The 56,311-nt window shown below is 62.9% G+C and carries 50 protein-coding genes and 1 pseudogene (2 of these 51 only partly in view); 31 read left to right on the forward strand and 20 right to left on the reverse strand.

Annotation, left to right across the window (positions count from 1 at the left end):
- The 15 genes from atpG to hcnC all read left to right on the forward strand — a co-directional run.
- Positions 1-392, forward strand: partial view of a F0F1 ATP synthase subunit gamma gene (gene atpG, locus ACVWZ5_RS15145; RefSeq protein ID WP_028690020.1) — the end only. It extends 469 nt beyond the left edge of the window; 392 of the gene's 861 nt are visible here — the last part of the coding sequence; the start codon falls outside the window, past its left edge; its stop codon occupies positions 390-392.
- 27 nt (positions 393-419) lie between these two features.
- Positions 420-1,796, forward strand: a complete 1,377-nt coding sequence (atpD, locus tag ACVWZ5_RS15150) for a F0F1 ATP synthase subunit beta (protein ID WP_028690019.1) — start codon at positions 420-422, stop codon at positions 1,794-1,796.
- A 44-nt stretch (positions 1,797-1,840) separates the two neighbouring features.
- On the forward strand, positions 1,841-2,260 hold the full coding sequence (locus tag ACVWZ5_RS15155) for a F0F1 ATP synthase subunit epsilon (RefSeq protein WP_028690018.1): 420 nt from the start codon (positions 1,841-1,843) through the stop codon (positions 2,258-2,260).
- Positions 2,261-2,382: 122 nt separating this feature from the next.
- The gene (gene glmU / locus ACVWZ5_RS15160) at positions 2,383-3,750 is read left to right on the forward strand and encodes a bifunctional UDP-N-acetylglucosamine diphosphorylase/glucosamine-1-phosphate N-acetyltransferase GlmU (protein WP_084940905.1); all 1,368 of its coding nucleotides are present in this window, start codon (positions 2,383-2,385) and stop codon (positions 3,748-3,750) included.
- Positions 3,751-4,038: 288 nt separating this feature from the next.
- Entirely contained in the window at positions 4,039-4,806 is a 768-nt protein-coding gene (locus tag ACVWZ5_RS15165) for a DeoR/GlpR family DNA-binding transcription regulator (RefSeq protein WP_028690016.1), read from the forward strand.
- A gap of 12 nt (positions 4,807-4,818) precedes the next feature.
- A complete protein-coding gene (gene glmS / locus ACVWZ5_RS15170) occupies positions 4,819-6,654 on the forward strand; it encodes a glutamine--fructose-6-phosphate transaminase (isomerizing) (protein WP_062360057.1) in 1,836 nt (611 codons plus the stop codon).
- A gap of 669 nt (positions 6,655-7,323) precedes the next feature.
- Positions 7,324-8,286 (forward strand): proline dehydrogenase family protein, encoded by a 963-nt coding sequence (locus tag ACVWZ5_RS15175; RefSeq protein WP_457340713.1) that lies wholly within the window; start codon positions 7,324-7,326, stop codon positions 8,284-8,286.
- 200 nt (positions 8,287-8,486) lie between these two features.
- Complete coding sequence (locus ACVWZ5_RS15180; RefSeq protein ID WP_084940899.1) at positions 8,487-9,548, forward strand: threonine aldolase family protein; 1,062 nt, start codon at positions 8,487-8,489, stop codon at positions 9,546-9,548.
- Positions 9,545-10,849 carry an ATP-grasp domain-containing protein gene (locus tag ACVWZ5_RS15185; protein WP_084940897.1) on the forward strand — a complete coding sequence of 435 codons (1,305 nt, stop codon included), beginning with the start codon at positions 9,545-9,547 and terminating at the stop codon, positions 10,847-10,849. Before ACVWZ5_RS15180 ends, ACVWZ5_RS15185 begins: the two co-directional genes overlap by 4 nt.
- Entirely contained in the window at positions 10,846-12,069 is a 1,224-nt protein-coding gene (locus ACVWZ5_RS15190; RefSeq protein ID WP_062360065.1) for an MFS transporter, read from the forward strand. Before ACVWZ5_RS15185 ends, ACVWZ5_RS15190 begins: the two co-directional genes overlap by 4 nt.
- Entirely contained in the window at positions 12,056-13,171 is a 1,116-nt protein-coding gene (locus tag ACVWZ5_RS15195; RefSeq protein ID WP_172402364.1) for an aminotransferase class V-fold PLP-dependent enzyme, read from the forward strand. Before ACVWZ5_RS15190 ends, ACVWZ5_RS15195 begins: the two co-directional genes overlap by 14 nt.
- Positions 13,172-13,259: 88 nt before the next feature.
- Positions 13,260-14,246 carry a guanitoxin biosynthesis L-arginine gamma (S) hydroxylase gene (gene gntB, locus ACVWZ5_RS15200; RefSeq protein ID WP_062360068.1) on the forward strand — a complete coding sequence of 329 codons (987 nt, stop codon included), beginning with the start codon at positions 13,260-13,262 and terminating at the stop codon, positions 14,244-14,246.
- Between the two features lie 168 nt (positions 14,247-14,414).
- Positions 14,415-14,729 carry a cyanide-forming glycine dehydrogenase subunit HcnA gene (gene hcnA / locus ACVWZ5_RS15205; RefSeq protein ID WP_062360070.1) on the forward strand — a complete coding sequence of 105 codons (315 nt, stop codon included), beginning with the start codon at positions 14,415-14,417 and terminating at the stop codon, positions 14,727-14,729.
- On the forward strand, positions 14,726-16,120 hold the full coding sequence (gene hcnB / locus ACVWZ5_RS15210) for a cyanide-forming glycine dehydrogenase subunit HcnB (RefSeq protein WP_096049067.1): 1,395 nt from the start codon (positions 14,726-14,728) through the stop codon (positions 16,118-16,120). The genes hcnA and hcnB overlap by 4 nt, the downstream gene beginning before the upstream one ends.
- 2 nt (positions 16,121-16,122) lie before the next feature.
- Positions 16,123-17,373: a cyanide-forming glycine dehydrogenase subunit HcnC gene (gene hcnC / locus ACVWZ5_RS15215; protein ID WP_062575651.1), complete on the forward strand. Its 1,251-nt coding sequence runs from the start codon at positions 16,123-16,125 to the stop codon at positions 17,371-17,373.
- 62 nt (positions 17,374-17,435) lie between these two features.
- On the opposite strand, the gene lpdA is transcribed toward hcnC, so the two are convergent.
- Complete coding sequence (gene lpdA, locus ACVWZ5_RS15220) at positions 17,436-18,836, reverse strand: dihydrolipoyl dehydrogenase (protein ID WP_186600103.1); 1,401 nt, start codon at positions 18,834-18,836, stop codon at positions 17,436-17,438.
- A gap of 215 nt (positions 18,837-19,051) precedes the next feature.
- On the opposite strand from lpdA, the gene cfaB reads away from it, so the two are divergent.
- On the forward strand, positions 19,052-20,236 hold the full coding sequence (gene cfaB / locus ACVWZ5_RS15225; protein WP_062575649.1) for a C17 cyclopropane fatty acid synthase CfaB: 1,185 nt from the start codon (positions 19,052-19,054) through the stop codon (positions 20,234-20,236).
- Positions 20,237-20,271: 35 nt separating this feature from the next.
- On the opposite strand, the gene cls is transcribed toward cfaB, so the two are convergent.
- Positions 20,272-21,711 carry a cardiolipin synthase gene (cls, locus tag ACVWZ5_RS15230; RefSeq protein ID WP_197865983.1) on the reverse strand — a complete coding sequence of 480 codons (1,440 nt, stop codon included), beginning with the start codon at positions 21,709-21,711 and terminating at the stop codon, positions 20,272-20,274.
- Positions 21,712-21,841: 130 nt separating this feature from the next.
- Here cls and ACVWZ5_RS15235 point away from each other — a divergent pair, with 130 nt between their 5' ends.
- Positions 21,842-22,369, forward strand: a complete 528-nt coding sequence (locus tag ACVWZ5_RS15235) for a DUF3617 domain-containing protein (RefSeq protein ID WP_050707585.1) — start codon at positions 21,842-21,844, stop codon at positions 22,367-22,369.
- 4 nt (positions 22,370-22,373) lie between these two features.
- Here ACVWZ5_RS15235 and folE2 read toward each other — a convergent pair whose 3' ends face one another.
- Positions 22,374-23,255 (reverse strand): GTP cyclohydrolase FolE2, encoded by an 882-nt coding sequence (gene folE2, locus ACVWZ5_RS15240; RefSeq protein WP_457340714.1) that lies wholly within the window; start codon positions 23,253-23,255, stop codon positions 22,374-22,376.
- Between the two features lie 24 nt (positions 23,256-23,279).
- Positions 23,280-23,657 carry a hypothetical protein gene (locus ACVWZ5_RS15245; RefSeq protein ID WP_028690005.1) on the reverse strand — a complete coding sequence of 126 codons (378 nt, stop codon included), beginning with the start codon at positions 23,655-23,657 and terminating at the stop codon, positions 23,280-23,282.
- A 110-nt stretch (positions 23,658-23,767) separates the two neighbouring features.
- On the opposite strand from ACVWZ5_RS15245, the gene zigA reads away from it, so the two are divergent.
- From zigA to ACVWZ5_RS15260, 3 genes are read left to right on the forward strand one after another with little or no spacing between them, the layout of a single operon-like run.
- Positions 23,768-24,976: a zinc metallochaperone GTPase ZigA gene (zigA, locus tag ACVWZ5_RS15250; protein WP_062575646.1), complete on the forward strand. Its 1,209-nt coding sequence runs from the start codon at positions 23,768-23,770 to the stop codon at positions 24,974-24,976.
- The gene (locus ACVWZ5_RS15255) at positions 24,973-25,590 is read left to right on the forward strand and encodes a DUF1826 domain-containing protein (RefSeq protein ID WP_062575645.1); all 618 of its coding nucleotides are present in this window, start codon (positions 24,973-24,975) and stop codon (positions 25,588-25,590) included. Before zigA ends, ACVWZ5_RS15255 begins: the two co-directional genes overlap by 4 nt.
- Positions 25,591-25,641: 51 nt before the next feature.
- Complete coding sequence (locus tag ACVWZ5_RS15260; RefSeq protein WP_186600105.1) at positions 25,642-26,616, forward strand: CobW family GTP-binding protein; 975 nt, start codon at positions 25,642-25,644, stop codon at positions 26,614-26,616.
- Here the strand turns inward: ACVWZ5_RS15260 and ACVWZ5_RS15265 are convergent, their stop codons facing one another.
- The gene (locus tag ACVWZ5_RS15265; RefSeq protein WP_050707579.1) at positions 26,617-27,009 is read right to left on the reverse strand and encodes a DUF3301 domain-containing protein; all 393 of its coding nucleotides are present in this window, start codon (positions 27,007-27,009) and stop codon (positions 26,617-26,619) included.
- 120 nt (positions 27,010-27,129) lie between these two features.
- On the opposite strand from ACVWZ5_RS15265, the gene pdxY reads away from it, so the two are divergent.
- Positions 27,130-28,002 carry a pyridoxal kinase PdxY gene (pdxY, locus tag ACVWZ5_RS15270; protein WP_062575643.1) on the forward strand — a complete coding sequence of 291 codons (873 nt, stop codon included), beginning with the start codon at positions 27,130-27,132 and terminating at the stop codon, positions 28,000-28,002.
- Here the strand turns inward: pdxY and ACVWZ5_RS15275 are convergent.
- A complete protein-coding gene (locus ACVWZ5_RS15275; protein ID WP_023629682.1) occupies positions 27,999-28,484 on the reverse strand; it encodes an acyl-CoA thioesterase in 486 nt (161 codons plus the stop codon). The genes pdxY and ACVWZ5_RS15275 overlap by 4 nt on opposite strands.
- A gap of 326 nt (positions 28,485-28,810) precedes the next feature.
- On the opposite strand from ACVWZ5_RS15275, the gene ACVWZ5_RS15280 reads away from it, so the two are divergent.
- Entirely contained in the window at positions 28,811-30,571 is a 1,761-nt protein-coding gene (locus ACVWZ5_RS15280) for a cation:proton antiporter (protein WP_084940857.1), read from the forward strand.
- Between the two features lie 139 nt (positions 30,572-30,710).
- Here ACVWZ5_RS15280 and ACVWZ5_RS15285 read toward each other — a convergent pair whose 3' ends face one another.
- The 3 genes from ACVWZ5_RS15285 to uvrD all read right to left on the reverse strand — a co-directional run bounded on the left by ACVWZ5_RS15285 (position 30,711) and on the right by uvrD (position 34,563).
- Positions 30,711-31,118 carry an SMI1/KNR4 family protein gene (locus ACVWZ5_RS15285; RefSeq protein WP_028689999.1) on the reverse strand — a complete coding sequence of 136 codons (408 nt, stop codon included), beginning with the start codon at positions 31,116-31,118 and terminating at the stop codon, positions 30,711-30,713.
- A gap of 113 nt (positions 31,119-31,231) precedes the next feature.
- The gene (locus ACVWZ5_RS15290) at positions 31,232-32,080 is read right to left on the reverse strand and encodes a Tim44 domain-containing protein (RefSeq protein ID WP_062360080.1); all 849 of its coding nucleotides are present in this window, start codon (positions 32,078-32,080) and stop codon (positions 31,232-31,234) included.
- Positions 32,081-32,379: 299 nt separating this feature from the next.
- Positions 32,380-34,563, reverse strand: a complete 2,184-nt coding sequence (uvrD, locus tag ACVWZ5_RS15295) for a DNA helicase II (RefSeq protein ID WP_028689997.1) — start codon at positions 34,561-34,563, stop codon at positions 32,380-32,382.
- A gap of 239 nt (positions 34,564-34,802) precedes the next feature.
- On the opposite strand from uvrD, the gene ACVWZ5_RS15300 reads away from it, so the two are divergent.
- On the forward strand, positions 34,803-37,679 hold the full coding sequence (locus ACVWZ5_RS15300) for a putative bifunctional diguanylate cyclase/phosphodiesterase (RefSeq protein WP_062575641.1): 2,877 nt from the start codon (positions 34,803-34,805) through the stop codon (positions 37,677-37,679).
- On the opposite strand, the gene zwf is transcribed toward ACVWZ5_RS15300, so the two are convergent.
- Positions 37,676-39,118: a glucose-6-phosphate dehydrogenase gene (gene zwf, locus ACVWZ5_RS15305; protein ID WP_457340715.1), complete on the reverse strand. Its 1,443-nt coding sequence runs from the start codon at positions 39,116-39,118 to the stop codon at positions 37,676-37,678. The genes ACVWZ5_RS15300 and zwf overlap by 4 nt on opposite strands.
- A 103-nt stretch (positions 39,119-39,221) precedes the next feature.
- On the opposite strand from zwf, the gene hexR reads away from it, so the two are divergent.
- Together hexR and ACVWZ5_RS15315 are read left to right on the forward strand one after the other, a co-directional pair.
- Complete coding sequence (gene hexR, locus ACVWZ5_RS15310) at positions 39,222-40,088, forward strand: transcriptional regulator HexR (RefSeq protein ID WP_023630201.1); 867 nt, start codon at positions 39,222-39,224, stop codon at positions 40,086-40,088.
- A gap of 109 nt (positions 40,089-40,197) precedes the next feature.
- Positions 40,198-40,416, forward strand: a complete 219-nt coding sequence (locus ACVWZ5_RS15315; RefSeq protein ID WP_051555645.1) for a PA3496 family putative envelope integrity protein — start codon at positions 40,198-40,200, stop codon at positions 40,414-40,416.
- On the opposite strand, the gene ACVWZ5_RS15320 is transcribed toward ACVWZ5_RS15315, so the two are convergent.
- Complete coding sequence (locus ACVWZ5_RS15320) at positions 40,358-41,305, reverse strand: LysR family transcriptional regulator (RefSeq protein ID WP_457340724.1); 948 nt, start codon at positions 41,303-41,305, stop codon at positions 40,358-40,360. The genes ACVWZ5_RS15315 and ACVWZ5_RS15320 overlap by 59 nt on opposite strands.
- Before the next feature lie 203 nt (positions 41,306-41,508).
- Between ACVWZ5_RS15320 and ACVWZ5_RS15325 the strand changes: the two genes are divergently transcribed.
- On the forward strand, positions 41,509-42,924 hold the full coding sequence (locus ACVWZ5_RS15325) for an acetyl-CoA carboxylase biotin carboxylase subunit (RefSeq protein WP_062575637.1): 1,416 nt from the start codon (positions 41,509-41,511) through the stop codon (positions 42,922-42,924).
- Between the two features lie 11 nt (positions 42,925-42,935).
- A complete protein-coding gene (gene oadA, locus ACVWZ5_RS15330; RefSeq protein ID WP_028689991.1) occupies positions 42,936-44,744 on the forward strand; it encodes a sodium-extruding oxaloacetate decarboxylase subunit alpha in 1,809 nt (602 codons plus the stop codon).
- Positions 44,745-44,811: 67 nt separating this feature from the next.
- On the opposite strand, the gene ACVWZ5_RS15335 is transcribed toward oadA, so the two are convergent.
- On the reverse strand, positions 44,812-45,633 hold the full coding sequence (locus tag ACVWZ5_RS15335; RefSeq protein ID WP_028689990.1) for an amino acid ABC transporter permease: 822 nt from the start codon (positions 45,631-45,633) through the stop codon (positions 44,812-44,814).
- Positions 45,630-46,451, reverse strand: coding sequence for an ABC transporter substrate-binding protein (locus ACVWZ5_RS15340; RefSeq protein WP_062575636.1), 822 nt, complete (start codon positions 46,449-46,451; stop codon positions 45,630-45,632). The genes ACVWZ5_RS15335 and ACVWZ5_RS15340 overlap by 4 nt, the downstream gene beginning before the upstream one ends.
- 105 nt (positions 46,452-46,556) lie before the next feature.
- Here ACVWZ5_RS15340 and ACVWZ5_RS15345 point away from each other — a divergent pair, with 105 nt between their 5' ends.
- The 3 genes and pseudogenes from ACVWZ5_RS15345 to ACVWZ5_RS15355 all read left to right on the forward strand — a co-directional run bounded on the left by ACVWZ5_RS15345 (position 46,557) and on the right by ACVWZ5_RS15355 (position 47,972).
- Positions 46,557-47,456, forward strand: a complete 900-nt coding sequence (locus tag ACVWZ5_RS15345) for a homocysteine S-methyltransferase family protein (protein ID WP_062575635.1) — start codon at positions 46,557-46,559, stop codon at positions 47,454-47,456.
- A gap of 65 nt (positions 47,457-47,521) precedes the next feature.
- Positions 47,522-47,698: a hypothetical protein gene (locus ACVWZ5_RS15350; protein WP_155721695.1), complete on the forward strand. Its 177-nt coding sequence runs from the start codon at positions 47,522-47,524 to the stop codon at positions 47,696-47,698.
- A pseudogene (locus ACVWZ5_RS15355) lies at positions 47,695-47,972 on the forward strand (helix-turn-helix transcriptional regulator). The gene ACVWZ5_RS15350 and the pseudogene ACVWZ5_RS15355 overlap by 4 nt, the downstream one beginning before the upstream one ends.
- A gap of 67 nt (positions 47,973-48,039) precedes the next feature.
- Here ACVWZ5_RS15355 and ACVWZ5_RS15360 read toward each other — a convergent pair.
- From ACVWZ5_RS15360 to ACVWZ5_RS15370, 3 genes are read right to left on the reverse strand one after another with little or no spacing between them, the layout of a single operon-like run.
- Complete coding sequence (locus ACVWZ5_RS15360; protein ID WP_457340716.1) at positions 48,040-48,711, reverse strand: GNAT family N-acetyltransferase; 672 nt, start codon at positions 48,709-48,711, stop codon at positions 48,040-48,042.
- Between the two features lie 7 nt (positions 48,712-48,718).
- A complete protein-coding gene (locus ACVWZ5_RS15365; RefSeq protein ID WP_084942351.1) occupies positions 48,719-49,165 on the reverse strand; it encodes a GNAT family N-acetyltransferase in 447 nt (148 codons plus the stop codon).
- A 12-nt stretch (positions 49,166-49,177) separates the two neighbouring features.
- On the reverse strand, positions 49,178-49,807 hold the full coding sequence (locus ACVWZ5_RS15370; RefSeq protein ID WP_062575631.1) for an FMN-binding negative transcriptional regulator: 630 nt from the start codon (positions 49,805-49,807) through the stop codon (positions 49,178-49,180).
- 91 nt (positions 49,808-49,898) lie between these two features.
- On the opposite strand from ACVWZ5_RS15370, the gene pdxR reads away from it, so the two are divergent.
- A complete protein-coding gene (gene pdxR / locus ACVWZ5_RS15375; protein ID WP_062575630.1) occupies positions 49,899-51,428 on the forward strand; it encodes a MocR-like pyridoxine biosynthesis transcription factor PdxR in 1,530 nt (509 codons plus the stop codon).
- 119 nt (positions 51,429-51,547) lie between these two features.
- Here the strand turns inward: pdxR and ACVWZ5_RS15380 are convergent, their stop codons facing one another.
- From ACVWZ5_RS15380 to aspA, 4 genes are all read right to left on the reverse strand, one after another.
- Positions 51,548-52,651, reverse strand: a complete 1,104-nt coding sequence (locus tag ACVWZ5_RS15380) for an extracellular solute-binding protein (protein ID WP_457340717.1) — start codon at positions 52,649-52,651, stop codon at positions 51,548-51,550.
- Between the two features lie 2 nt (positions 52,652-52,653).
- Complete coding sequence (locus ACVWZ5_RS15385) at positions 52,654-53,694, reverse strand: histone deacetylase family protein (protein WP_062575628.1); 1,041 nt, start codon at positions 53,692-53,694, stop codon at positions 52,654-52,656.
- Between the two features lie 127 nt (positions 53,695-53,821).
- A complete protein-coding gene (locus ACVWZ5_RS15390; RefSeq protein ID WP_280070581.1) occupies positions 53,822-54,814 on the reverse strand; it encodes an AraC family transcriptional regulator in 993 nt (330 codons plus the stop codon).
- A 168-nt stretch (positions 54,815-54,982) separates the two neighbouring features.
- On the reverse strand, positions 54,983-56,311 hold the 3' portion of the coding sequence (aspA, locus tag ACVWZ5_RS15395; RefSeq protein WP_028689979.1) for an aspartate ammonia-lyase. Its footprint extends 96 nt past the window's final position; only the last 1,329 of its 1,425 coding nucleotides appear in the window; its start codon lies beyond the right edge, outside the window; it ends in the stop codon at positions 54,983-54,985.

Genomic DNA, 56,311 nt, shown 5'->3' on the forward strand with positions numbered 1-56,311 from the left:
TGGACGCCTACCTGGACGGCCGCATCGATCGCCTCTCGGTGGTTTCGAACAAGTTCATCAACACCATGACCCAAAAACCGACGGTCGAGCAATTGGTACCGTTGGTGGCAACCCCGGATCAGGAACTCAAGCACCACTGGGACTACCTGTACGAACCCGACGCAAAAGAGCTGCTGGACGGCTTGATGGTGCGTTACGTGGAGTCGCAGGTCTACCAGGCGGTGGTCGAGAACAACGCTGCTGAACAAGCGGCCCGGATGATCGCCATGAAGAACGCCACAGACAACGCCGGTGATTTGATCAAAGAGCTTCAGTTGATCTACAACAAGGCGCGTCAGGCTGCGATCACCCAGGAGATCTCGGAAATCGTCGGCGGCGCTGCCGCGGTTTAACGGTTCAAAAATTCAGAGGATCCAGCTATGAGTAGCGGACGTATCGTTCAAATCATCGGCGCCGTCATCGACGTGGAATTCCCACGTGATGCCGTGCCGAGTGTTTACAACGCGCTGAAAGTACAAGGCGCGGAAACCACCCTGGAAGTTCAGCAGCAGCTGGGCGACGGCGTGGTTCGTACCATTGCGATGGGCTCGACCGAAGGTCTGAAGCGCGGTCTGGATGTCGTCGACACCAAGGCTGCCATCTCGGTACCTGTCGGCAAGGCAACCCTGGGCCGTATCATGGACGTCCTGGGCAACCCGATCGACGAAGCCGGCCCAATCGGCGAAGAAGAGCGTCGCGGTATTCACCAGCCAGCGCCTTCGTTCTCCGACCAGGCGGGCGGTAACGACCTGCTGGAAACCGGTATCAAGGTTATCGACCTGGTCTGCCCGTTCGCCAAGGGTGGTAAGGTTGGTCTGTTCGGTGGTGCCGGCGTCGGCAAGACCGTTAACATGATGGAACTGATCCGTAACATCGCCATGGAACACAGCGGTTACTCTGTGTTCGCTGGTGTGGGTGAGCGTACTCGTGAGGGTAACGACTTCTACCACGAGATGAAGGACTCCAACGTTCTCGACAAGGTAGCGCTGGTCTACGGTCAGATGAACGAGCCACCAGGAAACCGTCTGCGCGTAGCGCTGACCGGCCTGACCATGGCTGAGAAGTTCCGTGACGAAGGTAACGACGTTCTGCTGTTCGTCGACAACATCTATCGTTACACCCTGGCCGGTACTGAAGTATCCGCACTGCTGGGCCGTATGCCTTCGGCAGTAGGTTACCAGCCGACCCTGGCCGAAGAGATGGGCGTTCTGCAAGAGCGTATCACTTCGACCAAAGAAGGTTCGATCACCTCCGTACAGGCCGTATACGTACCTGCGGACGACTTGACCGACCCGTCGCCAGCGACCACCTTCGCCCACTTGGACGCCACCGTCGTTCTGTCCCGTGACATCGCTTCCCTGGGTATCTACCCAGCGGTCGACCCACTGGACTCGACTTCGCGCCAGCTGGACCCGAACGTGATCGGCACCGAGCACTACGAGACCGCTCGTGGCGTTCAGTATGTTCTGCAGCGCTACAAAGAGCTGAAGGACATCATCGCGATCCTGGGTATGGACGAACTGTCCGAAGCCGACAAGCAACTGGTTGCCCGCGCTCGTAAGATCCAGCGCTTCCTGTCGCAGCCGTTCTTCGTGGCCGAAGTCTTCACCGGCTCGCCAGGCAAGTACGTTTCGCTCAAGGACACCATCGCTGGCTTCAGCGGCATCCTCAAAGGTGACTACGACCACCTGCCAGAACAAGCGTTCTACATGGTCGGCAGCATCGACGAAGCGATCGAGAAAGCCAAGAAACTGTAATCCCGGCGCCCCGCAAGGGGCGCTAATCAGGTTGAGGCAAGCAGATGGCTATGACAGTCCATTGCGATATCGTCAGCGCGGAAGGAGAGATCTTCTCCGGCCTGGTCGAGATGGTAGTAGCGCACGGCAACCTGGGCGATCTGGGTATCGCTCCAGGCCACGCGCCGCTGATCACCAATCTCAAGCCTGGTCCGATCACGCTGACCAAGCAGGGTGGCACTCAAGAGGTGTACTACATCTCCGGTGGCTTCCTCGAAGTGCAGCCGAACATGGTCAAGGTTCTTGCCGACACCGTGCAGCGCGCTGCCGACCTGGACGAAGCTCAGGCTCAGGAAGCCCTCAAGGCTGCCGAGAACGCGCTGAACACTAAAGGCTCGGACTTCGACTACGGCGCTGCTGCCGCACGTCTGGCCGAGGCTGCAGCTCAGCTGCGTACTGTCCAGCAATTGCGCAAAGGCAAGTAAACCGGCCTCGGCCGCTTACCGCTGTTGCGATTGAGTTAAAGGGTAGCCTCGGCTACCCTTTTTCTTTTTCTGAAATTCCCCTTCGGTCACGTCCCTGACCACCCAGGATTGGTAGCCAGTCAATGTCCCTCGATATCGTCATTCTCGCCGCAGGCCAAGGCACCCGCATGCGCTCCGCGCTGCCGAAGGTCCTGCACCCGGTCGCCGGCAACTCCATGCTCGGCCACGTTATCCACAGCGCACGCCAGTTGCAGCCCAAAGGTATTCACGTGGTTATCGGCCATGGTGCCGAGCTGGTCCGTGAGCGCCTGGCCGCCGACGATCTGAACTTCGTCATGCAGGACAAGCAACTGGGTACCGGCCATGCCGTGGCCCAGGCGTTGCCGGCGATCACCGCCGAAACCGTGCTGGTGCTCTACGGGGATGTGCCGTTGATCGAGGTGGAAACCCTGCAGCGCCTGCTGGCCAAGGTCAGTGAGCAGCAGCTGGGGCTGCTCACCGTGACCTTGCAGGATCCGACCGGCTACGGGCGCATCGTGCGTGACGCAGCGGGCAACGTGACCGCGATCGTCGAGCACAAGGATGCCAGCGAAGCGCAGAAGGCGATCAAGGAAGGCAACACCGGCATCCTCGCCATGCCTGCCGCACGGCTGGCAGACTGGATGGGACGGTTGTCCAACAACAACGCTCAGGGCGAGTACTACCTTACCGATGTGATCGCCATGGCCGTGGCCGATGGCCTGGTGGTCGCCACCGAGCAGCCCCACGATCCGATGGAAGTGCAGGGCGCCAACGACCGCCGCCAGCTGGCGGAGCTCGAGCGTCACTATCAACTGCGTGAAGGCCGCCGCTTGATGGCCCAGGGCGTCACGCTGCGTGATCCGGCGCGCTTCGATGTACGTGGCGAGGTGACGGTGGGCCGCGATGTGCTGATCGACATCAACGTCATTCTCGAAGGCAAGGTGGTGATCGAGGATGACGTGCAGATCGGCCCCAACTGCGTGATCAAGGACAGCACCCTGCGCAAGGGCGTGGTGGTCAAGGCCAACAGCCACCTTGAAGGCGCGGTGCTGGGCGAGGGCAGCGATGCCGGTCCGTTCGCCCGTCTGCGTCCGGGCAGTGTCCTGGAAGCCCGCGCCCATGTGGGTAACTTTGTCGAGCTGAAGAACGCGCATCTGGGCGAGGGCGCCAAGGCCGGCCACCTGACCTACCTGGGCGATGCCGAGATCGGTGCCCGCACTAACATCGGTGCCGGCACCATCACCTGCAACTACGACGGCGCGAACAAGTTCCGCACCGTGATGGGCGAGGATGTGTTCATCGGTTCCAACAACTCGCTGGTGGCACCTGTGGAAATCCAGGCGGGAGCCACTACCGCCGCGGGCTCGACCATCACCCAGACGGTCGAGGCCGGGCAGTTGGGCGTTGCCCGTGCGCGCCAGCGCAACATCGAAGGCTGGAAGCGGCCGGAGAAGCTCAAGAAGAGCTGAGTTATCCACAGCACTTTCAATCGAAAGCCGGCTTATGTGAATAAGCCGGCTTTTTATTGGGTGTCGTATAGAGGTCCCCTGTAGGAGCGGCCTTGTGTCGCGAAAGGGCCGCAAAGCGGCCCCAGCTATTTCTGCCTTGGCGCTGAGATCCTGGGGCTGCTTTGCAGCCCTTTCGCGACACAAGGCCGCTCCTACAGGGACCGTGTCAGTGCAGAGAGAAACTTGACGAATCGCTCATCTTAGGTTTTGATTGCATCACTTATCTTTCGAATCGAAACTTAAACCAACATGTCGAAACGAAACACTCCTCAGCGTCGCCACAACATCCTGGCCTTGCTCAACGAGCAGGGCGAGGTGAGCGTCGACGCCCTGGCCAAGCGTTTCGAAACTTCCGAAGTCACCATCCGTAAGGACCTCGCTGCCCTTGAGGCCAACGGCTTGCTGCTGCGCCGGTACGGTGGCGCTGTGACCATGCCCCAGGAACTGCTGGGCGACACAGTCCAGCCGGTGTCCCTGTACAAGCAGGCCATCGCCCGGGCGGCGGTCGGACGCATCCGCGAGCATGCGCGCATCATCATCGACAGCGGCAGCACCACGGCGGCGATGATCCCCCAGCTCGGGCGCCAGCCGGGTCTGGTGGTGATGACCAACTCGCTCAACGTGGCCCGCGCCATCAGCGAGCAGGAGCATGAGCCTGTATTGCTGATGACTGGTGGTACCTGGGACCCACACTCGGAGTCCTTCCAGGGCCAGGTGGCCGAGCAAGTACTACGCTCATACGACTTCGACCAGCTGTTCATCGGTGCCGACGGCATCGACCTGGAGCGTGGCACCACCACCTTCAACGAGCTGTTGGGCTTGAGCCGGGTCATGGCCGAGGTGGCGCGCGAGGTGATCGTCATGGTCGAGTCGGACAAGGTCGGTCGCAAGATCCCCAACCTCGAGCTGCCCTGGGGCAGCGTCAATACCCTGATTACTGATGATCGCCTGCCCGCCGAGGCACGCGACCGGATTCAAGCCCGCGGCATCACCCTTATCTGCGCCGCTATCAGCTAGGAGCAACATCTTATGTGTGGAATCGTTGGTGCCGTTGCCGAGCGCAATATCACAGCCATCCTCATCGAAGGCCTCAAGCGCCTGGAATACCGTGGTTATGACAGCGCCGGCCTGGCCGTGCTGAACCAGCAAGGCGCGCTGGAGCGTCGCCGTCGCATCGGCAAGGTCAGCGAACTCGAAGGCGCCGTGACCGCCGACCCGCTGGCCGGCCAACTGGGCATCGCCCACACTCGCTGGGCAACCCATGGCGCGCCGACCGAAAACAATGCCCACCCGCATTTCTCCGGGCACGACGTGGCGGTGGTGCACAACGGCATCATCGAGAACCACGAAGAGCTGCGTGAAGAGCTCAGGGGCCTGGGCTATGCCTTTGTCTCGCAGACCGACACCGAAGTCATCGTCCACCTGATCCACCACCTGCTCAAGGATATTCCCGACCTGACCGACGCGCTCAAGGCCGCGGTCAAGCGCCTGCACGGGGCTTATGGCCTGGCGGTGATCAGCGCCAGCCAGCCGGACCGCCTGGTCGCCGCCCGCAGCGGCAGCCCGCTGGTGATCGGCCTTGGCCTCGGCGAAAACTTCCTGGCCTCCGACCAATTGGCCCTGCGCCAGGTCACCGACCGCTTCATGTACCTGGAAGAAGGCGATATCGCCGAGATCCGCCGTGACCAGGTGCAGATCTGGGATCAGTCCGGTCATGCGGTCCAGCGTGAGACGGTGCAGTACCACGAAGGCGCCGAAGCCGCCGAGAAGGGCAACTACCGCCACTTCATGCTCAAGGAAATCCACGAGCAGCCCACCGTGGTGCAGCGCACCCTGGAAGGGCGCCTGGGCAAGGACCACGTGATGGTCCAGGCCTTCGGCCCACAGGCCGCCGAGCTGTTCGCCAAGGTGCGCAACGTGCAGATCGTTGCCTGTGGCACCAGCTACCACGCCGGCATGGTCGCCCGCTATTGGCTGGAAAGCCTGGCCGGTATCCCTTGCCAGGTGGAAGTGGCCAGCGAGTTCCGCTACCGCAAGGTGGTGGTGCAGCCGGACACCCTGTTCGTCTCCATCTCGCAGTCCGGCGAGACCGCCGACACCCTGGCGGCCCTGCGCAATGCCAAGGAGCTGGGCTTCCTCGGCAGCCTGGCGATCTGCAACAAGGGCATCAGTTCGCTGGTGCGCGAATCCGACCTGACCCTGCTGACCCTGGCCGGGCCGGAGATCGGCGTCGCCTCGACCAAGGCCTTCACCACCCAGCTGGTGTCGCTGATGCTGCTGACCCTGGCCCTCGGCCATGTGCGCGGCACCCTCGAAGCCGGTGTCGAAGCCGAGCTGGTGGACGAGCTGCGCCGCCTGCCGGCCCGCCTGAGCGAGGCGCTGGCGATGGATGGCGTGGTCGAGAAGATCGCCGAGCTGTTCGCCGACAAGCACCACACCCTGTTCCTTGGCCGCGGCGCCCAGTACCCGGTGGCGATGGAAGGTGCGCTCAAGCTCAAGGAGATCTCCTACATCCACGCCGAGGCCTACCCGGCCGGCGAGCTCAAGCATGGCCCGCTGGCGCTGGTGGACAACGACATGCCGGTGGTGACCGTGGCGCCGAACAACGAACTGCTGGAGAAGCTCAAGTCGAACCTGCAGGAAGTCCGCGCCCGTGGCGGCGAGCTGGTGGTGTTCGCCGACGAGCAGGCCGGCATGAGCAACGGCGAAGGCACCCATGTGATCAACGTGCCGCACATCAACGATGCGCTGGCGCCGATTCTCTACACGGTCCCGCTGCAGCTATTGTCGTACTACGTGGCGGTACTCAAGGGCACTGATGTCGATCAACCACGTAACCTCGCCAAATCCGTCACTGTGGAATGACGCTTGTGCCGGGCTTGACCTGACGCAATATAGCTTGCGTTGCACTGTTTATAGTTGATCTGTTGATTCAAAGGCCTGGTGAGCGTCAATGCCAGGCCTTCCCTCCTTCCGAGCGCATTCATGCGCTGTTAAAACGTCGATATTCACTATTGCCTGTTGCATTAAATAAATGGCGTTTCGGACAGAATCGAGCACATAGATGGCACTCGTTCGAATGGTTGAATTTCGTGTTGCCGTTGCGGCGACGACAGTACGTGAGAAGAAAACGACCCCTCAAACGATGGCAACCGTGCGCCTTGTGTCACCCTTCGCGTACTGCTTACTTGCCCAGCGCAGACTCAGTGAATCTATAAGCTGCTGAAGTAAATTGATTTTTCAAGGGCTATCATTTTTATGTGAGTGATGGCGATTTGATGGTCTTGGCATTGCCGACGATATTCGATTGCCTGAGTTCTTCTGTCGCTAACTGACACGTGGGCGCTGTCGTGTCGCAAAACGGTAAACATCTATTTGTACGGTTTGACTGAGGTCTGCCTTTGCGCGTCGATACTGGACAAAATAAACAAAGGCTACTTAGGATTTTGCCGCTGATTGCCTTCTCTGATTTTGAATCTTGTCGAGAGGCTGTACACAGACGTACGCCGTTGCGCTGCTCAAGGAGAGAGACTGATGGTTTCCCAGGAAACGTGTACGCTAGCCGCCGCTGCCCTCAAGAAACTTGCGATGAACAGAGCATGCAGGGAGGCATTCAACGAAGACTCCTTGTTCTTCAAATTGTTCGAGCCTGCCGCTAAGCGCTACTTCCTCGGCGCAGATCGCGAAGAACTGCTTCCAAAACTTCAGTTACTCGCGGGGAAGGGCTATGCGCTGAGCGCCGAGTACGTGGGCGAGGAGAACGCCGACCCTGTTGTCGTCCAGCGTTTCGTCGATGAGTATCTGGCCTCTATCAAGCCATTCGTCGGGGCTGGTCTCAGGCCCCAACTGAGCTTTGACCTGAGCGCTGTTGGCCTGGCCTTGTCCCAGGATACCGCGTACAGGAACGCTGCCACGATCATTTCCGCTGCCGCCGAGCATGACATTCCAGTCATGATCAGCATGGAGCATGCCTCCTCGGTGGACCGCATCCTCGAGGTCTACGGGGAACTGGCGCCTGAATACGCAAACGTTGGCGTGACCCTCCAGGCCTACCTGCACCGCACCCTCGATGACCTGCCGAAGGTCCTTGGTCATCGGCGCAAGATCAGGTTGGTCAAGGGGGTTTACAACGAACCTCAAGAAGTCGCGCTGCCACGTGGCGAGGCGCTCGATCAACGCTACCTGGACATGCTGCGCTTGATCCTGGACGCGGGTGTTCCCGTAAGTTGTGCGACCCAGGATCCAACCATGATTGCCCGTATCCTGGCAGAGCCGCGCGGCTCTGCGAGTCTGGAGCTGGAAATGCTCCACGGTGTGCAACCCGCCTTGATGCGCCAGGCCAAGGAAGCCGGACTGCCTTGCCGCATCTATGCGGTGTACGGCGGTAGTTGGTATTTGCACTTCCTGCATCGCTTGGCAGAGTCGCCGCAGGAAATCCTGGGGGCGCTCGCCGATTTCAGCGAACCCTCCCGTGTTGTTTTTGGGGCTGGGTACTAATCCGCCTTGTCACTTGTTGATCAGACAAGGGGCCTGCTTCAGTAGTTGAGCGCAGCGAAAGTGAGAGGTATCAATGATCGTTAATACCTCGTCACGCCATTTTCGCAAACTGAATAAGTTGCTGTTATTAAACGTGAATATATCACGCGGTTGACCGCGTGAATAAGCATGCCTTGCACACGATAAATAAGGAAGTCGACATGTTCATTGACCTCAGAAGTGATACGGTGACAAAGCCCACGGAGGGCATGCGTAAGGCAATTTACGAGGCCGAGGTCGGTGACGACTGTTTTGGCGAGGACCCCAGTGTCCGTGCCTTGGAAGAATATTGCGCGGACTATTTTCAGAAGGAATCCGCGTTATTCACCACGGGGGGCACCTTGAGCAACCAGCTGGCAATCAAGGCCATGACCCGGCCAGGTGATGAAATATTTCTGGATGCCTCTTACCACATAAATTTCTATGAAGCGGCTTCAACGTCGGCATTTTCAGGTGTGAACTTTTCCCTGACCCGTCATGACGATGGCCTGTTCGACGTAGCCGACCTCGAGCGCCTGTACGCATCCAAGTGCCGTTGGAACCAGAACTACGCAATGCCGCGAGTCGTTGTTGTGGAAAATACGTTGGGTTGCAAGGGGGGGGCTGTATTTCCGCTTGAGCAGATGAATCGCGTGTTCTCCTATGCCAAGCAAATCGACGCCTACCGCTATCTGGATGGCGCACGCATTCTGCATGCCTCCATCGCGACAGGTATCGACGTGACGTCCTACACCGATAACGCCGACCTGTTGTCCATGTGTCTGTCCAAGGGGCTTGGAGCGCCGGTTGGCTCGATCATGATGGGATCGCGCGAGCTCATCCAACAAGTCAGGAAGTACCGCAAATGGTTTGGGGGAGATCAGCACCAGGCCGGCATGATGGCGGCTGCGGGCCTGTATGCCATGCGCAACAACATTGAGCGCCTGGCCGAGGACCATGAGCACGCGGCGCTGCTGCATGAACAACTCAGTGTCATGGAGCACGCGCGTTCGGGCTACAAAGGCACCAACATGGTGACCCTGGATATTTCCCGTCTTGGCGTTACACCGATGCATTTTGCCGAACGGCTCAGGGAGCGAGGTGTGGGCGGGCTTCCCTACAACGACAAGGAGATTCGTCTTGTCCCGCATATCAACGTCGATCGTGAGCACATCATCAAGGCCGCGGAGCTGATCAAGACATTGGTGCGTGATCTTGCCCATACCACGGAGACCGCCAAATGATCTTCAAGAAAAATGTGGTCGTGGTTGTGGATGCATACTCCATTGGAAGTCTGATTGCCCCGGCGTTCATCTCCCGTGGTTACGAGTGCATTCATGTCCGTTCGACGGACAACGTCAACGCGTTCTACGAGTCGTGGTTTCGGCCGGCAGATTTTATCAAAGACCTTCCCTACATTTCCGACGCGTTGCTCGACGAGCAACTGAGCCAGTACAACGTTCAATTTGTCCTGGCAGGGTGTGAGTTCGGGGTCGAATTGGCGGCTGACCTGGCTGCGCATTTCAATGTCGCGCGTCACAACAATCCGGCACACGCGGTACGTTGGAGAAACAAGTACGAAATGCATGAGGCGCTGAAGCGTGCGGGTGTTCGCTCGATCAAGCATTTCCGCTCGGCGGAGCTGGTCAAGATCCAGGAATGGATCGAGGAGCAGAATCTCTTCCCGGTCGTCTTGAAGCCGATCAACAGCGCCGGCTCCGACAACATCCATATCTGCACCAATGCCGCCGAGGTGGAAAGTGCCTTCGCAGCCGTCAAGGGCAGTCGCAATATCTTCCTCGCGCAGAATGAGCAAGTACTCGTTCAGCAGTACCTGGATAACGCCGACTTTTATTCAGAAATGAAGGCTGACAAGGGGCGCGACGTCGACATTGAGTATTGCGTCAATACCGTCAGCGTGGATGGGCAGCATTTTGTCAGTGAGATCATTCGTGTGTACCGTACCCGTATCGGTGCCGCGCCGGTGCATGACTACAACCAGCTGATGTGCCCGGTCGACAATCAGGATGTGTATAGCCGGTTGTCCGAGTATGTCTTTTCGGTCCTGGATGCCTTGGGTATCAAGCACGGCGTCGGGCACAGCGAACTCATGATCGTCAATGATGAGCCGGTGCTGCTCGAGACCGCCGCAAGAATGCCGGGTGGGATCGATCTTTCAGCCTATACCCGTGCCCTCGGGCATAACCAGCTCAATCTGTGGGTGGAGTCGCTGGTCAATCCGCAAGGATTCCTGGATTACCGCGCCAAGCCCAGGAAGAAATTGTTTTTCCACTCCAGTTGCGTCTTCCTCATTGCGCGTGCCAGTGGAGAGATCAAGCGCCTTCCCGATGTCGCCGTGTGGAAGCATATCCCTGGTTTGCACAGCATCAAGATCCAGCATGAGGGCATGCTCAGCGAGACCAACTCGCTGGAGAACTCTCCTGGCCACGTGTTCATCCTGGACAAGGATCGTTCTTCCATCCAGGACAGCATCCAGTTGTTGCGGGAGGCCGAGTCCGCCATCTATCAGGGCATGCTGGCATGAAGCCGGGGGCGGCCGAGCTGACGCTGGCTGAGGGCCGGGTGTACACCACGCCAGTGATGGTGATGCTGTCGGCCACGTTTATCCTGACCCTGGCACGGGCAATGACATTGCCCTATCTGGTGGTCTACTGTGCGCAGCGGTTTGGCCTGGGTGTTGCCGATGTCGGACTGGCATTGGGCGGGGCACTCATAGCGAGTTCCCTGCTCAGCCTGTATGGAGGGTTCCTGGTCGACCGATTTTCCAACCACCGGATCCTGGTGGTGGCCGGAAGCCTGTTTGCCCTTGCGTTTGGCGCTGCCTTCCTCACTGACTCGATGGCGCTGTTCTTTCTGGCGATCGTGGTGGTCAACCTGGCCTATGCGGTCATCGACATCGCCATCAAGGCGGGCATTGGCACGTTGGTCGCGGCGCAACGAAGAGGAGCGGTGTTCTCGGTCAAGTACACGCTTACCAACATCGGATTTGCCGCGGGGCCATTCCTGGGGGTTCTACTGGCCAAGGCCGGGCCTGGATTGCCATTCGCGGCTGCGGGTTGGGTCGGGGCGGGTTTCGTTCTGCTGTATGCCTTGTTCGGAACCAAGTTGGGCAAAGCGGCTAGCGATGTTCCACCACAGACAGGATTCCTCGAGGTAATGGGGTATCTGCTCAAGGACTATCGACTGGTGTGCTTTACCTTGGGCGGGCTGCTCAGCGTCGTCGTATTCGGCCAGTTCTCGGCTTACCTATCCCAGTACCTGCTGGTGACCGGCACGCCGGAGCATACCTACCAGGTCATCAACTATCTGGTAACGACCAACGCCTGCGTGGTCATTGGCCTGCAGTACTTGGTGGGGGCTCGGATCAACCAGAACAACCTGTTCCGCATGCTGTGCCTGGGCATGCTGTTCTTTTTGGTGGGGCTGATCGGCTTCAGCCAGGCAGAGCAGGTGCCGTTCTGGGTCATTGCGATGATCGTGTTCACCATTGGTGAAATCATCATCATTCCCACCGAGTACCTGTTCATCGACTTCATCGCACCCGCGCATCTGCGAGGCATCTATTACGGCGCACAGAACCTGTCGAATCTCGGCGCGGCATTGGGGCCGATGCTTTGTGGGTTGGCACTTTCGATGTATCAGCCACAGGTCATGTTCTATGTGTTGTGCCTGTGCGTGGTGCTGGCCACTGGGTTCTACTACATGGGTTGCAAAGCCAAGGACGGTAAAGATGATCCACTTTAATACCGCTGGCGCGGGTGTGATGTCGGCGCAGGCATTGGAGGTGATGCAGGCCTTCCTGCAAGATGAGCGCGAGCATGGCGCCTATGAGGCCGAGCTGGCCGGTTCGGCAGTGCTGGAGCACGAGATATACGCCAACGTCGCACGCCTCATCGGGGCACTGCCGGCGGACATCGCTCTGTTCGACAGTGCGACCAAGGCCTGGGTGACGGCGCTCGATGCCCTGGACTGGAACGGCGGCGACCGTGTACTGGTAACGCCTTATGAGTATGCGGGCAACTTGATTGCACTGGATCAATTGCGCCAGCGCCATGGTGTGGTGGTCGAAGTCATTCCCTTGCTGGAAAATGGCGATCTCGACCTGACGTGGCTGGCCGAACATCTACGAGAAGACGTCAAGCTTGTCTCGATCGTTCATGTACCTTCCTGTTGCGGCATCGTCAATGACGTGCAGAGCATCGGCAGGCTATTGCAGGCGCATCCTTGTGTGTTTTTCCTCGACGCCTGCCAGTCGGTGGGGATGCTGCCGATCGATGTCAAAAGCATCGGCTGCGATGTGCTGACGGCTGCCGGGCGCAAGTTTCTCTGTGGCCCCAGAGGCACCGGATTTGCGTATCTGTCCAAGGCGTTCCGTGCCGTTGCCGCGCCGAGATTCACTGATCTGCACCGGGCGACCTTCACCGTGAACGATGGTGTGCGCCTGGATCAGCACGATGCCCGATGCTTTGAGTACGCAGAGCGAAACAGTGCCGCGCTCATGGGGCTGAACATCGCTGTGCAGGATCGCCTGAGGGGCGGTTATGTCGATGATTGTGCGGCCTACCGGTTCCTGGTGGAGGAGCTCAAGGGTGATGCGCGTCTGCAATTGATCCTTCCAGGCGCGCGGCAACGCGCCATCGTTTCGTTCTTCCATGACGCATTGCCCGCACCGGAAACCGTCGCCCGGCTTCGCGCCGATGGCATCAACTGTTGGGCCGGCCACGCCTCACATACGCCCTACTTCATGAAAGGCCGGGGTGAGCGGTTTGTGCGGGTCTCGCTGGGACACGGCAGCACCGTTTCACAAGCCGAACAGTTCATGCGCCTGCTGCGAAACATGCATTAGACCCTAGCGGCCATACCGGCACCTTGGCCAGGCCTGCGCCAGGTGCTGGAGGCCTTCCATCGCCTCGACTTACGAACAGGGACTTTCGATGAACGATGTGAACAGATTCAAACCGTCGACCGAGATCAAGGAGCGCTTGCGTCCTTTGTACAAGAAGGACAATTGGCACTGGGCGCTTGCGCTTTCGCTCGATCTGGCAGTGATCGGACTTGCGGTATACCTGAGTCAGCAGAGCCCTTACTTCTATCTCCTGACCGTACTCCTGATCGGTTCACGTCAACGGGCGCTCGCCTCCTTGTTGCATGAAGCGGCGCATATGACCTTGATGAACAACAAGGTGCTGTGTCGGGCCATCGGGGAGTATCTGCTTGCCTATCCAATCTTCCAGAACTATGAGGCGTATCGCCGCTCCCATGTGCAGATGCATCACCATCACCTGGGGGACCAGCAGACGGACCCTGACCACAGGTACTACATCGACTCTGGTCTGTATGCTGCCAGTGACCGAATGGATTTCCTCCTGCGTCACTTGCTCAGGAGCATCACGCTGACCAACACATCGCAGTACTTCGTCTATCTGGTGAAGAATCGTGCAGGCGATGTCGTGGCCAAGCCGGTGCAAGGTCTCAAATTGCTCCTGGTGCACGCGGTGATACTGGCGGTGTTCTGGTATTCGGTCGGACCGTGGGGCTATCTGCTGTTCTGGCTCGTGCCGTACTTCACCGCGTTTCAAGTCATCGGCTGGTTCTCGGAAATTTCAGAGCATTTCGGCATGTTCGGGGTGTACAAGGATGAAGTGAAGCTGACGCGCAACCGTTTTCCAAACCTCTTGGAGCGGCTGTTCATCGGTATGCACGGCGACAACTATCACCTGACCCATCATTTGTTTGCTGGCGTGCCTTTCTGGAATCTTGCCAAGGCACACAGGGTGCTGATGGACGATCCCGACTACGCCGAGGCGAATCTCGGTTGTGGGGGAATCTTCACTGCGAAGGGCGATGCGAGGTCGAGCCTTGCGCAGATTTTCGAAGCTTACCGAAGCGGAAAGATCAGCGCAGTCATGACCACGGAGTGACTTGTTATGGCTAATGCGTTCCAGAAACGTCGCATTAGCCATCGGCGTGACTCTCCGTCGGTCAAATGACAAGACCTGTGGTGTGGTTGTCATGGCATAGGTCATATTTTGCTGTCGGAATCTGCCTTACCTTCTCGATCCTGCTTAAACAACAAGGACGACGAGGTAATGCTGATGCTGGTAAGGAAACTCGATATTCAGCCGCTGTCGGGTGACGGCCTGACGATTCATCTGAACGGTCTTCCAGTGGTTGTCGCCCCAGGGGAGACCGTGCTGACCGTCTTGAACGCCGTCGGGCTGCGCCAGGTCGCCCGCAACGATCATGGTCAGCTCAGCGGTGCCTTCTGCGGCATGGGCGTCTGCCATTGCTGCCTGGTGCAGATCGATGGTCGTCCCAAGCGTCGCGCCTGCCAGACCATCGTCAAGCCGGGCATGAGCATCGAGACCGAGGTCAATCGCGTGCAAGAGGAGGCCCACCCATGAGCCTTCGTCCCGTGATCGTCGGTGGCGGTTCGGCCGGCATGGGCGCCGCCATCGAGCTGGCCGAACATGGCGTGGACTGCCTGCTGTTCGACGAGGCGTCGCGCCCCGGTGGCGTGGTCTATCGGGGCCCGCTGCGCGCGGGTGTCGACCTGGGCTACCTGGGGCCGCGCTACACCAAGGCCCTGACCAAGCTGCATGAAGATTTCGCCGCCTGCGCCGAGCGCATCGACCTGCGCCTGAACCATCGCGTGGTGGGTGGGGACGATCAACGGCTGATGGTCCTCGACGCTGATGAACAGCTGCACGAGATCGACTACTCGCACCTGCTGTTGGCCGCCGGATGCCACGAGCGCAACGTGCCGTTCCCCGGCTGGACCTTGCCCGGTGTGATCCTGCTCGGCGGCTTGCAGCTGCAGATCAAGAGTGGCGTGGTCAAGCCACTGGGCAGCACGCTGATTGCCGGTACCGGGCCGTTGCTGCCACTGGTCGCCTGCCAGCTGCACGCCGCCGGCGCCAAGGTGGCCGGCGTGTACGAGGCCTGCTCGTTCAACCGTATCGCCAAGGAAAGCCTGGCGTTGATGAACAAGCCGCAACTGTTCCTCGATGGCCTGAGCATGCTGGCCTACATGAAGCTCAACGGCATCCCCATGCATTACGGCTGGGGCGTGGTGGGCGCCACGGGTGACGGCGAGTTGCAGGAGGTCCAGGTCGCCCCCTACACCCAGGACTGGCAGCCGGACATGACCCGTATCCAGCGCGAGCAGGTGCGCACCCTGGCGGTGGGCTACGGCTTCATTCCGCGGACCCAGCTCAGCCAGCAACTGGGCCTGGCCCATGGCTTCAGCGAGGACGGCTACCTGCGCGCCGAGTGCAACGTGTGGCAGCAGAGCAGCCAGCCGAACATCCACCTGGCCGGCGACATGGCCGGTATTCGCGGTGGCGAGGCAGCGATGCTCACCGGGCGTATCGCCGCGGTGTCGATGTTGCAGCAGATGGGCAAGCTCGATGCCGAGCAGGCGATCGAGCGCCGTGAACGCTTCCTGGGCAAGCTGGCGGCGATCAAGCGCTTCCGTTCCGGGGTGGAACGCTACACCGCGCGCGGCGCGGCGCAGATCCAGCTGCCCCAGGCCGATACGGTGATCTGCCGTTGCGAAAACGTCACCCGCGAGCAGATCGACCTGGCCCTGGAGCAGGGTGTGGAAGACATGGCCAGCCTGAAGATGCGTACCCGGGTAAGCATGGGCGACTGCCAGGGGCGCATGTGCGTCGGCTACTGCAGCGACCGCCTGCGCAGCGCCACCGGCCGCGCGGACGTGGGCTGGCTGCGCCCGCGCTTCCCGGTGGACCCGATCCCGTTTTCCGCATTCGAACAACTCGGCACGGAGGCCTGAGCATGAACAAGCATTACGACATCATCATTGCCGGTGGCGGCGTGATCGGCGCGTCCTGTGCCTACCAGCTGTCCAAGCGACACAACCTGAAGATCGCCCTGATCGACTGCAAGCGCCCGGGCAACGCCACCCGCGCCTCGGCCGGCGGCCTGTGGGCCATCGGCGAGTCGGTGGGGCTGGGCTGCGGGGTGATCTTCTTTCGCATGATGTCCTCGCGCAACAAGCGTGAGGCCAACGGCGCGGCGGTGGTGGTCGACTCGAGCACGCCGCACATCCTGCCGGAGTGCTTCTTCGACTTCGCCCTGCAGTCCAACGCGCTTTATCCACAGCTGCACCAGGAGCTGATCGAGCGCCACGGCATGGACTTCAAGTTCGAACGCACCGGGCTCAAGTACATCATCCAGGATGAAGAAGACCAGCTGTACGCCGAGCACATCGTCAAGCAGATCCCGCACCTGGCCGACCAGGTACGCTGGCTCGACCGCGACGCGCTGCGCGCCTCGGAGCCGGCGGTGACGCTCAAGGCCAATGGCGCGCTGGAGTTTCTCTGCGACCACCAGGTCAGCCCGTTCCGCCTGGGTGATGCCTACATGGAGGCGGCGCGGCAGAACGGCGTCGACCTGTACCCGAACGTGAACATCACTGGTGTGCTGCATGAAGGCTCGCGGATCAAGGGCGTGCGCACTGCCGAGGCCGGCGAGTTCCATTGCGGCACGCTGATCAATGCCGCTGGCGCCTGGGCCGCGGAGCTGAGCGAATGGGCGACGGGGGAGAGTATTCCGGTCAAGCCGGTGAAGGGCCAGATCGTGCTGACCGAGCGCCTGCCCAAACTGCTCGATGGCTGCATCACCACCAGCGATTGCTACATGGCGCAGAAGGACAATGGCGAGATCCTGATCGGCAGCACCACCGAAGAGAAGGGCTTCGATGTCAGCAACACGTTCCCGGAAATCAGTGGCCTTGTGCAGGGCGCGATCCGTTGCGTGCCGCAGCTGGCGCAGGTGAACCTCAAGCGCACCTGGGCCGGCCTGCGCCCGGGATCACCGGACGAACTGCCGATTCTCGGGCCTGTGGATAATGTTCAGGGCTACTTCAATGCCTGTGGACATTTCCGTACCGGAATCCTCACGTCGGCCATTACCGGTGTGCTGCTGGACAAGGTTGTCCACAATGAGGCGTTGCCGCTGGATATCACGCCATTCCTGGCGTCGCGGTTCCGTGAGGGTGTGGATAAACAACTGGCCCACGGCTAGGCCTGGCACTTGTGGGAGCGGGCCAAGCCCGCTCCCACACCGTTTTGCTACAAGGTGCTCACTCAGATCTGCATCGCTTTCCCATCCACATTCATCGCCGCCTGGCGCAGGGCCTCGGAGCGGGTCGGGTGCGGGTGGCAGGTGAGGGCGATGTCCTCGGCCGAGGCCGAGAATTCCATGGCCACGCAGAACTCGCCGATCATCTCGCTCACGCTCGGGCCCACCAGGTGCACGCCCAGCACCTCGTCGGTGACGGCGTCGGCGATGACCTTGGCGAAGCCTTCGGTCTCATGGTTGATCTTGGCCCGGCTGTTGGCGGTGAAGGGGAACTTGCCGACTTTGTAGGCGCGGCCTTCGGCCTTGAGCTGCTCTTCGGTCTTGCCGACACTGGCCAGTTCCGGGCGGGTATAGATGACGCCCGGGATCAGGTTGTAGTTCACCTCATGCGGCTTGCCGGCGATGCGCTCGATGCACGCTACCGCTTCGTCCTCGGCCTTGTGCGCCAGCATCGGGCCGGAGGTGACGTCGCCGATCACCCAGATGCCTGGGACCGCGCTGCGGTGATGGTCGTTGGCGAGCATGCCGCGCTTGTCGGTTTCCAGCCCGACGCTTTCCAGGTTCAGGCCCTGGGTATACGGACGGCGACCGATGGCCACCAGCACGTAGTCGGCCTGCAGGGTTTCGGCATTGCCACCGACGGCGGGCTCCAGGGTCAGGCTGACGCCGTCGGCACTGGATGTGGCCTGGGTCACCTTGCTGCCGAGCTTGAAGGTCATGCCTTGCTTGGCCAGGGCCTTCTGCAGGGTCTTGGCGGTTTCCTCATCGGTGCCTGGGCAGATGCGATCAAGGTATTCGATCACCGTTACTTCGGCACCCAGGCGGCGCCACACCGAACCCAGCTCCAGGCCGATCACGCCGGCACCGATCACGACCAGGTGCTTGGGCACCTGAGGCAGCGACAGGGCGCCGGTGGAATCGATGATGCGCTGGTTGTCGATGGTCACGCCGGGCAGCGGCGTGGGTTCGGAACCGGTGGCGATGACGATGTCCTTGGCCTGCAGGGTGGTTTCGCTGCCGTCCTCGGCTTTGACCAGTACCTTGCCGGCGCCGTCCAGGCGGCCCCAGCCCTTGACCCAGTCGACCTTGTTCTTACGGAACAGGTACTCGATGCCCTTGGTCAGGCCGGTCACGCTTTCGTCTTTCTGCTTCATCATCTGGCCCAGGTTGAGGGTCGGCTTGACCTCGATCCCCAGGTGGGCGAACTCTTCGCCGCTGGCCGCCTCGTAGAGCTCGGATGCGTGCAGCAGGGCCTTGGAAGGCATGCAGCCGACGTTCAGGCAGGTACCGCCCAGGGTCGAGCGACCCTCGACACAGGCCACGCTCAGGCCCAGCTGGCCGGCACGGATCGCTGCGTTGTAGCCGCCGGGGCCGCCGCCGATGATCACCACGTCATAGGATTTCATGGGTTTCGTTACTCCGAGAGTGTGAGGAAGCGAAGAGGGGCACAAGGTTAGTCTGAGTGATGAAGATTGTATACAATCTGTTGGATGACCCGGACCAGATAGTTCTAGACTATGGTCGCGATTAACGGAAACTTCGCACGAATGAACTACCCTGATCCGGTGACGTCCGACACCTTGAGGCTTGGCGTCCGTATCAATGAAAGGGAGGGTCATGAATGCTTGCGCAACTTCCACCCGCATTGCAGAGCCTGCACTTACCTTTGCGCGTCAAGCTGTGGGACGGCAACCAGTTCGATCTGGGGCCGAGCCCGCAGGTCACCATCCTGGTCAAGGAACCCCAGCTGATCACCCAGCTCACCCATCCGAACCTGGATGAGCTTGGCTCTGCCTTCGTTGAAGGCAAGCTGGAACTGGAAGGTGATATCGGTGAAGTCATCCGGGTCTGCGACGAGCTCAGCGAAGCCTTGCTCAAGGATGAAGACGAGGTGGTACCGGAGCGCACTTCCCATGACAAGCGCACCGACGCCGAAGCCATTTCCTACCATTACGACCTGTCCAACGATTTCTACCAACTGTGGCTCGACCCGGACATGGTCTATTCCTGCGCCTACTTCAAGGAGCCGGACAACACCCTGGCCCAGGCGCAGCAGGACAAGTTCGACCACCTGTGCCGCAAGCTGCGCCTGCAGGCCGGCGACTACTTGCTGGATGTCGGTTGCGGTTGGGGCGGGCTGGCACGATTCGCCGCCCGCGAGTACGGCGCCAAGGTGTTCGGCATCACCCTGAGCAAGGAGCAACTGAAGCTGGGCCGCCAGCGGGTCAAGGAGGAGGGCCTGGCCGACAAGGTCGACCTGCAGATTCTCGACTACCGTGACCTGCCGCAGGATGGCCGCTTCGACAAGGCGGTCAGCGTTGGCATGTTCGAACACGTCGGGCATGCCAACCTCGAGCTGTACTGCCAGCGGCTGTTCGGTGCGGTGCGCGAAGGTGGCCTGGTGATGAACCATGGCATTACCGCCAAGCACGTCGATGGTCGCCCAGTCGGCCGTGGCGCGGGGGACTTTATCGACCGTTATGTGTTCCCCCACGGCGAGCTGCCGCATATCTCGATGATCACGGCGCGTATCTGCGAGGCGGGCCTGGAGGTGGTCGATATCGAAAGCCTGCGCCTGCACTACGCCAAGACCCTCAACCACTGGAGTGAGAACCTGGAGAACCAGTTGCACCGCGCCGCCGCGCTGGTGCCGGAGAAGACCTTGCGTATCTGGCGCCTGTACCTGGCCGGTTGCGCCTATGCCTTCACCAAGGGCTGGATCAACCTGCACCAGATTCTCGCGGTGAAGCCCTATGCCGACGGCCACCACGACCTGCCTTGGACGCGTGAGGACCTCTATCGTTGATCGGGTAGCCCGGCGTGCCGACTAGGCTCGCCGGGTCACAGGATCGGTGAAATCAACCGCGCGATACGCATCCCCAACTGTTGCAGGCGGTGGGTGTCGCGGCTGTCTTCCGCGGTGATCTCCCGGGCTTGTTCGAAGTCATTCTCCAACATCCGTTCGACTTGGTCGGCGAAAGTGCGGTCCACGGTGAGCAGGGTGATCTCGAAGTTCAGCCGGAACGAGCGGTTGTCGAGGTTGGCGCTGCCGATGGCGCTGACCTCATCGTCCACCAGCACCACCTTCTGGTGCAGGAAACCGGGCAGGTAACGGAACATACGCACTCCGGCGCGTACCGCCTCGAAGGCGAACAGGCTGGAGGCGGCGTAGACGATGCGGTGGTCGGGGCGCGAGGGAATCAGGATACGTACGTCGACACCCCGCAGCACTGCCAGACGCAGGGCGGCGAAGATGGCTTCGTCGGGGATGAAATAGGGACTGGTGATCCATACCCGCCGGGTGGCCGAGTGAATCGCCTCGAGGAAGAACAGCGCACAGGTTTCCTGTGGATCGGCCGGGCCGCTGGCCAAGGCCTGGCACAGTACGCCGTTCTCCGGGTAGACGTCGGGCAGGATCAGCGGCGGCAGCTGGCGCGTGGCCCAGTACCAGTCCTCGGCGAAGGATTCTTGCAGGCAGGCCAGCACCGGGCCGCCGATCTGCACATGGGTGTCGCGCCACGGTGACAGCTTGGGGTGTGCGCCGAGGTATTCGTCGCCCACGTTGTGCCCGCCGAGAAAGCCTTGCACGCCATCGACCACGACGATCTTGCGATGGTTGCGGAAGTTGACCTGGAAACGATTGAACCAGCCACGCCGGGTGGCGAACGCCTCGATCTGCACGCCGCCGTCGCGCAGCACCTGGCTGTAGCTGGCTGGCAGGGCATGACTGCCGACGCGGTCGTACAGCACGAACACCTGCACGCCTTCGGCGGCCTTGCGCAGCAGCAGTTGCTGCAACTCCCGGCCGAGGGCGTCGTCATGGATGATGAAGAACTGCACCAGCACGGTGTCCCGCGCCATGCGGATGGCCGAGAAGATCGCCTCGAAGGTGGCTGCGCCATCGATCAGCAGCTTCACCTCGTTGTTGGCCAGACACGGCATGCGCCCCAGCTTGGGCATGGCGCGCAGGGCGGCGTAGCTGTCGGACTCGCGGGCGGTCAGCGCTTCCTCCACCCAGGGCCGCCAGTTCAGGTTGGCCATGGCCACGTGCATTTCCTGGTTGGCCTGGCGTCGGGCCTGGATGTAGGCGTAGAAGGAACGGGCGCCGAACACCAGGTAGGGGATGAGGGTGAGGTAGGGGATGAACAGCAGCGACATGGCCCAGGCGATCGCACCTTGGGCGGTGCGTACGGTGAACACCGCATGCAGCGCGGCGACGAGGCCGAGCAAATGAATCAGGCCGAGCAAGTAACCGAAGAAGTAGGGGCTGTGGAAATCCATACGCATCCTGCTTGCCGAGAGCACTGCTGCCTAACAGACCACGTTCGAGGGGTGGCCTGCAACCCGCAGGCGTTTTTGACGTCTAACGGCTCAGTCCGGCAAGAGCCGGTATTTCGAGGAGCTTTCATCCATGAAGATTCGTCTGCCACTGCTCGCCCTGGTGCTGGGGCTGGGCAGCCCGCTGGTTCACGCGCAGATGTTGCAACCCGGCCTGTGGGAGCTGACCACCAGCAACATGCAGGTCGATGGCAAGCCGTTGCCGGACATGGAGTTCATGCTCGGTCAGTTGAAGAACCTGCCGCCGGAGCAACGGGCGATGATGGAAGGTGCCCTGGCCAAGCAGGGCATCACGGTGGGGGGCAAGGGGGTGCGCTCGTGCCTGACCGCGGAGCAGGTCAAGACCAATGACATTCCGCTGCAGGATCCGCAATCGGGCTGCACGCAGAAGATCACCGAGCGCAATGGCAATGTCTGGAAGTTCCAGTTCAGTTGCCCCAAGGCCCAGGGTAACGGCCAGGCCACCTTCCTCAGCGACCGGGAGTTCCTGACCAAGGTCAACGGCACCTTCAATGCCTCCGGGGTCCAGCAGCAGGGCAGCATGGATACACGGGCGGTCTGGCTTGGAAATGACTGTGGAACGGTCAAACCGCGTACCTGATCGGTCACCCGCGATAACGACTGACCGCCACCGCGTCGTGGGCATGCAGGCTCTCTGCATGTTCCACGCGCACGCTGAAGCCGCTTATGCCCGTTAGCGTTCGCAAGGCCGCATGCAAGCGGCGGGCGGCATCCTCGCAGAACATCAGGTTCTGTCCGTTGGCCAGGGCGAAGGCCTGCTCGTCGGCGCGCTTGACTGCCGTCTGTACGGCCGTGCCCAAGGCGGCCTCCGCAGTCTCGATCAACTCGGTCAGCCTGAACGCGTCGCCGTCCAGACGGACCTGCAGCTTGGCCATGCTCCTTTGGCTATGGGGTGTCGCAACGATGCCGTCACTGCTGCCAAGCCACTGGCGAACACGCTCCCTCTCCAGTGACTGGCCAGCGAAGTCCCGGTCGAATTGCGCCTGGATCAGCTGTCTGGCCAGCGCCGCCGAGCATGGGCAGGTCGAGGAGTAGGGAATGTGCACCGATAGTTCCACGTGGAACATTCCATCTTTCAGCTGTGCGTCGATGCTCACTGGGTAGCGTTTCCAGCCTGCTAGCGGGCTGACCAACGCCGGGCGCTTGAGCAGGTGATCGAACGCCAGGCGCAGGTAGGCGGCGTTCGAAAGGCCCTCGTGGCTGGCGAGAAACTGCTCGAGCGTCCGGCGAATCAGGCGTGGACTCAAGGCTTGCTGTTCCAGCGCTTCCAGCGCCAGGTACAACCGTGACATGTGGATGCCCCGGGCTGAGCCGTCATCCAGGCTCACGCCGGCATCGGCGTGCGCGCCGAGGCTGCGTCCGTCGACCAGCAGCGGCAGGGCGATACCGCACATGCCGACCCAGTCCAGCGGCAGTGTCTGCTGGCTGCTTTGTGTGGCGATGTCGGGAAGGGCAAGGCTAGACATGGAAGGATCCTGAAGTGATGGCAGTCAGCGGCAACCGCCGACAAGGCTGCAGTGCAGGTTGAAGCGTTGACCGCTGGAGCTGGAGACACGGTTGAGGGTGGTCCAGCCGATGCGACGGCTGTAGCCCACCCAGGCTTCACCGTCGCTGGCCAGCCCGGTGAAGAAGGTCAGCGTGCCGTAGCGGCTGTTGGTCTGAGCCCACAGGCGCTTGCCTGCTACTTCGTAGCCTCGCAGGTAAAAGGTGCTGCCTTCGGTACGCACGCTGTAGTAGTTGCCTTGGCCATCCTGGCAGGCGAGCAGGGTCGCGCTGCGGGTGCACAGGGCGAGGTCGGTGTGGGGCATGGCGAGAAGCTGCATAGGTGCTGCGAGCAGCAGCAAGGCAGCGAGGCCGGATGATTTCATGACGCTCTCCAGACAACCGTTCGGTCGACACGGCTTGGCGAAATTGTATTGTTATAATATAACATTGTGCAATGCATCGATTCGAATGCGCCTGCCCGATGAGGTTAGTCATGCCCAACCGTCTCCCTGTCACCGTGCTGTCCGGCTTCCTCGGCGCCGGCAAGAGCACGCTGCTCAACCATGTCCTGCGCAACCGCGACAACCTGCGCGTCGCCGTGATCGTCAACGACATGAGCGAAATCAACATCGATGCCAGCGAGGTCCAGCGCAACGTCAGCCTGAACCGGGCGGAAGAAAAACTGGTGGAGATGAGCAACGGCTGCATCTGTTGCACCTTGCGCGAGGACCTGCTGGAAGAGGTGGCGAGGTTGGCGAGTGAGGGCCGCTTCGATTACCTGCTGATCGAGTCGACCGGCATATCCGAGCCGCTGCCGGTCGCCGAGACCTTCACCTTTCGCGACGAGCAGGGGCGCAGCCTCTCCGACATGGCGCGCCTGGACACCATGGTCACCGTGGTCGACGGGCTGAACTTCCTGCGCGACTACCAGGCCGCCGAGAGTCTCGCCAGCCGTGGCGAGACCTTGGGTGAGCAGGACGAGCGCTCGATCAGCGACCTCTTGATCGAGCAGGTCGAGTTCGCCGACGTGCTGTTGCTGAGCAAGATCGACCTGATCAGCCAGTCTGACCGTGAGGAGCTGGTGGCCATCCTGCGCAGCCTCAATGCCCGGGCGCAAATCGTGCCGATGGTGATGGGCCAGGTGGCGCTGTCGCGCATCCTCGATACCGGCCTGTTCGATTTCGACCAGGCGGCCCAGGCTCCGGGCTGGCTGCGCGAACTGCGTGGCGAGCATGTGCCGGAAACCGAGGAATACGGTATCGCCGCCAGCACCTGGCAGGCACGTCGGCCGTTCCACCCGCAGCGCTTCTTCGACTTTATCCACACGCCCTGGAGCAACGGCCGGTTGCTGCGTTCCAAGGGCTTCTTCTGGCTGGCCAGCAAGTACCAGGAGGCCGGGAGCTGGTCCCAGGCCGGTGGCATGATGCGTCACGGCCTGGCGGGGCGCTGGTGGCGCTTCGTGCCACGAGAGCAATGGCCGCAGGACGAAGAGAGTACCGCGGCGATCCTCAAGCAGTGGTCGGTGGAAAGCGGCGATTGCCGCCAGGAACTGGTGTTCATCGGGCAGAACATCGACTTCGAGCGGTTATCCACGGAGCTGGAGGCCTGCCTGCTCACGGACGACGAGATGGAGTTGGGGCCGATGGCCTGGCTGCGTCTGCCCGATCCTTTCGGGGCCTGGCATGAGGACGCGGTGGCATGACTGTGGATATCCGCCAGGTGTTCGGTGAATCGCCCCAGGTGATGACCGACATCCTTCATGATGGTGTCAACCTGGCGGTCTGGCAGCGCCGCCTGCCGGCCCAGGTGGAGGACTTCGCCAACCTGGTGCTCAGCCTTGGCCAATCCCTGGCCGATGAGCGGGTGATCGAGGTGGATGAACGCCACCCGCCAGCCTTGCCCGGTTTGCTCAGGGAGGCCGCCGATCTGCACGGCTATGACGGTTTCGTCGCAGATGTGGCTTGGCTGGTGGCTGCCTATACCTGCCTGCTGGGCGCCCGTCGTCTCGGTGTGCGCGTGCGGGTACTGGACGGGGCGATGTGCCCGCGAATGCATGTGGACCATGTGCCGGTGCGCCTGCTCAGCACCTATGCCGGCGCGGGCAGCGAATGGCTGGCGGAGGGAGCGATCGATCGCGCGCGCTTGCAGCAGTCGTTACCGGGTGTGGATAAAGTTCGGCGCCTGGCGGCGGGAGAGGTGGCCCTGCTCAAGGGGGAGAAGTGGCTGGGTAACGAGGGGGCGGGATTGGTCCACCGGTCACCGCTGACGCCCGCCGGGGAGCGTCGATTGTTGCTGAGCCTGGATTGGTTGGCATGAATCGGGAGCCCGGCGGTATAGACTGGCAACAATCCACCCCGATACCGAGCCATGCTGCAGAATATCCCTACCCATGTGATCGCCGGCCCCCTCGGCGCCGGCAAGACCAGCCTGATCCGCCACCTGCTGGACCAGCGTCCGGCTGGCGAGCGCTGGGCCGTGCTGGTCAACGAGTTCGGCCAGGTCGGCCTCGATGCCGCCTTGCTCAGCCGCGACGAGGCGGGCATCGCCATCGGTGAAGTGGCGGGAGGCTGCCTGTGCTGCGTCAATGGCGCACCGTTCCAAGTGGGGCTTGGCCGCTTGCTGCGCAAGGCGCGCCCGGACCGCCTGTTCATCGAACCGTCCGGCCTCGGTCACCCGGTCGAGTTGCTGGAGCAACTGGGACGCGCACCTTGGACTGGCGTACTGTCGGTGCAGCCACTGCTGATGGTGCTGGATGCCGCGGCCCTGTCCCGGGGGGACGTCCTGCCCGAGGCTCAGCGCCAGGCACTGGCGAAGGCTGGGATGCTGGTGTTCAACAAGGCGAGTGGTGTGGATGAAGCCGAATGCTTGTTGATAACTGAATCACTACCTGCATTACCGGCGCGCTGGACGAATCACGGGGTACTGCCGCTTGCTGCATTGCCTCTTTCAGCTCCCGTGGCATCGGGCACTGTTGACTATGGCAGCCTGCCTGTGGATAACGGCGCAGTGCCGCTGCCCACCCTGTGGACCGATCCACGACAGCCGATCTGCCAGTTTCAGCAGGGGGAGGGAGGTTGGAGCATCGGCTGGCGCTGGCATCCCGACCAATGCTTCGACGCGGCCGTGCTGCGCGGTGTGCTCGAGCAATGGCCGTGGCGCCGGGCGAAGGGCGTTATCCACAGCACCGAAGGCTGGCAGTCGTTCAATGGCCTTGAAGGCGGGACGCTGGAATGGCGTTCCAGCGAATGGCGCAAGGACTCGCGCATCGAGCTGATTTTCGATCAGCCGCAACCCTTGCGGGCCCTGCAAGCCGCCATCGGCTGCTGCCCGCTGATCCGTTGATCAATTGCGCCAGCGGTTGTGCTCCTGGCGCCACTGCTGCATCTCGATGACGTTGTCGGCACGTGGCGGGGTCTTGATCTCGAACGGATAGGGCGCGAGTTCAATCTGCATGGTGTGGGCGCCGAACTGGGTGACGGTGCCGGGGTGGCGCTGTTCACCGGTGACAGTGAACTCGAAGTTGTAGATGCGCGCCAGGCGCTTCCTGCCGTTGGCGTCCCGCACGAAGGCGATGCGCTTGAGCGCCACCGCGTCGTCGAGCAGTTCCAGGTCGAGCTTGGCGCAATGCTGCTTGACCCGTGCCAGGGCCTTTTCGCGCAGCCCGTGGTTGTGCCACAGCCAGGCGCCTGCGGTCGCCACCAGCATCAGGACGAAGAGGTTTTCCAGGGTCAGCATTTGCGTAAGCTCCAGACAGGTCGATCCAGCTTAACTGCGTCTCTGGCCTGTCGTACAGATGGCAATCGGGTTCATACTGCGGGCCGCACATTTCTTCACACAGTTTCGGAATCGTCCCGCATGAAACGTACACCGCACCTGCTCGCCATTCAGTCCCACGTGGTCTTTGGACACGCCGGCAACAGCGCCGCGGTGTTTCCCATGCAGCGGGTCGGGGTCAACGTCTGGCCGCTCAACACCGTACAGTTCTCCAACCATACTCAGTATGGACAGTGGGCCGGGGAAGTGCTTGCCCCAGCGCAAATTCCCGCGTTGGTGGAAGGCATTTCCAATATCGGTGAGCTGGGCCATTGCGATGCGGTGTTATCGGGCTACCTGGGCAGTGCCGAGCAGGGGCGGGCGATCCTGGCCGGCGTCGAGCGGATCAAGGCGGTCAATCCCAACGCCCTGTACCTGTGCGACCCGGTCATGGGGCATGCCGAGAAGGGCTGCATCGTGCCGGCGGAGGTCAGCGAGTTCCTGCTCGAGGAGGCGGTCGCCAAGGCCGATATCCTGTGCCCGAACCAGCTCGAATTGGACAGCTTCTGTGGCCGTCGCGCGCAGTCGCTGGAAGATTGCGTGGGCATGGCGCGCGGGTTGCTGGAGCGCGGGCCGCAGGTGGTATTGGTCAAGCACCTGAATTATCCACAGCGGGCGGACGATGCCTTCGAGATGCTGCTGGTGACTCGCGATGCCAGCTGGCACCTGCGCCGGCCTTTGCTGGCCTTCCCACGCCAGCCGGTGGGCGTGGGCGACCTGACCTCCGGGCTGTTCCTCGCCCGCGTGCTGCTGGGCGACGACTGGCTACAGGCTTTCGAATTCACCGCCGCCGCCGTGCATGAAGTGCTGCTGGAAACCCAGGCCTGCACCAGCTATGAACTGCAACTGGTGCGAGCCCAGGACCGCATCGCCCACCCGCGGGTGCGCTTCGAGGCGCAGCGTTTGCTCTATTAGATCGAATCAGTCTTGAGGTTCTGGTAGCGCTGTTCCAGCTCCTGGCGGATCTGGCGGCGTTGCTGGCCCTGCAGGAAGCGGCGCTTCTCCTCGCTGCTCTGCGGCTGGCGCGGTGGTACCTTCACCGGGCGACGGTCGTCGTCCACCGCGACCATGGTGAAGAAGCAGCTGTTGGAGTGGCGCACCGAGCGCTCGCGAATGTTCTCGGTGACCACCTTGATGCCCACCTCCATCGAGGTGTTGCCGGTGTAGTTGACCGAGGCCAGGAAGGTCACCAGCTCGCCGACATGCACCGGTTCGCGGAAGATCACCTGGTCCACCGACAGGGTCACCACATAGGTGCCGGCATAGCGGCTGGCGCAGGCATAGGCGACTTCGTCGAGGTACTTGAGCAGGGTGCCGCCGTGTACGTTGCCAGAGAAGTTGGCCATGTCCGGTGTCATCAGGACGGTCATGGTCAGCTGGGCGTTTCCAGGTTCCATAGAGAGCTCACGGTGAATTTGCACGGATTCGGGGCGGGTATCTGCAGACACTTCTGTTTCCCCTCGTTGAGGTTTCCCATCCTGGTACGGGACGTCGGCTGACGCTCCATCGTCACGCCAATCTTGCCATCGGCGGTGTCGAATCGGCCGATCTGTTTCTGCATATTGCATCGGCATTTTGTGGCAAGGCGCGATGTTAACCTGACGACGCCCATGCAACGTGGGCTTTTGCGTCTATCACAACAGTATGGGCCTGCTCCGCGCCGAAGGATCGTCCGGCAGAGGAGCGGTTCGCCCCGTGCATCGAAAACAAGGAGTATCACGCCATGCATGCCATCAGCTTCATCCAGGACCTGGCGGTGATCATGCTGGTTGCCGGGGTGGTCACCATCCTCTTCCATCGCCTCAAGCAGCCGGTGGTGCTGGGCTATATCGTCGCCGGCTTCATCATCGGCCCGCACACGCCGCCGTTCGGTCTGATCCACGACGAAGACACCATCAAGACCCTGGCCGAACTTGGGGTGATCTTCCTGATGTTCTGCCTGGGCCTGGAGTTCAGCCTGCGCAAGCTGTTCAAGGTTGGCGCCACGGCTTTCATCGCGGCGTTCCTGGAAATCGTCCTGATGATCTGGATCGGGTTCGAGATCGGTCGCTGGTTCGGCTGGAACACCATGGATTCGCTGTTCCTCGGGGCGATCCTGGCGATCTCCTCGACCACCATCATCGTCAAGGCGCTCAACGACCTGAAGATGAAAAACGAGCGTTTCGCCCAGCTGATCTTCGGCGTGCTGATCGTCGAGGACATCCTCGGCATCGGCATCATCGCGCTACTGTCGGGGATCGCCGTCAGCGGCTCGGTGAGTTCCGGCGAAGTGTTCTCCACCGTGGGCAAGCTGTCGCTGTTCATGATCGTCGCACTGGTCATCGGCATCCTGCTGGTGCCGCGGCTGCTGGCCTACGTGGCGAAATTCGAAAGCAACGAGATGCTGCTGATCACCGTGCTGGGCCTGTGTTTTGGCTTCTGCCTGCTGGTGGTCAAGCTCGAATACAGCATGGTGCTCGGTGCCTTCCTGATCGGCGCGATCATGGCCGAGTCGCGCCAGTTGCTGAAGATCGAACGGCTGATCGAGCCAGTTCGCGACCTGTTCAGCGCCATCTTCTTCGTCGCCATCGGCCTGATGATCGACCCGTCGATCCTGGTCGAGTACGCCTGGCCGATCGTGGTCATCACCCTGGCGGTGGTACTGGGCAAGATGCTTTCCTGCGGCATGGGCGCGTTCATCGCCGGCAACGACGGGCGCACCTCGTTGCGCGTGGGGATGGGGCTTTCGCAGATCGGCGAGTTCTCCTTCATCATCGCCGCCCTGGGGGTGACCTTGCAGGTCACCAGCGACTTTCTCTATCCGGTCGCAGTGGCGGTGTCGGCCATCACCACCTTGCTGACGCCGTACCTGATCCGTGCCGCCGATCCGTTGTCTATCAGGCTGGGCAAGGTGGTGCCGAGCCGCGTGGCACGGGTGCTGTCGCTGTACGGCGAATGGTTGCGCAGCATCCAGCCGCAGGGCGAGGGGGCCATGCTGGCGGCGATGATCCGACGCATTCTGCTGCAGGTCGGGGTCAACCTGGCGTTGGTGATCGCGATCTTCTTCAGTGGCGGTTATTTCGCCGGGCGCATCGGCAGCTGGTTGAGCGAGTGGGTGGCGGATGCCGGCCAGCAGAAGGCGCTGATCTGGGGCGCGGCATTGCTGCTGTCGCTGCCGTTCCTGATCGCCGCGTATCGCAAGCTCAAGGCGCTGTCGATGTTGCTGGCGGAGATGGGCGTCAAACCCGAGATGGCCGGGCGGCATACCCAGCGGGTACGGCGGGTGATCGCCGAGGTGATTCCGCTGCTGTCACTGCTGGTGATCTTCCTGCTGCTGTCGGCCTTGTCGGCAAGCATCCTGCCGACCAGCGAACTGCTGCTGGTCATCGTCGTGGTGGCGGCGGTGGTAGTGGCGCTGTTGTGGCGCTGGCTGATCCGGGTGCATACGCGGATGCAGGTGGCGTTGCTGGATACGTTGGAGAACAACCGCGATCATTCGCACTGAGCGGTTAACGCTTTCTGCGCGAGATTTCACCGTCGTCCGAGGGGATGGAGCGGTAGCAGTGTCGCCAGGCGCAGAGAGCCTGGCGATTCTACGAGTGATGGGTAGCGATAAGCCATCACTTTATGCGGGTATTTCTCATTCAGCTTTCCAGCCAGACATCCCGTGCCCAGTGCCAGACCGATTCCCAGCTTTCCTCGGTGACGATTTCTTCTTCACCCGACCACAGCACCACGGTGCCGTCCTCTTCGACGCAGTAGTAGTCGTCACCGTCCTGGCAGATGGGAATGAGGTCGCGAGGCACGCCGGCGTCCCAGGCGTTGGCCGCCACTTCCGGCAGGTAGGTGTGGGATTGCGGATCGGTCACGGTCACCGGCTCGAGGCTGCCATACACCACGTCGCTGACGGTCAGCAGGTATTCCTTGAACACGAACGGGATGTTGATGAACAGCTCTTCCTCGATCTCGACCAGCTGATCCTCGTCCGGCAGTTCCAGCGGCACCGGTACCGGCTCGTTGGCTTCACGGAGTTGTTCGATCACTTCTTCCACGGTTCACATCCTCTGACCTTATGACAACGCTGCGCGTTATACCCTAGTAGGCCGCTCTGGCAAAAGCAAAAACCCCGGGACAGGCCCGGGGTTTTTTCTGCAACGTGCGACGGTTAACCGTTTTGGCGGATACCGGCCAGCAGCCAAGGCTGGTTTTCGCCATGGGCGCGAACCATGTGCCAGCTTTCGCTGAAGGCTTCGCCCTGGTCGAAGCGCGAGGTCTTCGACACGCCACGGAAGGTCAGGGTGGCGTCGGTCTGGTCGGCGCGCTCGTCGACGCCGTCCAGTTGCACATCGAGGTCGTCGATGTAGGTGGACTGGAAGCCTTCACCCTGCTCGGCACGCTCGCGCTTGAGGAACTCGAGCATCTGCGGGGTGACGAACTCGGCGATCTTGTCCATCTCGTTGGCGTCCCAGTGCTGCTGCAGCGACTGGAAGTGCGAACGGGCGGCGGACAGGAAGCTGGCTTCGTTGAACCAGGCCGGGGCGTTGATCACAGGCGAGGCGACCGGCGCGGCGGAGCCGCCGAAGATCGACTGCGGGGCGGCCTGCGGCTGGGCTTCGCGCTGGTACGGGGCATGGCCGGCGGCAGCGTGTTGCGGCTGCTGCTGGCGACGGCGCGCGGCGATGAAGCGGAAGACCAGGAAGGCGATCAGGCCCATGATCAGGAAATCGAGGATCTGCATGCCATCGAAGCCGTCGCCCATGAACATGGAGGCCAGCAGGCCACCGGCGGCGAGGCCGGCGAGTGGGCCCAGCCAGCGCGAGGCACCGCTGGCGGCGGCTGGTGCGCGACCAGGAGCGGTCGGGGCGGCGGCAGGCGTGGTCGGGGTGGCCTGGCGGGTCTGGTGGATAGGCGCGGAGCCCGAGCTCTTGCCACCACCGAAGCGCTTGGCGTTGGCGTCGAGGCTCAGCGTCAGGCCGACGCAGAGCGCCAGAGCGATGCTAAGAAAACGTTGCATAAGATGGGGATTCCCGTTTGTGTGGATTGCACGCGCGTCATGGTGCACATGAACTGACAGACATAGCCAGCGACAAGATGTTTCGAGCTTTTGCCTGACTGACCGGATCTATGCGTTCACCTGTAGGTGATCGCCCAGCCCTTTGAGCTGGGAAACTGCCCCCTGTGGAAGCGGCCTTGCGTCGCGAAAGGGCTGCGCAGCAGCCCCAGCAATTTCAATGGCGGCTCGGAATCTGGGGCCGCTGCGCGCCCCTTTCGCGACGCAAGGCCGCTCCTACAGGGGCGTGTCGTTCGATTCGGTCAGATAGCTTCCAGCTTGGCGTAGCCCAGCATCAGCCACTTGCTGCCCTCGGAGAAGTTCACCTGCACCCGCGCCTGGGCGCCAGATCCTTCGAAGTTGAGGATCACGCCTTCGCCAAACACCGCATGCTGCACCCGCTGGCCGAGGCTGAAGGCGGTCTGCGGGATGCTGGCGTTGGCGAACAGGCTGCTGGCCGGCGTCTTCGCGCCGCCGAACGGACGGCTGACGGTATTCGACAGACGCACCTCCTGCACCAGCCCGGCGGGGATCTCCCGGACGAAGCGCGATACCTTGTTGTAGGTCTCGCTGCCATACAGGCGGCGGGTCTCGGCGTAGGTCATGACCAGCTGGCGCATGGCCCGGGTGATGCCCACGTAGGCCAGGCGGCGCTCCTCTTCGAGGCGGCCGGGCTCTTCCAGGCTCATCTTGTGCGGGAACAGGCCTTCCTCCATGCCCACCAGGAACACGTACGGGAACTCCAGGCCCTTGGCACTGTGCAGGGTCATCAGCTGGATGCTGTCCTCGTGCTCGTCGGCCTGGGTGTCGCCGGCCTCCAACGAGGCGTGGCCGAGGAACGCCGACAATGGCGAGAGGTCGGCGTCTTCGTCGCTGGTTTCGAAGTTGCGCGCTGCGCTCACCAGTTCCTCAAGGTTTTCCACCCGGGCCTGGCCTTTCTCGCCCTTCTCTTCCTGGTGGTAGACGATCAGCCCGGACTGCTCGATGACCGTTTGGGTCATCAGGTGCAGCGGCATGTCCAGCACCTTGGCGGCGAGGTTCTCCAGCAGCTCGATGAACGCGCCCAGGGCGCTGGCGGCGCGGCCCTTGAGGGCCTTGGCGGCGAGCAGCTGGCACATGGCTTCCCACATCGACAGCTGGCTGTGGCGGGCGTGGTCGCGGATGGCCTCGACGGTCTTTTCGCCGATGCCCCGTGGCGGCACGTTGATCACCCGCTCCAGCGCCGCGTCGTTGCCGCGACCTTCGAGCAGGCGCAGGTAGGCCATGGCATTCTTGATCTCGGCGCGCTCGAAGAAGCGCTGGCCGCCATAGATGCGGTAGGGGATGCGTTCGCGCAGCAGGGCCTCTTCCAGCACCCGCGACTGGGCGTTGGAGCGATAGAGGATGGCGATCTCGCTGCGCGCGTTGCCCTGCTTGACCAGGCTTTCGATGGTCTCGACCACGTAGCGCGCCTCGTCGTGCTCGTTGTACGCGGCATAGAGCGTGAGCGGTTCGCCCTCGCCCATGTCGGTCCACAGCTCCTTGCCCAGGCGCCCGCTGTTGTTGGCGATCAGGGCGTTGGCAGCCTTGAGGATACCGCCGGTGGAGCGGTAGTTCTGCTCCAGGCGGATCAGCTCGGCGTCCGGGAAGTCGGCGGTGTACTGGTGGATGTTCTCGATCTTGGCGCCGCGCCAGCCGTAGATCGACTGGTCGTCGTCGCCCACCGCCATCAGGCTGTCGCCACCGGAGGCCAGCAGGCGCAACCACGCGTACTGCACGGCGTTGGTGTCCTGGAACTCGTCCACCAGCAGGTGGCGGAAGCGGCGCTGGTAGTGCTTGAGCAGGTCCGGGTGGTCGCGCCACAGGTCGAGGGCACGCAGCAGCAGCTCGGAGAAGTCGATGACCCCGGCGCGATCGCAGGCCTGCTCGTACGCGACATAGATGTCACGCATGGTGGCCAGGAACAGGTCGCCGCTGGCCTGGATGTGCCGTGGGCGCAGGCCTTCGTCTTTCTGGCCGTTGATGAACCACTGGACCTGGCGCGCCGGCCATTTCTGCTCGTCCAGGCCCATCTCGCGGATCACCCGCTTGATCAGGCGCTGCTGGTCGTCGCTGTCGAGGATCTGGAAGTTCTGCGCCAGCCCCGCTTCCTGCCAGTGCGCCCGCAACAGGCGGTGGGCCAGGCCGTGGAAGGTGCCGACCCACATGCCAGCCGGGTTGATGCCCAGCAGTTGCTCGATCCGTTGGCGCATTTCCGCCGCGGCCTTGTTGGTGAACGTCACCGACAGGATCGAGTGCGGCGAGGCCTGTTCGACCTGGATCAGCCAGGCGATGCGGTGCACCAGCACGCGGGTCTTGCCCGAGCCGGCGCCGGCCAGCACCAGTTGGCGCCCCACCGAGGCCGCCACGGCCTGGCGTTGAGCGTCGTTGAGGGAGTTCAGCAGGAGGGAGAGGTCGTCATTATGCATCCGGGCATTCTATGGCCGTGCGAAGGCAGGGGCAAACGCCCCGGTCGCAAATCGCCGGATGGGCGCGCGACCGTTCATCGGTGGACTTGTCCGGTACCCGTGGTTGAGCGGTCAGACCTGGACGCAGCAGACATTTTCGAAATCATGACGCAGAGCAGTTTGGTCCGACGCGGTGCTTGTGTATGCTCCCTGCACATTTGCGGTCAGCCATAACAAGAAGACAAAAGAACCCAGCCAATATGACCCAGGATTGCGCGGCGATCGGAGCATCGCCGGAGACGACAAGGAGCGTTCGCAGGCAATTCGCCACCCAGCTGTCGATCGAGCGTACTCGCCTGCTGTACCAGGGCTCGTTGCTGCCCACCTTGTTCATGTTGCTCAACGGCCTGCTCTGCGCCTGGCTGCTGTGGAGCCCTGCGCGCTATTTGCTGGTCGGGGTTTGGATGGCCTGGCTGGTGGCGCTGGTGGCGCTTCGGGTGATCCAGGTAGCGGCCTTCGACGCGGCGACGCCGGCGCGCCAGGCCAAGCCGACCTGGCGGCGCATGTTCCTGCTCGGCTCGGCGTTCAGTGGCCTGACCTTGGCCTGCGCGGTGATCGCCCTGGCGCCGGCGGACAACTTCGTGCAGCAGGCCTGGGTCTTCGGCCTGCTCGGCGCGGCGGCGTTGTCGGCCAGTGTCGCCTACGCGGTCAGCCTGCCGGCGTTTCTCAGCTTCGCCCTGCCGTGCCTGCTGCCGCCGATCGCGTTTCTATTCGTCTATGACGCCGGACACCAGCGCGGCTGGGGCTGGCTGGGGCTGATCCTGCTGGTGGCGCTGATGGTGGTGGCCTGGCAGGTCAATCGCCTGATCGAGCGCGGCCTGCTGCGCCGCTTCCAGAACCAGGCGCTGATCGAGCACCTGCAGAACGCCCAGCGTCATGGTGAGGGCCTCAACCGTCAGCTCAGTGCAGAGATCGCCCAACGGCGACGGGCCGAGGACGACCTGCGCAAGGCCCATGCCGGCCTCGAGCAGCGCGTGGCCCAACGCAGTCATGAGCTGGACCTGGCCAACCAGGCCCTGAGCAAGAGCGAGCAGCGCCTGGCCCTGGCCTTGCAGGCCAGCGAACTCGGGCTGTGGGACTGGAACCTGGAAACCGACGAGGTCCATCACACCCAGTTGCATGCGCTGTTCGGCCTGGATCCGGAGCAGGTACGCTCGGTGCGCGCCGACCTCAAGCCGCGGCTGCATCCCGATGACCTGCCCGTGCTGCGACGCACGCTGGTCGAGCACCTCAAGGGGCGGACCGAGGACTACCGGGTCGAGTACCGGGTACGCCACGCCCAGGGGCACTGGTGCTGGATCGAGGACTGCGGGCGGGCGGTGGAGTCCGATGGCCAGGGCAAGGTCCTGCGCATGCTCGGCACCCGCCGCGACATCACCGCACGCAAGGAACAGGAAGAGCAGCAGCGCCTGGCCGCGACGGTGTTCGAGGCGGCCAGCGAAGGGATCGCCATTCTCGACGCGGACTTCCAGTTGCTGGCGGTGAACCAGGCCTTCTGCGATGTCACCGGCTACGGCCGGGCCGAACTGATCGCCCGCAACGCCCTGGAGCTGCCCTGCAGCCGCGATGCCCGGCGCCACAGCCAGGCCATCGACCAGGCGTTGGAGCAGCAGGGCCGCTGGCAGGGCGAGCTGGTCGAGGCGCGTAAGAACGGCGAGCTCTACCCGCAGTGGTTGCAACTGAACAGCGTGAATGACCCTCGGGGACGAATCGTCAATATCGTCGGCTTTTTCACCGACCTGTCCGCACGCCGCGAATCCGAGGAGCGCCTGCGCTACCTGGCGCATTACGACGACCTCACCGGTTTGGCCAACCGCGCGCTATTCCGCTTGCGTTTGCACGAGGCGGCGCAGCGCATGCGCCTGAACGGCCGCAGCCTGGCGCTGCTGCATGTGGACCTGGACCGCTTCAAGCTGCTCAACGAAAGCCTGGGCCACGAACTGGCGGACCAGCTGCTCAAGAAGATGGCACAGCGCCTGGCCAACGCGGTGCCGGAGGCCGACACCGTGGCGCGCCTGTCCGGCGACGAGTTCGCCGTGCTGTTCGACGGCTACACAAATCTGTCGAGCCTGGTGCGTGTCACCACCCGGCTGCTCGACAAGCTGCGCGTGCCCCAGCGCGTCGGCGGGCACGAGGTGGTGATCAGTGCGTCGGTGGGCATCAGCCTGTTGTCCGACGCCACCCAGGACCTCAATGCCCTGGTCAGCCAGGCCGACATGGCCAAGCAGCACGCCAAGCACCTGGGCGGTGACAGCTTTCAGTTCTACACCGAGAGCCTGCGCGCCAGCACCCTGGAACGCCTGCAACTGGAGAACCAGCTGCGCAAGGCCATCGACGAGCGCCAGTTACTGGTCTACTACCAACCCAAGCTGTGCCTGCGCACCGGCCAGTTGCACGCGGCCGAGGCGCTGGTGCGCTGGCAGCACCCCGAGTGGGGCATGGTGCCGCCCAGCGAGTTCATCGGCCTGGCCGAAGAGACCGGGCTGATCGCGCCCATGGGTGAGTTCGTGTTGCGCCAGGCTTGCTGGCAGGCGTGCGAATGGTTGCGCCAGGGCCTGGAGGTGCGCGTTTCGGTCAACCTGTCGGTGTATCAGCTGCGCCAAGGCAAGCTGGTCAGCCTGGTGCGCCAGGTCCTGCAGGAGTCCGGCCTGGCGCCGCACCTGCTGGAGTTGGAACTGACCGAAAGCCAGCTGCTGGACAGCGTCGAGCACATCATCACCACCTTCGAACAGCTCCACGCGCTGGGGGTGAAGCTGGCCATCGACGACTTCGGCACCGGCTATTCGTCGTTGAGCTACCTCAAGCGCTTCCCGGTCGACTACGTGAAGATCGACCAGGCCTTCATCCGCGGCCTGCTCGAAGGCTCACAGGACGCGGCCATTACCCGGGCGATCATCGCCATGGCCAAGAGCCTGCAACTGAAGGTGGTGGCCGAAGGGGTGGAAACCCGCGAGCAGCTGCAGTTCCTGCGCGAGCATGGTTGTGATGAGGTGCAGGGCTACCTGATCAGCCGGCCGGTGGACGCGACCTCGTTCCGCGCGCTGCTTGATCGCTCGACGGCCGACCTGTTGTGCTAAAGATGCCAGGCCTGGCCCTGGCGTGTCAGCAGGCTGTTGGCCTGTTCCGGGCCATTGCTGCCGGCGGGGTAGGGGCGTGGCGCCTGGAAGTGTTCCTCCCAGCCCTGCAGGATCGGGTCGATCCAGGCCCAGGCGGCCTCGACCTCGTCGCGGCGCATGAACAGCGTCGAGTCGCCTTCCAGCACATCCAGCAGCAGCCGCTCGTAGGCGTCCCAGCGGCGGGTCTGGGCAAAGGCCTGGGCGAGGTTCAGGTCCAGTTCGACCGGCGCCAGGCGCATGCCCTTGCCCGGGCTCTTGGTCATCATGCGCAGGCTGATGTGCTCCTCCGGCTGTAGCTGGATCAGCAACTGGTTGACCTGTCCGCCGCTGAACAACTCGTGGGGCACCGGCTTGAACTGGATGACGATCTGCGACGAGCGCCGTGTCATGCGCTTGCCGGTGCGCAGGTAGAACGGCACGCCGGCCCAGCGCCAGTTGTCGATGTGCGCCTGTACCGCGATGAAGGTCTCGGTGTCGCTGTCGTTGTCCACGTCCTTTTCGAAGTAGTAGGCCGGCACTTCCTGGCCGCCGATCTTGCCGGCGCCGTACTGGCCGCGCACGGTCTTGTCCTGCACGTCCTGGCCGGTGATGGGCTTGAGCGCGCGAAGGATCTTCACCTTTTCGTCGCGCACCGCCTCGGCCTCGAACTGCGCCGGCGGCTCCATCGCCACCAGGCAGAGCAATTGCAGCAGGTGGTTCTGCAGCATGTCGCGGGTGGCGCCGGCGCGGTCGTAGTAGGCGCCACGGTTCTCCACGCCAAGGGTCTCGCAGACGCTGATCTGCACATGGTCGACCTGGCCGTTGCGCCACACCGGCTCCAGCAGGGCATTGGCGAAGCGCAGGGCCATGAGGTTCTGCACGGTTTCCTTGCCCAGGTAGTGGTCGATGCGGAATACCTGCGGTTCGCTGAACACTGCGCCGATGGCCTCGTTGATCGCGGTGGCCGACTCCAGCGAATGGCCGATGGGCTTCTCCAGCACGATGCGCGCCTCGCTGTCGGCAAGGCCGGCGATGCGCAGATGGTTGGCGATGGGTACGAACAGCCTGGGCGCGGTGGCCAGGTAGTAGATGCGGGTCAAACCGCCGGGTTCGCCCAGGTAGCGGGCCAGGCGGCCGAAGTCGGCGCTCTGCGCGGCGTCCATGGGGAAGTAGTCCAGTCGGGCGCAGAAGCGCTGCCAGACGTCCTCGTCGAAGTCCTGGCGGGCGATCTGCGCCCGGCAATGGCGTTCGGCGAGCTTGAGGTAGTCGTTGCGCGAAAGGTGGCGCCGGGCCAGGGCGATGATCCGCACGGCGTTGTGCAGGCGGGCCTCGCGATACAGGTGGTAAAGCGCGGGAAGCAGCTTGTGCAGGGCCAGGTCGCCCGTGCCGCCGAAAACCAGGATGTCGCAAGGAATCGTCAAACCACCACTCTCCACGTTCGTTTAGCTGGGCGGGTTGGCAAGCATGTAGTATAACTACAAGAAAGCTACATCCCGGCACGCCGATCATAACCGAGTCCAGCCCGTGAATCTGTTGCAACATATCGACCAATCGCGGCACCTGCTGCGCAAATCGGAACTCAAAGTGGCCGACCATGTGCTGCTCGATCCGGCTGCCGTCATGCACAGTTCGATGGCCGACCTGGCGCACAGCGTGGGGATCAGCGAGCCGACCATCGTGCGCTTCTGCCGGGCGATTGGCTGTTCGGGTTTCCAGGATCTCAAGCTCAAGCTGGCGCAGAGCCTGGCCGCTGGCGCCAGTTTCGGCCAGTTCGCGATTCACGAAGACGATTCGGTCGCCGACTACAGCCTGAAGATCTTCGACACCACCCTGCACACGCTGATGGAGGTGCGCGAGCACCTCGACCCGCAGGCGCTGCAGCAGGCGGTGACCGCCATGGCCCAGGCCCAGCGCGTGGAGTTCTACGGCTTTGGCGCTTCCGGCGCGGTGGCGGCCGATGCCCAGCACAAGTTCTTCCGCCTGCTGCTCAGCGCCGCGGCCTATTCCGACCCGCACATGCAGGCGATGTCGGCGGTCACCCTGAAGCCGGGCGACGTGGCGGTGTGCATTTCGCAGTCGGGGCGCTCCAAGGACCTGCTGATCACCGCCAACCTGGTGCGTGAAAGTGGCGCCAATTTGATCACCCTGTGCCCGAGCCAGACGCCGCTGGCCGAATTGTCGACGGTCAACCTGGCCATCGACGTGCATGAGGACACCGAGATCTACACCCCGCTGACCTCGCGTATCGCTCACCTGGTGGTGATCGACGTGCTGGCCATGGGCGTGGCCATGGCCCGCGGGCCGAGCCTGGTCAACCACCTCAAGAGCGTGAAGCGCAGCTTGCGCAGCCTGCGTTTGTCGCCCAAGTCGATCAAGGCCACCGACGACTGATCGATGCCCGCTCCCACGCAGATTTCATCATTTCGTCACCATTCCACCGCCAAACGGTAAACCCCTGAGGCCAGTCTGAAACTCCCGCATCCTATCTGGGAGACAGGCAATGGCACATGATCACGCAGGTGTGTACCAACCCAACGCCAAGGCTCGCAAGCAGCAGGAAAAGGACCAGCGCCGCATGGAGTTCCGCCGCGCGATCGAAAGCTACTGCGACCAGCGCCAGCTGCTGCGCGAGCTGGCCGACTACCCCGACCTGCAAGACATCACGGTGTGGCAGGTTTCGGCGGCAACCTACCCGAGAAACGCTCCACAAGCCCGCTGATCTGCGCACGTTCACCGCGGATGAACGACTGGAACGCCAGGGCGACCGGCGACTGGCGCTTGTTTTTGGATTGCACCAGGCACCAACTGCGGTACAGCGGCAGCTCTTCCACCGGCAGTTCCCTGAGCACGCCGGTGGCCAGCTCCAGATTGACCGCGTGGCGGGTCAGCAGGGCGATGCCCAGGCCGGCCACCACGCATTCGCGCTGGGCGTCCGTGGAGGCCACCTCGACGGTCTGGGTGAAGTGCACGCGCTTGTCCTTGAAGAACTCCTCGCAGGCCTTGCGCGTGCCTGACCCTTGCTCGCGGACCAGCAGGGCATGAGGCTCCAGATCCTGCAGGCGCAGCTGTTCGAGCTTGCACAGCGGATGGTCCGGCGGCGCCACGGCAATGATCGGGTTGTTGAGGAAGGGCAGGAACTCCAGGCCCATGTCCTGGGGCACCATGGACATGATGGTCAGGTCGTCGCGGTTGTCCGACAGGCGCCGGATCGCCTGGGCCCGGTTGACCACCGTGAGGGTGAGGTTGACCTCCGGGTGGCGCTGTTTGAAGGCGGCGAACAGGTGTGGCACGAAGTACTTGGCGCTGGATTCGATCGCCAGTTTCAGCTGCCCCTGCAATGAGCCCTGCAGGTCCGACAGCTGCATGTCGAGGTTCTCCAGGCGCCCGAAGATATCCCGGCTGGCGCGTTGCAGCGCCTCGGCTGCCTCGGTCAGGTAGAGCTTCTTGCCGACGTACTCGAACAGCGGCTGGCCGACCAGCTCCTCGAGTTGGCGGATTTGTAGACTTACGGCGGGTTGCGTCAACGCCATCTCCTCTGCCGCCCGGCTGTAGGAGCGCAGATCACACACCTCGTTGAACACCTGCAGTTGACGCAAAGTCATACGCATCAAGGACTTACGCATTTTTCCGGGGCTCCGGCAAAACCTTGTTACCTCACTATAAGCTTTTGCTAATACTACCCCTAACAAATATTGATTTTTGTTTATTGACCTTCGGCGCTAGGGTGAATATGCGACTGGCCAGCGACGTCTGGTCACGCGCCGACCGGTAAAACCGGCTCGTCTGTTCCTACGGCTTTGGGAAGACTCCAGTGATAACAAAAATCCTGATCGCCAACCGGGGTGAGATCGCAGTTCGGATCGTGCGTGCCTGCGCCGAGATGGGCATTCGCTCCGTCGCGATCTACGCCGACGCCGACCGTCACGCCCTGCACGTCAAGCGCGCCGACGAGGCCTACAGCATCGGTGCCGAGCCCCTGGCCGGCTACCTGAACCCGCGCAAGCTGGTGAACCTTGCTGTCGAGACCGGCTGCGATGCCCTGCATCCAGGCTACGGTTTCCTGTCGGAAAACGCCGAGCTTGCGGAGATCTGCGCCGAACGCGGGATCAAGTTCATCGGCCCGGCCGCCGATGTCATTCGCCGCATGGGCGACAAGACCGAGGCTCGCCGCACCATGATCGCGGCCGGTGTCCCGGTCACCCCCGGCACCGAAGGCAACGTCGCCGATATCCATGAAGCCCTGCGCGAAGGCGACCGCATCGGTTACCCGGTGATGCTCAAGGCGACCTCCGGTGGCGGCGGGCGTGGCATCCGACGCTGCAACAGCCGTGAAGAGCTGGAGCAGAACTTCCCCCGTGTCATCTCCGAGGCCACCAAGGCCTTCGGCTCGGCGGAAGTGTTCCTGGAAAAATGCATCGTCAACCCCAAGCACATCGAGGCGCAGATCCTCGGTGACCGCTTCGGTAACGTGGTGCACCTGTTTGAACGCGACTGCTCGATCCAGCGCCGCAACCAGAAGCTGATCGAGATTGCCCCAAGCCCACAGCTTACCCCCGAGCAGCGCGCCTACATCGGCGACCTGGCGGTGCGCGCGGCCAAGGCGGTGGACTACGAGAACGCCGGTACCGTGGAGTTCCTGCTCGCCGATGGCGAGGTGTACTTCATGGAGATGAACACCCGGGTGCAGGTGGAACACACCATCACCGAGGAAATCACCGGCATCGACATCGTCCGCGAGCAGATTCGCATCGCCTCCGGCCTGCCGCTGTCGATCAAGCAGGAAGACATCCAGCACCGTGGCTTCGCGTTGCAGTTCCGCATCAACGCCGAAGATCCGAAGAACAACTTCCTGCCCAGCTTCGGCAAGATCACCCGCTACTACGCCCCCGGCGGCCCCGGCGTGCGCACCGACACGGCGATCTACACCGGCTATACCATCCCGCCGTTCTACGACTCCATGTGCCTGAAGCTCGTGGTATGGGCGCTGACCTGGGAAGAAGCCATGGACCGCGGCCTGCGGGCCCTGGACGACATGCGCGTGCAGGGGGTGAAGACCACCGCCGCGTACTACCAGGAAATCCTGCGCAATCCGGAATTCCGCAGCGGCCAGTTCAACACCAGCTTCGTCGAAAGCCACCCTGAACTGACCAACTACTCGATCAAGCGCAAACCCGAAGAGCTGGCCCTGGCCATCGCCGCCGCCATCGCCGCGCACGCAGGCCTGTGAGGAACCGAACAATGTCCAAGAAAATCTTTGTCACCGACACAATCCTGCGCGACGCCCACCAGTCCCTGCTGGCCACCCGCATGCGCACCGAAGACATGCTGCCGATCTGCGACAAGCTCGACAAGGTCGGCTACTGGTCGCTGGAAGTCTGGGGCGGCGCCACCTTCGACGCCTGCGTGCGCTTCCTCAAGGAAGACCCGTGGGAGCGCCTGCGCAAGCTGCGCGCCGCATTGCCCAACACCCGCCTGCAGATGCTCCTGCGCGGCCAGAACCTGCTGGGCTACCGCCACTACAGCGACGACGTGGTCAAGGCCTTTGTCGCCAAGGCGGCGGTCAACGGCATCGATGTGTTCCGCATCTTCGACGCCATGAACGACGTGCGTAACCTGCGCGTGGCCATCGAGGCGGTGAAGGCCGCCGGCAAGCACGCCCAGGGCACCATCGCCTACACCACCAGCCCCGTGCACACCATCGACGCCTTCGTGCAGCAGGCCAAGCAGATGGAAGCCATGGGCTGCGACTCGGTGGCGATCAAGGACATGGCCGGCTTGTTGACCCCGTTCGCCACCGGCGAGCTGGTCAAGGCACTGAAGGCCGAACAGTCGCTGCCGGTGTTCATCCACTCCCACGACACCGCCGGCCTGGCCGCGATGTGCCAGCTCAAGGCGGTGGAAAACGGCGCCGACCATATCGACACCGCCATCTCCAGCTTCGCCTGGGGCACCAGCCACCCGGGCACCGAATCGATGGTCGCCGCCCTCAAGGGCAGCGAGTTCGACACCGGCCTGGACCTGGAGCTGCTGCAGGAGATCGGCCTGTACTTCTACGCCGTGCGCAAGAAGTACCACCAGTTCGAGAGCGAGTTCACCGCCGTGGACACCCGCGTGCAGGTCAACCAGGTGCCGGGCGGGATGATTTCCAACCTGGCCAACCAGCTCAAGGAGCAGGGCGCGCTCAACCGCATGAACGAAGTGCTGGCGGAGATCCCGCGGGTGCGCGAAGACCTCGGCTTCCCGCCGCTGGTGACGCCGACCTCGCAGATCGTCGGTACCCAGGCGTTCTTCAACGTGCTGGCCGGCGAGCGCTACAAGACCATCACCAACGAGGTGAAGCTGTACCTGCAGGGCGGTTACGGCAAGGCGCCGGGCGTGGTCAACGAGCAGTTGCGCCGCCAGGCGATCGGCAGCGAGGAAGTGATCGACGTGCGCCCGGCCGACCTGCTCAAGCCGGAGATGGCCAAGCTGCGTGCCGATATCGGCAGCCTGGCGCATTCCGAGGAAGACGTGCTGACCTTTGCCATGTTCCCCGACATTGGCCGCAAGTTCCTCGAGGAGCGCGAAGCCGGCTCCCTCAAGCCCGAAGCCCTGCTGCCGATTCCGGAAGCCGGCGCGGTGGGTTCGGTGGGCGGTGAGGGCGTGCCGACCGAGTTCGTCATCGACGTGCACGGCGAGACCTACCGCGTCGACATCACCGGTGTGGGCGTCAAGGCCGAAGGCAAGCGCCACTTCTACCTGTCCATCGATGGCATGCCTGAGGAAGTGGTGTTCGAGCCGCTGAACGAGTTCGTCGGCGGTGGTGGCAGCAAGCGCAAGCAGGCCAGCGAGCCGGGCCATGTCAGCACCAGCATGCCGGGCAACATCGTCGATGTGCTGGTCAAGGAAGGTGACGTGGTCAAGGCCGGTCAAGCGGTGCTGATCACCGAAGCCATGAAGATGGAGACCGAAGTGCAGGCGGCGATCGCCGGCAAGGTCGTGGCCATCCATGTGGCCAAAGGCGACCGGGTCACCCCGGGCGAGATCCTGATCGAGATCGAAGGCTGAGATAAGCCTTCATCTACAAGCGGTTAACCTCTGGGGAGCGAATGCTCCCCTTTTTTTCGCCTGCCGCTCAGCGTTGGTAACCCTTGCCGAAATGCCGCTCCAGCCGGGCCTGCACCAGCTCCAGCAGGATCGACAGCACCCAGTAGATCACCGCTGCGGTGGTCAGCATCTCCAGGTAGCGATAGCTGGAGCGGCCGTAGGACTGGGCCAGGAACATCACTTCCCAGACACCCATCACCGAAATCAGCGACGAGTCCTTGAGCATTGAGATGAACTGGTTGGCGCTCGGCGGGATGATGGTGCGCATGGCCTGGGGCAGGGTGATGTGCCAGAAGATCGCTGCCGGGCGCATGCCCAGGGCCAGGGCAGCCTGGCGCTGGCCGACGGCGACGCCGATGATGCCGGCGCGGAAGATCTCGCTCAGGTAGGCGCCGTAGTTCAGTGACAGGGCGATGATCCCGGCGGCGATGGCGCCCGGCACCAGGCCCAGCTGTGGCAGGCCCAGGTAGATCAGCAGAATCTGGATCAACAGCGGTGTGCCGCGAAAGAACGAGGTGTAGAAACTCGCCAGGCCAAACAGCACCGCACTGCTGGACAGCCTTGCCAAGGCGGCGGCAAAACCCAGCAGCACCGAGGTGAACATCGAGCAGATGCACAGGAACAGGGTCAGCGCGGCGCCTTGCAAAAAGCCGTTGGGGCCAAGCCGGAAGCCTGCAAGGTTGGGGAATTTCTCTACGATGATCGAAAATTTCAGATCAAAGTTTAAGAAAAAGCCCACGAACAGCAGCAACAATACCAGCCACGTCAGGTACAGCCGGCTGCGAAAGCCGAGCAGGCGCGAGCCCGTCGTTGTGGCGACGGGCTTGGGAGCAGGTTGATGTGCATTCATTTACTGATGTCGGCGCCGATCCACTTCTGCGAAAGCTTCGCCAGCGTACCCTCGGCTTTCAGCTCGGCGAACACCTGGCGCACCTTGGCATCCCATTCTGGGTCGCCTTTCTCGATGGCCACCGAGTTGGGCTCTTCATACAACGGCGCCCCGGCCAGCTTGAAACGCTTGTCCTGGTCCAGGCGGGGTTGCGCGGTCACCAGGTTGGTCAGGATTGCATCCAGGCGCACGCCGGCGCCCAGGCCGAGGTCCTGGAAGGCAACGTTGTCGGTGTCGTATGGGGCGGCCTGGACGAAGTCGAAGGGGTAGTCGATCTTGCGGTCTTCGGCGCCTTCGATCACCAGGTTCTTGTTCAGGTAGCTCTCGTAGCTGGAGGCACTGGTCAGGCCGACCTTGCGCCCGTTCAGGTCCTTGGCCGAGTGGATGCGCTCGTCCTTGGCGTTGACCACGATAACCGCCGGCGAGGCGTAGTACTCCACCGGGAAGTCGAACACTTCGGCGCGCGCCTTGCTCGGCGTCATCGAGCAGATGCAGATGTCGTAGCGGCCGCTCCAGCGGCCAGCAGCGATCACGTCCCAGGAGGGTGTTTCCAGGCGCAGTTTTACCCCCAGCTTTTCGGCGACTGCCTTGGCCACGTCCACATCGAAGCCGTCGAGCTGATTTTGCTCGTTGAGGAAAGAGAACGGCGGGTAGCTCTCCATCAGCACATTGACCAGTTCCTTGCGGGTTTCCACACGTTCCAGCGTGGCGCCTGCGAAGGCTTGAGTGGCAGCGCTCAGGGCAAGGAGACCGGCGCCCAGCAAGGTTGGTAAACGCATGGAGATACCTGAAAAAGTGCTTGAATAAAGGATGTTTGATATTTAATAGTTATAAACATGTACTAACTAGTGAATTTTATTCATATCAATATAAGTGAATGGCATATGGGCGAACGGTCGTTGGTTATTCTGGATGGCGGCATGGGGCGGGAATTGCAGCGCCGGGGTGCGCCGTTTCGTCAGCCGGAGTGGTCGGCGCTGGCGCTGAGCGAGGCGCCGGAGGCCGTAGTGGCCGCCCATGCTGCCTACATCGCGGCGGGTGCCGAAGTGATCACCAGCAACAGCTATGCGGTGGTGCCGTTTCATATCGGCGAAGCGCGCTTTGCCAAAGAGGGCTACGCCCTGGCACAAACCGCAGGGCAATTGGCACGGGCGGCTGCCGATGCTGCCGGGGGCAAGGTGCGGGTTGCCGGCTCCTTGCCGCCGCTGTTCGGTTCCTATCGCCCAGACCTGTTCCAGCCGCAACAGGTCGCCGCAGTGCTGACGCCGCTGCTTGAAGGCCTGGCCGAGCATGTCGACCTGTGGCTGGCGGAAACCCAGAGTTCGATCGCGGAAGTGCGTGCCATCCACGCACAGCTGCCGCGCGATGGCAAGCCGTTCTGGGTGTCGTTCACCCTGCGCGATGAAGACGTCGATGACGTGCCACGGCTGCGCTCGGGCGAACCGGTCGCGCAAGCCGCCGAAGCCGTTGCCGCGCTTGGTGCGCAGGTGTTGTTGTTCAACTGCAGCCAGCCCGAAGTGATTGGTGATGCCATCGATGCCGCCAAGGCAGCATTCGAGCGCCTGGGTGCCGATATCGCCATCGGTGCCTACGCCAACGCCTTCCCACCCCAGCCCAAGGATGCAACGGCCAATGATGGCCTGGACGAGCTGCGTGAAGACCTGGACCCACCGGGCTACCTGAGCTGGGCACAGAACTGGCGCCAGCGCGGTGCCAGTCTGGTCGGCGGTTGCTGCGGAATCGGCCCGGAGCACATTGCCGAGCTCAAGGCGAAGTTGGTTTGATGAGGTAGATCGTGGCCTGCCGCTGAGGGTGGGCCAATGGGACTAGTATCCTAGAAATTGATGCCTTGGCGCCCCTGATGGATCCGGAGCAGGCCTTGCAGCGCCTGCGCCAGGATGCCGGCAGCCTGCTGGCATTGCCGGACATCCTGGCCGATATGGGGCTCTCTGATGCGCTAATGAACCATCCGGCCATTGCCCTCGGCTCACTGCAACGGCGGCTGACCGCCTGGGGGCTGGCATGACAGTTTCCATCGATGTGCGCGGGTTGTTGATCGATGCTGTGCGCGAAGGTATCGCCGACGGCAGCCTGGAACTCGGCGCGGCAGTGCGCCGCTTGCGTGTCGAGGTGGCCAAGATGCAGCAGGCGCAGTTTGCGAAGATGTGCAAGATTTCGGTTCGCACGCTGATTCAGATCGAGCAGGGGAAGGCAACCCCACGCTCAAGTCGTTGAATGCAGTGTTCAAGCCGTTCGGCTTGAAAATGGGTGTGGTCAGTCGTCACCGGCAGATCGGTTGACTGCATCGCGAGGCAAGTCGCAAGCGTGGGAGCGGCGGTGCGCCGATGCGACTTGCCCCGCACTGCTTCAACCCAGGCGACATGCCTCCAGCGTCAGCACCTGCCCCTGAGGCTGCTGGTTTTCCTCACTCAACCAACGCTCGAACCCCGCCGCCACGGCCGGCCACTCGGCATCGGTAATCGAGTACCAGGCGGTATCCCGATTGCGGTCCTTGACCACCATGTGGTTACGGAACACCCCTTCAAACACAAAGCCGAACCGCTCCGCTGCACGCTTGGAGCGATCATTGGCGTTGTTGCACTTCCACTCCAGCCGGCGGTTGCCCAGCGCGAAGCCGAGCTTGCTCAGCAGGTAGACCGCCTCGGTGCCCTTGGGCGTGCGCTGCATGGCGGCGCCGAAGGCGATATGGCCGATCTCGAAGCGGCCCTGTTCCGGCACGATCGCCATGTAGCTGAGGATGCCCTGCACCTGGCCGCTAGCGCGGTCGATCACGCTGTAGAACAGCGGGTCGCGGCTGGCGGCGTTACCGTCGAGCCAACGGTCGAAGCTGGCGCGTTCGACGAACGGGCCATAGGGCAAGTAGTCCCACAGCACCGGGTCTGAGCCTGGCCCTTGCAGCACATCCCAGAGGTCGGCGCCATGGCGCGCCGGGTCGAGCTTCTCCAGGAGGATGAAACGACCCTCGAGGGGGTCGGCCTTGGGCGTACCGGCGGGTTTCCAGTTCAATGCGTCGGTCATGGGCGGCCTACAGTACTTTGCGAAATTGGATGAAGCCGGGGCGCTCGGCAACCTGCTCGTACAGGCTGATGGCGGTGGCGTTGGTTTCGTGGGTCAGCCAGTGCACCTTGGCACAGCCGTCGGCCTTGGCCGTGGCGTAGACATGCTCGATCAGCTGCCGGCCGATGCCCAGGCCGCGCACTGCGCTGTCCACGTAGAGGTCTTGCAGGTAGCAGGAAGGCTCGATGCTCCAGTTGGAACGATGGTAGATGAAGTTGACCATCCCCACCGCCTTGCCATCGACCCAGGCCAGCGCCGAATGGGTCGGCTCATGCCCGTCCAGCAGGCGTTGCCAGGTGCTGGCGCTGACCGCCTCGGGCAGTTCGGTTTCATAGAAGCGCAGGTAGGCCTGCCACAGGGGTAGCCAGGCGGCGTGGTCGTTGGCGCCTACCGGGCGCAGGGTGATGCTGGTCATGGGCCTTTTCCTTCAGAGGTCGCGCATGTGCGCGGCGAGTTGGTTATCCACAGGGTCGGCGCTGGCGGCCAGGCCTTCGCGTACCCCGGCGATGTCTTGTGCCGAGCGGTTCTGGCTGAGTTTGCGTGCGCCCTGCAAACGGCTGATGGGCAGGCGGATGCCAACGATGGCGCGCAGCATGCTGTCGAGGTAGTCCGCAGGGGCATCGGCCACGCGCCACGGCGTTGCGCGGCTTTGCTCATGGCGGTCGGTCAGGCGGCTGACGATGTCGAGCAAGGAGGCGGGCTCGTGGATCACCGTCGCCGGGCCCCAGGCATGCACCGCCATGTAGTTCCAGGTGGGCACCACCTTGGGATTGTCGGCCTTGCTCGGGTAGAACCCAGGGCTCACATAGGCATCGGCGCCGGGGAAGACCAGCAACGCTTCGGCGCCTTGCGCCAGGTTCTGCCATTGCGGGTTGGCCCGGGCGAGGTGGCCATAGACCGTACCGAACTCGCCCTCGTCGGTGGCGACCAGCACCGGCAAGTGGCTGGCCAGCAGCCCCTGTTCGCCGTGGCTGACCAGTGTGGCCAGGCGGGTTTGCAGCATGTGCTGGTGCAGGCGGCCGAGGTCGTGTTCCTGGTGCGGTTTGCTGTTGTACATGCAGGGGGATCCTTGTGCTGTGGCTTCATCCTAGGCAGGCTATTGGCTCTATGTAAGAGCCATTAATGACTGCTTTGATAGGTCCAATGCCATGAGCGAGCGTACCCACGCGTTACCTTTCGACCCGGCCGGCCTCGCCCTCGACCGTGGCCGGCGCGGGCTCAGCCAGCAGCTCTATCAGGCACTGCGCGCCCGCGTGCTGGATGGGCGCCTGGAAGGCGGCACACGGCTGCCGGCTACCCGCGACCTGGCGGCGATGCTGGCGTTGTCGCGCAATAGCGTGGTGCGCGCCTATGACCAGTTGTATGCCGAAGGCTTCATCGAAAGCCGGGTAGGCGATGGCACCTACGTGAGCCGGCTGGGAAAACTATCCACACAACTGTCCACAGGGTTATCCCGGGGTTTATCAACAGGGTTATCCACATTTCAGGCATCTGACACTGAGGATTTATCCAGTTTCATCGCGTGTAGCGAACCATTGCAGCGTCTGAAAAATCACCACCTGCCGCCTCCCAGAAGCGGCTCGCCGAAGGCTTTCAGGGTCGGCCTGCCCGCCTTCGACCTCTTTCCTTTCGAGGTTTGGGCCAAGCTGCAAGCGGGTTTCTGGCGAAATCCCGACCCGGCGCTGCTCGGTTATGGCGACCCGGCGGGAGAAGTGCAGTTGCGTGAGCTGATCGCCACCTATCTGCGTCGTTCGCGGGGGCTGTCCTGCACGGCTGAACAAATTGTGATCACCAGTGGCGCACAGCAGGCGATCAGCTTTTGTGCACAGCTGCTTTTACAGCCCGGTGACGGGGTGGCTGTGGAAAACCCAGGCTATCGGGCCGCCGGGCACGCCTTCGCCCTGGCGGGGGCAAGGGTCAGCGGCGTGCCGGTGGATGAAGAGGGCATGGACTGCGCGCGTCTGGCCGAACTGCCGGACTGTCGGCTGGCCTATGTGACCCCGGCCCACCAGTACCCGACCGGCGTCACCATGAGCCTGGCCCGGCGCCTGTCGTTGCTGGCCTGGGCTGAACGCCAGGGCGGGTGGATCGTCGAGGACGACTACGACGGCGAGTACCGCTACAGCGGCGCGCCCCTGGCACCGCTGGCTGCGCTGGATCGACAGGGCCGGGTGTTGTACGTCGGCACCTTCGGCAAGATTGCTTTCCCGGCGCTGCGGATGGGCTACCTGGTGCTGCCCAAATATCTGGTGCAAGTGTTCAGCCAGGCCAAGGCGCTGGCGGTGCGCCATTCGGAAGTGGGTAGCCAGTGCGTCATGGCGCAGTTCATGGCCCAGGGGCATTTCCAGCGGCATATCCGTCGCATGCGCCGGGCGGCGTTGGCGCGCAGGAATGTGTTGAAGGCTGGCTGGCCGGTGGAGGTGGCGGGGCTGGGGGCAATGCCGGAAGTGGCGGCGGGGCTGCATGTGAAAGTGACTGTGGATAACTTTGCGCGGGAACAAGCGTTGGTTGCCCGGGCCGAGGCGGTGGGGGTGGAGGTCAATCCGCTGAGTGGCTATTGGCTGGAAGACAGCGAGGTGCCTGTGGATAAGCGCGCGGGGCTGGTGTTGGGGTTTGCGGCAGTGCCGGAAGCGCAGATTGCGGATGCATTGATGCGGCTGCGCAGGGCCTGGCGTTGAATGGGGCTGCTGTCGCAGCCCTTCGCGGGTAAATCGCAGCGGCGAACCGCCGCTCCTACAGTGGTCGCGCAGCACATGTGAGTTTACCCGCGAAGGGGCGCAAAGCGCCCCAACCGATATCAGGTCCCCGACTTGATCTTGGTCCAGGCCCGGGTGCGTGCCCGCTCGGCATCCCGTGGCAGTGGCTTCAAGGTATACAGCTTGGCCATCGCCTCCGTTGTCGGGTACAGGTTCGGGTTGTTGCGGATCGCTGGGCTGACCTTGTCGTTCGCATCCTTGTTCGGGTTCGGGTAGCCGACGAAATCGCTGATCGGCGCGATCACCTCAGGCCGCAGCAGGTAGTTGATGAAGGCATGGGCATCCTCCGGGTTGGCCGCGTTCTTCGGGACCGCCAGCATGTCGAACCAGATCGGTGCCCCCTCCCTGGGCAGGCGCATGTCCACCGTCACGCCATTCTTTGCCTCGCGGGCGCGGTTGGCGGCCTGGGAGAAGCTGCCCGAATAACCCACCGCCACGCAGATGTCGCCATTGGCGATGTCGGCCATGTACTTGGAAGAGTGGAAGTAGGTGACATGCGGGCGGATCTTCAGCAGCAGGTCCTGGGCTTTCCGATAGTCGGCCGGCTTGCCGCTGTTAGGGTCCAGACCCAGGTACGACAGGGCCAGCGGCAGGATCTCCGACGGTGAATCGAGCAGCGCCACGCCGCACTGCTTGAGCTTGGCGATGTTCTCCGGTTTGAAGATCAGGTCCCAGCTGTCCACCGGGGCGTTGTCGCCGAGCACCGCCTTGACCTTGTCCGGGTTGAAGCCGATCAGCACGGTGCCGTACATGTAGGGCACGGCGAACTTGTTGCCGGGATCGTTGGCCTCGATCAGCTTCATCAGCGCCGGGTCCAGGTGTTGCCAGTTGGGCAGCTTGGCGCGATCGAGCGGTTGGAACACGCCCGCTTCGATCTGCTTGGCGAGGAACACGTTGGACGGCACCACCACGTCGTAGCCGGAGTTGCCGGTCAGCAGCTTGGCCTCCAGCGCCTCGTTGGTGTCGAAGATGTCGTAGACCAGCTTCACCCCGCTGTCCTTCTGGAAGTCGGTGAGGGTCTGCGGGGTGATGTAGTCGAACCAGTTGTAGACCCGCAGGGTGCGCTGGTCGGCATGGGCCTGGAGCGCGCCGGCGAGCAGGCCGGTGGCGATGAGCGGGGCGAGCAGACGCTTGAGTCGGACCATGTTCAGGCTCCTGGATGGGCGTGCTGGAAGCCTTCCAGCACATTGACCGCGTTGATGCCGATTTCCTCCACAGCGTAGCCACCCTCCATCACGAACAAGGTCGGCTTGCCCAGCTGGGCGATGCGCTTGCCCATTTCCAGATAGTCCGGGCTGTCGAGCTTGAACTGGGAGATCGGGTCGTTCTTGAAAGTGTCCACGCCGAGGGAGATCACCAGTACCTCGGCGTCGTAGGCGGCGATGCGCTGGCAGGCGTCTTCCAATGCCGCGCTCCAGGCGGCCCAATCACTGCCGGCGGGCAGTGGGTAATTGATGTTGCAACCTTCGCCCGGGCCTTCGCCGACTTCGTCGGCATAGCCCAGGAAGAACGGGAACTCGTCCTGCGGATCGCCGTGGATCGAGGCGAAGAACACATCGTTGCGGGTGTAGAAGATGTCCTGGGTGCCGTTGCCGTGGTGGTAGTCGACATCGAGGATGGCCACCTTGCGCCGGCCCTGGTCAAGGAAGGCCTGGGCGGCGATGGCGGCGTTGTTCAGGTAGCAGTAGCCACCCATCACCTCGGCGGCGGCGTGGTGTCCCGGCGGGCGGCACAGGGCGAAGGCCGCGTGGGCACCTTGCTGGATCGCGGCCTGGGCGGTCAGGGCCACTTGCGCTGCGCTGTAGGCGGCCTGCCAGGTGCCGGCGGTGATTGGTGCGCCAGCGTCGAAGCTGTAATAGCCGAGTTCGCCGTGCAGGCCGGTGGGCTTGACCTGGCGCAGGGTGCGCGCCGGCCAGGTGAAGGGCAGCAGGTCGCCGTCGTGGCCGAGTGCGGCCCAGCGAGCCCAGGCGCCTTCGAAGAAGTTCAGGTAGTCGGTGCTGTGGATACGTTGCAGTGGGGCGCGACCGAAATCGGTGGGGCCTTGCACGGGGCCGAGGTTGCGCTTTTGCACCTGCTCCAGGACGTGGTCGGCGCGGGAAGGCATTTCGAAGCAGGGCATCAGCTGGCCGTCGATCAGCTCGCAGCGGCCATGGTGCAGGCGGTGGTCATCGGAATAGATCGTCAGCACGTGTTGTTCTCCGTTTATGACTGGCGTGGGCCGATTGTGCTGGCTGGCCTGATGCAGGGAGAACGGCATGAATGGCCAAAAGGGGATAGATATGGCCATCACCTGTGCCGACCGCATCGCGGGGTGGTCAGCCGCGGAAATGGCTGGGCGCAACGCCGCTCCAGCGCTGGAACGCATGCCTGAAACTCGCGGTCTCGCTGAACCCCAGTGATTCGGCAATCCTATAGATCGGCATCTGCTCCTCGGCCAGCAGTTGCTTGGCCCGCTCGAAGCGCAACTCGTCGAGCAGCTGTTGATAACTGCTGCCCAGCGCCTGCAGGTGCCGGCGCAAGGTGCGCGACGAGCAGTTCATTTGCCGTGCCAGCCCCTCCAGCCCGGGCGCGGCATCCAACTGTTGGATCAGCAACTGGCGAATGCGTCCGAGCCAGGCCTGGCGTCCGGTGAACTCCAGGTTCAGGCGCCTGCAGCGTTCGCCCATGGCCTTGTGGGTGATCGGGTCGGCCAGCGGCAGCGGCATGTCCAGCCAGCGGCGCTCGAAGGCAAAGGCGTTGTCGCTGGCCTGGAAGCCCAGCGGGCACTGGAACGCACCGTCGTAGAGCGCGTGGTAACCGGGACGCGAGTGTTCGAAGCGCGCCGCCAGCAGCGGCAGCGGGCGGCCGAGCAGGTCATCGCAGATCACCTTCAGCGACACCAGGCAGAACTCGGCGTTGAAGGCGGCAAGGCCGGGGGCGTCGTAATGGTCGCTGGCGCAGAGCCAGGCCCGTTGGCCGTCGTCCACCAGGCGCAGCTGGAAGACTGTTCCCAGCAGTGCCGGATAACTCAGTGCCAGGCGCAGGGCGTCACCCAAAGTGGCACTGGAGAGCAGGGCGTAACCCAGCATCCCGTAGCACGACACATGCATCCGCCGGCCCAGTTCCAGGCCGATGTCCTCACGCCGGGCCACGGCGTTGGCGCACACCTGCAGCTCCTGCTGGGTGGTGATGCGCGCATCGGCGTGGCCCAGGTCCGCCGGGCCTATGCCGCTGCCGGCGAGCAGCTGCCGCGGGTCGACGCCCATCTCCTGGAACACCTGGAGGATCAGCGAAACCGCGTTGAGGGTGGTGAGGTGGCTGTGCAGCATGCTCGGCGTCCCATTGGGCTGAGAAGCTTTGGAGAGCAAGTTGCATGCCGCTCGGACGATATCGAATCCCAGGCACAAAAAAAGGGCCCGGAGCGTGCGCTCGGGCCCTTGAAAGGTTGAGAGGTGTCTAGTCCCTCGACCTGGTGAGACTGTTTGCAGCGGCCTGGGTTACGCCTTCAGCGGAACCAGACGGGGAGCGATCATGTTTTCCGGACGCAGGATGTCGTTGAGCATCGCTTCGTCCAGCAGCTTCTCCTCGCGCACCAGCTCCAGCACGCCGCGGCCGGTTTCCAGGGCGACACGGGCGATACGGGTGGCGTTTTCGTAGCCGATGTACGGGTTCAGGGCGGTGACCAGGCCGATCGAGTGCTCGACCAGTTCGCGGCAGCGCTGTTCGTTGGCGGTGATGCCGACGATGCAGTGCTCGCGCAGCATGTCCATGGCGCGTTGCAGCAGGCGGATCGAGTCGAAGATCTTGTAGGCGATCAGCGGCTCCATCACGTTCAACTGCAACTGGCCACCTTCGGCGGCGACGGTCAGGGCCAGGTCGTTGCCCATGATGGCGAAGGCCACCTGGTTGACGGCTTCCGGGATCACCGGGTTGACCTTGCCTGGCATGATCGAGCTGCCCGGCTGACGCGCCGGCAGGTTGATCTCGTTGATGCCGGTGCGTGGGCCGCTGGACAGCAGGCGCAGGTCGTTGCAGATCTTCGACAGCTTGACCGCGGTACGCTTGAGCATGCCGGAGAACAGCACGAAGGCGCCCATGTCGGAGGTGGCTTCGATCAGGTCGGCAGCCGGGACCAGCGGCTGGCCGCTGATGGTCGCCAGGCGCTGCACGGCCAGGGCCTGGTAGCCCGGGTCGGCGTTGATGCCGGTGCCGATGGCGGTGCCGCCCAGGTTGATTTCGGTCAGCAGTTCCGGAGCCAGCGAGCGCAGGCGCTGCAGGTCTTCGGTCATGGTGGTGGCGAAGGCGCGGAATTCCTGGCCCAGGGTCATCGGCACGGCGTCCTGCAGCTGGGTACGGCCCATCTTCAGTACGTGGTCGAACTCTTTACCCTTGGCGGCGAAGGCCTGGATCAGGCTGTCGAGGCTGGCCAGCAGGGCGTCGTGGCCCAGCAGCAAGCCCAGACGGATCGCGGTCGGGTAGGCGTCGTTGGTCGACTGCGCCATGTTCACGTCGTTGTTCGGGTGCAGGTACTGGTACTCACCTTTCTGGTGGCCCATGTGCTCCAGCGCGACGTTGGCGATGACTTCGTTGGCGTTCATGTTGGTGGAGGTGCCGGCACCGCCTTGAATCATGTCCACGACGAACTGATCGTGGAAATCACCCTTGATCAGTCGGGCGCAGGCTGCAGTGATGGCAGCGTGCTTGGCATCGCTCAGGTGCCCCAGCTCACGGTTGGCGTCAGCAGCGGCCTGCTTGACCATCGCCAGGCCGACTACCAGTTTCGGGTAGTGCGACAGCGGAACGCCGGAGAGGTGGAAGTTGTTGGC

This window comes from Pseudomonas sp. TE6283, from assembly GCF_054060555.1.

Excerpts from the sequence above, each read along its gene's own strand:
- ACVWZ5_RS15275 (WP_023629682.1), bottom strand. The coding sequence starts at position 28,484 with ATGGAACCTGGAAACGCCCAGCTGACCATGACCGTCCTGATGACACCG.
- cfaB (WP_062575649.1), top strand. The coding sequence starts at position 19,052 with ATGCTTGCGCAACTTCCACCCGCATTGCAGAGCCTGCACTTACCTTTG.
- ACVWZ5_RS15370 (WP_062575631.1), bottom strand. The coding sequence starts at position 49,807 with ATGTACAACAGCAAACCGCACCAGGAACACGACCTCGGCCGCCTGCAC.
- uvrD (WP_028689997.1), bottom strand. The coding sequence starts at position 34,563 with ATGCATAATGACGACCTCTCCCTCCTGCTGAACTCCCTCAACGACGCT.
- pdxY (WP_062575643.1), top strand. The coding sequence starts at position 27,130 with ATGAAACGTACACCGCACCTGCTCGCCATTCAGTCCCACGTGGTCTTT.
- ACVWZ5_RS15260 (WP_186600105.1), top strand. The coding sequence starts at position 25,642 with ATGCTGCAGAATATCCCTACCCATGTGATCGCCGGCCCCCTCGGCGCC.
- ACVWZ5_RS15190 (WP_062360065.1), top strand. The coding sequence starts at position 10,846 with ATGAAGCCGGGGGCGGCCGAGCTGACGCTGGCTGAGGGCCGGGTGTAC.
- ACVWZ5_RS15380 (WP_457340717.1), bottom strand. The coding sequence starts at position 52,651 with ATGGTCCGACTCAAGCGTCTGCTCGCCCCGCTCATCGCCACCGGCCTG.
- ACVWZ5_RS15315 (WP_051555645.1), top strand. The coding sequence starts at position 40,198 with ATGGCACATGATCACGCAGGTGTGTACCAACCCAACGCCAAGGCTCGC.
- ACVWZ5_RS15290 (WP_062360080.1), bottom strand. The coding sequence starts at position 32,080 with ATGCAACGTTTTCTTAGCATCGCTCTGGCGCTCTGCGTCGGCCTGACG.
- glmS (WP_062360057.1), top strand. The coding sequence starts at position 4,819 with ATGTGTGGAATCGTTGGTGCCGTTGCCGAGCGCAATATCACAGCCATC.
- oadA (WP_028689991.1), top strand. The coding sequence starts at position 42,936 with ATGTCCAAGAAAATCTTTGTCACCGACACAATCCTGCGCGACGCCCAC.
- ACVWZ5_RS15300 (WP_062575641.1), top strand. The coding sequence starts at position 34,803 with ATGACCCAGGATTGCGCGGCGATCGGAGCATCGCCGGAGACGACAAGG.
- hcnB (WP_096049067.1), top strand. The coding sequence starts at position 14,726 with ATGAGCCTTCGTCCCGTGATCGTCGGTGGCGGTTCGGCCGGCATGGGC.
- gntB (WP_062360068.1), top strand. The coding sequence starts at position 13,260 with ATGAACGATGTGAACAGATTCAAACCGTCGACCGAGATCAAGGAGCGC.
- ACVWZ5_RS15345 (WP_062575635.1), top strand. The coding sequence starts at position 46,557 with ATGGGCGAACGGTCGTTGGTTATTCTGGATGGCGGCATGGGGCGGGAA.
- folE2 (WP_457340714.1), bottom strand. The coding sequence starts at position 23,255 with ATGTCTAGCCTTGCCCTTCCCGACATCGCCACACAAAGCAGCCAGCAG.
- ACVWZ5_RS15195 (WP_172402364.1), top strand. The coding sequence starts at position 12,056 with ATGATCCACTTTAATACCGCTGGCGCGGGTGTGATGTCGGCGCAGGCA.
- lpdA (WP_186600103.1), bottom strand. The coding sequence starts at position 18,836 with ATGAAATCCTATGACGTGGTGATCATCGGCGGCGGCCCCGGCGGCTAC.
- pdxR (WP_062575630.1), top strand. The coding sequence starts at position 49,899 with ATGAGCGAGCGTACCCACGCGTTACCTTTCGACCCGGCCGGCCTCGCC.
- hcnA (WP_062360070.1), top strand. The coding sequence starts at position 14,415 with ATGCTGATGCTGGTAAGGAAACTCGATATTCAGCCGCTGTCGGGTGAC.
- ACVWZ5_RS15320 (WP_457340724.1), bottom strand. The coding sequence starts at position 41,305 with ATGCGTATGACTTTGCGTCAACTGCAGGTGTTCAACGAGGTGTGTGAT.
- ACVWZ5_RS15335 (WP_028689990.1), bottom strand. The coding sequence starts at position 45,633 with ATGAATGCACATCAACCTGCTCCCAAGCCCGTCGCCACAACGACGGGC.
- ACVWZ5_RS15255 (WP_062575645.1), top strand. The coding sequence starts at position 24,973 with ATGACTGTGGATATCCGCCAGGTGTTCGGTGAATCGCCCCAGGTGATG.
- ACVWZ5_RS15365 (WP_084942351.1), bottom strand. The coding sequence starts at position 49,165 with ATGACCAGCATCACCCTGCGCCCGGTAGGCGCCAACGACCACGCCGCC.
- cls (WP_197865983.1), bottom strand. The coding sequence starts at position 21,711 with ATGGATTTCCACAGCCCCTACTTCTTCGGTTACTTGCTCGGCCTGATT.
- ACVWZ5_RS15185 (WP_084940897.1), top strand. The coding sequence starts at position 9,545 with ATGATCTTCAAGAAAAATGTGGTCGTGGTTGTGGATGCATACTCCATT.
- zigA (WP_062575646.1), top strand. The coding sequence starts at position 23,768 with ATGCCCAACCGTCTCCCTGTCACCGTGCTGTCCGGCTTCCTCGGCGCC.
- ACVWZ5_RS15280 (WP_084940857.1), top strand. The coding sequence starts at position 28,811 with ATGCATGCCATCAGCTTCATCCAGGACCTGGCGGTGATCATGCTGGTT.
- ACVWZ5_RS15245 (WP_028690005.1), bottom strand. The coding sequence starts at position 23,657 with ATGAAATCATCCGGCCTCGCTGCCTTGCTGCTGCTCGCAGCACCTATG.
- ACVWZ5_RS15155 (WP_028690018.1), top strand. The coding sequence starts at position 1,841 with ATGGCTATGACAGTCCATTGCGATATCGTCAGCGCGGAAGGAGAGATC.
- glmU (WP_084940905.1), top strand. The coding sequence starts at position 2,383 with ATGTCCCTCGATATCGTCATTCTCGCCGCAGGCCAAGGCACCCGCATG.
- ACVWZ5_RS15180 (WP_084940899.1), top strand. The coding sequence starts at position 8,487 with ATGTTCATTGACCTCAGAAGTGATACGGTGACAAAGCCCACGGAGGGC.
- ACVWZ5_RS15165 (WP_028690016.1), top strand. The coding sequence starts at position 4,039 with ATGTCGAAACGAAACACTCCTCAGCGTCGCCACAACATCCTGGCCTTG.
- ACVWZ5_RS15265 (WP_050707579.1), bottom strand. The coding sequence starts at position 27,009 with ATGCTGACCCTGGAAAACCTCTTCGTCCTGATGCTGGTGGCGACCGCA.
- ACVWZ5_RS15390 (WP_280070581.1), bottom strand. The coding sequence starts at position 54,814 with ATGCTGCACAGCCACCTCACCACCCTCAACGCGGTTTCGCTGATCCTC.
- atpD (WP_028690019.1), top strand. The coding sequence starts at position 420 with ATGAGTAGCGGACGTATCGTTCAAATCATCGGCGCCGTCATCGACGTG.
- ACVWZ5_RS15175 (WP_457340713.1), top strand. The coding sequence starts at position 7,324 with ATGGTTTCCCAGGAAACGTGTACGCTAGCCGCCGCTGCCCTCAAGAAA.
- ACVWZ5_RS15235 (WP_050707585.1), top strand. The coding sequence starts at position 21,842 with ATGAAGATTCGTCTGCCACTGCTCGCCCTGGTGCTGGGGCTGGGCAGC.
- ACVWZ5_RS15360 (WP_457340716.1), bottom strand. The coding sequence starts at position 48,711 with ATGACCGACGCATTGAACTGGAAACCCGCCGGTACGCCCAAGGCCGAC.
- hcnC (WP_062575651.1), top strand. The coding sequence starts at position 16,123 with ATGAACAAGCATTACGACATCATCATTGCCGGTGGCGGCGTGATCGGC.
- ACVWZ5_RS15340 (WP_062575636.1), bottom strand. The coding sequence starts at position 46,451 with ATGCGTTTACCAACCTTGCTGGGCGCCGGTCTCCTTGCCCTGAGCGCT.